The sequence below is a fragment of the Pectobacterium sp. IFB5596 genome, from assembly GCF_021432585.1.
Classification (GTDB): Bacteria; Pseudomonadota; Gammaproteobacteria; order Enterobacterales; family Enterobacteriaceae; genus Pectobacterium; species Pectobacterium punjabense.
This window is the reverse complement of sequence record NZ_LXFY01000006.1, coordinates 1-57,671: the sequence shown is the minus strand read 5'-3', so window position 1 is coordinate 57,671 and position 57,671 is coordinate 1. Positions and strand designations below refer to the sequence as shown.

49 protein-coding genes and 6 pseudogenes (1 of these 55 running past the window's edge) are annotated in these 57,671 nt (G+C 51.9%); 21 read left to right on the top strand and 34 right to left on the bottom strand.

Going from position 1 to position 57,671, the window contains the following annotated elements; translation table 11 throughout:
* The 3 genes from patD to A6301_RS07330 form a co-directional block, all read left to right on the top strand.
* On the top strand, positions 1-233 hold the final stretch of the coding sequence (gene patD, locus A6301_RS07340) for an aminobutyraldehyde dehydrogenase (RefSeq protein ID WP_107170295.1). The gene continues 1,192 nt to the left of window position 1, outside the view; the window shows 233 of its 1,425 coding nt (coding positions 1,193-1,425); its start codon lies beyond the left edge, outside the window; the stop codon is at positions 231-233.
* A 325-nt stretch (positions 234-558) separates the two neighbouring features.
* Positions 559-1,965 (top strand): putrescine aminotransferase, encoded by a 1,407-nt coding sequence (gene ygjG / locus A6301_RS07335; RefSeq protein WP_205541859.1) that lies wholly within the window; start codon positions 559-561, stop codon positions 1,963-1,965.
* A 911-nt stretch (positions 1,966-2,876) separates the two neighbouring features.
* Positions 2,877-4,538 carry a methyl-accepting chemotaxis protein gene (locus A6301_RS07330; RefSeq protein ID WP_234257453.1) on the top strand — a complete coding sequence of 554 codons (1,662 nt, stop codon included), beginning with the start codon at positions 2,877-2,879 and terminating at the stop codon, positions 4,536-4,538.
* Positions 4,539-4,683: 145 nt separating this feature from the next.
* Here the strand turns inward: A6301_RS07330 and A6301_RS07325 are convergent, their stop codons facing one another.
* Positions 4,684-6,228 carry a carboxylesterase/lipase family protein gene (locus A6301_RS07325; RefSeq protein WP_234257452.1) on the bottom strand — a complete coding sequence of 515 codons (1,545 nt, stop codon included), beginning with the start codon at positions 6,226-6,228 and terminating at the stop codon, positions 4,684-4,686.
* A 223-nt stretch (positions 6,229-6,451) separates the two neighbouring features.
* A complete protein-coding gene (locus A6301_RS07320; protein ID WP_107170291.1) occupies positions 6,452-7,438 on the bottom strand; it encodes a class I SAM-dependent methyltransferase in 987 nt (328 codons plus the stop codon).
* A gap of 119 nt (positions 7,439-7,557) precedes the next feature.
* On the opposite strand from A6301_RS07320, the gene A6301_RS07315 reads away from it, so the two are divergent.
* A complete protein-coding gene (locus tag A6301_RS07315) occupies positions 7,558-8,496 on the top strand; it encodes an AraC family transcriptional regulator (protein WP_234257451.1) in 939 nt (312 codons plus the stop codon).
* Positions 8,497-8,567: 71 nt separating this feature from the next.
* Here the strand turns inward: A6301_RS07315 and A6301_RS07310 are convergent, their stop codons facing one another.
* The 11 genes from A6301_RS07310 to A6301_RS07260 form a co-directional block, all read right to left on the bottom strand.
* A complete protein-coding gene (locus A6301_RS07310; RefSeq protein WP_107170290.1) occupies positions 8,568-8,807 on the bottom strand; it encodes a hypothetical protein in 240 nt (79 codons plus the stop codon).
* A 108-nt stretch (positions 8,808-8,915) separates the two neighbouring features.
* Positions 8,916-10,376, bottom strand: a complete 1,461-nt coding sequence (locus A6301_RS07305) for an AMP nucleosidase (protein WP_107170289.1) — start codon at positions 10,374-10,376, stop codon at positions 8,916-8,918.
* 129 nt (positions 10,377-10,505) lie between these two features.
* Positions 10,506-12,284: an ABC transporter permease subunit gene (locus A6301_RS07300; protein ID WP_234257450.1), complete on the bottom strand. Its 1,779-nt coding sequence runs from the start codon at positions 12,282-12,284 to the stop codon at positions 10,506-10,508.
* Positions 12,285-12,321: 37 nt separating this feature from the next.
* Positions 12,322-13,830 carry an ABC transporter substrate-binding protein gene (locus A6301_RS07295; RefSeq protein ID WP_234257449.1) on the bottom strand — a complete coding sequence of 503 codons (1,509 nt, stop codon included), beginning with the start codon at positions 13,828-13,830 and terminating at the stop codon, positions 12,322-12,324.
* Positions 13,831-13,840: 10 nt separating this feature from the next.
* Positions 13,841-15,088: an MFS transporter gene (locus tag A6301_RS07290; RefSeq protein ID WP_107170286.1), complete on the bottom strand. Its 1,248-nt coding sequence runs from the start codon at positions 15,086-15,088 to the stop codon at positions 13,841-13,843.
* A 100-nt stretch (positions 15,089-15,188) separates the two neighbouring features.
* Positions 15,189-16,007, bottom strand: a complete 819-nt coding sequence (locus A6301_RS07285; protein WP_215482868.1) for an ABC transporter ATP-binding protein — start codon at positions 16,005-16,007, stop codon at positions 15,189-15,191.
* A complete protein-coding gene (locus A6301_RS07280; RefSeq protein ID WP_234257448.1) occupies positions 16,004-16,867 on the bottom strand; it encodes an ABC transporter ATP-binding protein in 864 nt (287 codons plus the stop codon). The genes A6301_RS07285 and A6301_RS07280 overlap by 4 nt, the downstream gene beginning before the upstream one ends.
* A 202-nt stretch (positions 16,868-17,069) precedes the next feature.
* Positions 17,070-17,990 carry an Rpn family recombination-promoting nuclease/putative transposase gene (locus tag A6301_RS07275; RefSeq protein ID WP_234257447.1) on the bottom strand — a complete coding sequence of 307 codons (921 nt, stop codon included), beginning with the start codon at positions 17,988-17,990 and terminating at the stop codon, positions 17,070-17,072.
* Between the two features lie 173 nt (positions 17,991-18,163).
* Positions 18,164-19,957 (bottom strand): aryl-sulfate sulfotransferase, encoded by a 1,794-nt coding sequence (locus A6301_RS07270; RefSeq protein ID WP_234257446.1) that lies wholly within the window; start codon positions 19,955-19,957, stop codon positions 18,164-18,166.
* A 16-nt stretch (positions 19,958-19,973) separates the two neighbouring features.
* Entirely contained in the window at positions 19,974-20,783 is an 810-nt protein-coding gene (locus tag A6301_RS07265) for an ABC transporter ATP-binding protein (RefSeq protein ID WP_205541880.1), read from the bottom strand.
* Positions 20,780-22,357, bottom strand: coding sequence for an ABC transporter permease (locus tag A6301_RS07260; protein WP_234257445.1), 1,578 nt, complete (start codon positions 22,355-22,357; stop codon positions 20,780-20,782). The genes A6301_RS07265 and A6301_RS07260 overlap by 4 nt, the downstream gene beginning before the upstream one ends.
* Positions 22,358-22,594: 237 nt before the next feature.
* Here A6301_RS07260 and A6301_RS07255 point away from each other — a divergent pair, with 237 nt between their 5' ends.
* Positions 22,595-23,725: an ABC transporter substrate-binding protein gene (locus A6301_RS07255; RefSeq protein ID WP_234257444.1), complete on the top strand. Its 1,131-nt coding sequence runs from the start codon at positions 22,595-22,597 to the stop codon at positions 23,723-23,725.
* A gap of 12 nt (positions 23,726-23,737) precedes the next feature.
* Here the strand turns inward: A6301_RS07255 and A6301_RS07250 are convergent, their stop codons facing one another.
* The 6 genes from A6301_RS07250 to A6301_RS07225 form a co-directional block, all read right to left on the bottom strand.
* Entirely contained in the window at positions 23,738-24,676 is a 939-nt protein-coding gene (locus tag A6301_RS07250; RefSeq protein ID WP_215482898.1) for a LysR family transcriptional regulator, read from the bottom strand.
* Between the two features lie 136 nt (positions 24,677-24,812).
* Positions 24,813-25,571: a CDP-diacylglycerol diphosphatase gene (locus A6301_RS07245; RefSeq protein ID WP_107170279.1), complete on the bottom strand. Its 759-nt coding sequence runs from the start codon at positions 25,569-25,571 to the stop codon at positions 24,813-24,815.
* 223 nt (positions 25,572-25,794) lie between these two features.
* Positions 25,795-27,804 carry a TonB-dependent siderophore receptor gene (locus A6301_RS07240; RefSeq protein ID WP_234257443.1) on the bottom strand — a complete coding sequence of 670 codons (2,010 nt, stop codon included), beginning with the start codon at positions 27,802-27,804 and terminating at the stop codon, positions 25,795-25,797.
* Positions 27,805-27,985: 181 nt separating this feature from the next.
* Positions 27,986-29,224: an MFS transporter gene (locus A6301_RS07235; RefSeq protein WP_234257442.1), complete on the bottom strand. Its 1,239-nt coding sequence runs from the start codon at positions 29,222-29,224 to the stop codon at positions 27,986-27,988.
* Entirely contained in the window at positions 29,221-29,643 is a 423-nt protein-coding gene (locus A6301_RS07230; RefSeq protein WP_234257441.1) for a hypothetical protein, read from the bottom strand. Before A6301_RS07230 ends, A6301_RS07235 begins: the two co-directional genes overlap by 4 nt.
* 112 nt (positions 29,644-29,755) lie before the next feature.
* The gene (locus tag A6301_RS07225) at positions 29,756-30,724 is read right to left on the bottom strand and encodes an AraC family transcriptional regulator (RefSeq protein WP_234257440.1); all 969 of its coding nucleotides are present in this window, start codon (positions 30,722-30,724) and stop codon (positions 29,756-29,758) included.
* Between the two features lie 217 nt (positions 30,725-30,941).
* Between A6301_RS07225 and A6301_RS07220 the strand changes: the two genes are divergently transcribed.
* Together A6301_RS07220 and A6301_RS07215 are read left to right on the top strand one after the other, a co-directional pair.
* Positions 30,942-32,768 carry an ABC transporter ATP-binding protein gene (locus A6301_RS07220; protein WP_304622712.1) on the top strand — a complete coding sequence of 609 codons (1,827 nt, stop codon included), beginning with the start codon at positions 30,942-30,944 and terminating at the stop codon, positions 32,766-32,768.
* Entirely contained in the window at positions 32,768-34,540 is a 1,773-nt protein-coding gene (locus A6301_RS07215) for an ABC transporter ATP-binding protein (protein ID WP_234257439.1), read from the top strand. The genes A6301_RS07220 and A6301_RS07215 overlap by 1 nt, the downstream gene beginning before the upstream one ends.
* A 210-nt stretch (positions 34,541-34,750) precedes the next feature.
* Here the strand turns inward: A6301_RS07215 and A6301_RS07210 are convergent, their stop codons facing one another.
* Complete coding sequence (locus tag A6301_RS07210) at positions 34,751-35,488, bottom strand: LuxR family transcriptional regulator (protein WP_107170272.1); 738 nt, start codon at positions 35,486-35,488, stop codon at positions 34,751-34,753.
* A gap of 1,059 nt (positions 35,489-36,547) precedes the next feature.
* Between A6301_RS07210 and A6301_RS07205 the strand changes: the two genes are divergently transcribed.
* Complete coding sequence (locus A6301_RS07205) at positions 36,548-37,513, top strand: chemotaxis protein (protein ID WP_205541896.1); 966 nt, start codon at positions 36,548-36,550, stop codon at positions 37,511-37,513.
* A 143-nt stretch (positions 37,514-37,656) separates the two neighbouring features.
* Here A6301_RS07205 and A6301_RS07200 read toward each other — a convergent pair whose 3' ends face one another.
* The gene (locus A6301_RS07200) at positions 37,657-39,870 is read right to left on the bottom strand and encodes a TonB-dependent siderophore receptor (RefSeq protein WP_234257438.1); all 2,214 of its coding nucleotides are present in this window, start codon (positions 39,868-39,870) and stop codon (positions 37,657-37,659) included.
* 178 nt (positions 39,871-40,048) lie between these two features.
* Positions 40,049-41,326, bottom strand: a complete 1,278-nt coding sequence (locus A6301_RS07195; protein WP_370642185.1) for a TetR family transcriptional regulator — start codon at positions 41,324-41,326, stop codon at positions 40,049-40,051.
* 93 nt (positions 41,327-41,419) lie between these two features.
* Here A6301_RS07195 and A6301_RS07190 point away from each other — a divergent pair, with 93 nt between their 5' ends.
* Positions 41,420-42,676 carry a multidrug effflux MFS transporter gene (locus tag A6301_RS07190; RefSeq protein WP_107170268.1) on the top strand — a complete coding sequence of 419 codons (1,257 nt, stop codon included), beginning with the start codon at positions 41,420-41,422 and terminating at the stop codon, positions 42,674-42,676.
* 46 nt (positions 42,677-42,722) lie between these two features.
* On the opposite strand, the gene yghU is transcribed toward A6301_RS07190, so the two are convergent.
* Both yghU and A6301_RS07180 read right to left on the bottom strand, forming a co-directional pair.
* Positions 42,723-43,562 (bottom strand): glutathione-dependent disulfide-bond oxidoreductase, encoded by an 840-nt coding sequence (gene yghU, locus A6301_RS07185; protein ID WP_107170267.1) that lies wholly within the window; start codon positions 43,560-43,562, stop codon positions 42,723-42,725.
* A 153-nt stretch (positions 43,563-43,715) separates the two neighbouring features.
* Positions 43,716-44,327: an NAD(P)-dependent oxidoreductase gene (locus A6301_RS07180; RefSeq protein ID WP_107170266.1), complete on the bottom strand. Its 612-nt coding sequence runs from the start codon at positions 44,325-44,327 to the stop codon at positions 43,716-43,718.
* Between the two features lie 102 nt (positions 44,328-44,429).
* Between A6301_RS07180 and A6301_RS07175 the strand changes: the two genes are divergently transcribed.
* From A6301_RS07175 to A6301_RS07170, 3 genes and pseudogenes are all read left to right on the top strand, one after another.
* The gene (locus tag A6301_RS07175; protein WP_107170265.1) at positions 44,430-44,870 is read left to right on the top strand and encodes a helix-turn-helix domain-containing protein; all 441 of its coding nucleotides are present in this window, start codon (positions 44,430-44,432) and stop codon (positions 44,868-44,870) included.
* A 34-nt stretch (positions 44,871-44,904) separates the two neighbouring features.
* Positions 44,905-45,033 carry a hypothetical protein gene (locus A6301_RS22400; protein WP_255764392.1) on the top strand — a complete coding sequence of 43 codons (129 nt, stop codon included), beginning with the start codon at positions 44,905-44,907 and terminating at the stop codon, positions 45,031-45,033.
* 29 nt (positions 45,034-45,062) lie between these two features.
* Positions 45,063-45,182 (top strand): annotated as a pseudogene (locus tag A6301_RS07170) (transcriptional regulator); the annotation flags it as partial.
* 42 nt (positions 45,183-45,224) lie between these two features.
* On the opposite strand, the gene A6301_RS07165 reads toward A6301_RS07170, so the two are convergent.
* Positions 45,225-46,229 carry a threonine/serine dehydratase gene (locus A6301_RS07165; protein ID WP_107170264.1) on the bottom strand — a complete coding sequence of 335 codons (1,005 nt, stop codon included), beginning with the start codon at positions 46,227-46,229 and terminating at the stop codon, positions 45,225-45,227.
* 52 nt (positions 46,230-46,281) lie between these two features.
* Between A6301_RS07165 and A6301_RS07160 the strand changes: the two genes are divergently transcribed.
* Entirely contained in the window at positions 46,282-46,629 is a 348-nt protein-coding gene (locus A6301_RS07160) for a helix-turn-helix transcriptional regulator (protein ID WP_107170263.1), read from the top strand.
* A 20-nt stretch (positions 46,630-46,649) separates the two neighbouring features.
* Here A6301_RS07160 and A6301_RS07155 read toward each other — a convergent pair whose 3' ends face one another.
* Positions 46,650-47,906: an MFS transporter gene (locus A6301_RS07155; RefSeq protein ID WP_234257436.1), complete on the bottom strand. Its 1,257-nt coding sequence runs from the start codon at positions 47,904-47,906 to the stop codon at positions 46,650-46,652.
* Between the two features lie 66 nt (positions 47,907-47,972).
* On the opposite strand from A6301_RS07155, the gene A6301_RS07150 reads away from it, so the two are divergent.
* Positions 47,973-48,437, top strand: coding sequence for a helix-turn-helix domain-containing protein (locus A6301_RS07150; protein WP_107170262.1), 465 nt, complete (start codon positions 47,973-47,975; stop codon positions 48,435-48,437).
* Positions 48,438-48,559: 122 nt separating this feature from the next.
* Here the strand turns inward: A6301_RS07150 and A6301_RS07145 are convergent, their stop codons facing one another.
* Both A6301_RS07145 and A6301_RS07140 read right to left on the bottom strand, forming a co-directional pair.
* Entirely contained in the window at positions 48,560-48,910 is a 351-nt protein-coding gene (locus A6301_RS07145; protein WP_107170308.1) for a gamma-glutamylcyclotransferase, read from the bottom strand.
* Positions 48,911-49,047: 137 nt separating this feature from the next.
* Positions 49,048-50,091 (bottom strand): hypothetical protein, encoded by a 1,044-nt coding sequence (locus A6301_RS07140; RefSeq protein ID WP_234257435.1) that lies wholly within the window; start codon positions 50,089-50,091, stop codon positions 49,048-49,050.
* A gap of 269 nt (positions 50,092-50,360) precedes the next feature.
* On the opposite strand from A6301_RS07140, the pseudogene A6301_RS07135 reads away from it, so the two are divergent.
* The 5 genes and pseudogenes from A6301_RS07135 (at position 50,361) to A6301_RS07115 (ending at position 52,613) form a co-directional block, all read left to right on the top strand.
* Positions 50,361-50,602 (top strand): annotated as a pseudogene (locus A6301_RS07135) (DNA-binding protein).
* 49 nt (positions 50,603-50,651) lie between these two features.
* Positions 50,652-51,050: a hypothetical protein gene (locus tag A6301_RS07130; protein WP_234257434.1), complete on the top strand. Its 399-nt coding sequence runs from the start codon at positions 50,652-50,654 to the stop codon at positions 51,048-51,050.
* 151 nt (positions 51,051-51,201) lie between these two features.
* Positions 51,202-51,525 (top strand): antibiotic biosynthesis monooxygenase, encoded by a 324-nt coding sequence (locus A6301_RS07125; protein ID WP_205541915.1) that lies wholly within the window; start codon positions 51,202-51,204, stop codon positions 51,523-51,525.
* Complete coding sequence (locus A6301_RS07120) at positions 51,518-51,910, top strand: amino acid-binding protein (protein WP_205541917.1); 393 nt, start codon at positions 51,518-51,520, stop codon at positions 51,908-51,910. The genes A6301_RS07125 and A6301_RS07120 overlap by 8 nt, the downstream gene beginning before the upstream one ends.
* Before the next feature lies 1 nt (position 51,911).
* Positions 51,912-52,613, top strand: a complete 702-nt coding sequence (locus tag A6301_RS07115; protein WP_205541919.1) for a helix-turn-helix transcriptional regulator — start codon at positions 51,912-51,914, stop codon at positions 52,611-52,613.
* A gap of 396 nt (positions 52,614-53,009) precedes the next feature.
* Here the strand turns inward: A6301_RS07115 and A6301_RS07110 are convergent, their stop codons facing one another.
* On the bottom strand, positions 53,010-53,153 hold the full coding sequence (locus A6301_RS07110) for a hypothetical protein (protein WP_205541921.1): 144 nt from the start codon (positions 53,151-53,153) through the stop codon (positions 53,010-53,012).
* Between the two features lie 35 nt (positions 53,154-53,188).
* Positions 53,189-53,871, bottom strand: a pseudogene (locus A6301_RS07105) (IS110 family transposase); the annotation flags it as partial.
* 66 nt (positions 53,872-53,937) lie between these two features.
* Here A6301_RS07105 and A6301_RS07100 point away from each other — a divergent pair.
* Positions 53,938-54,929, top strand: a pseudogene (locus tag A6301_RS07100) (IS3 family transposase); the annotation flags it as partial.
* Positions 54,930-54,982: 53 nt separating this feature from the next.
* Positions 54,983-55,315 (top strand): annotated as a pseudogene (locus A6301_RS07095) (helix-turn-helix domain-containing protein).
* Between the two features lie 158 nt (positions 55,316-55,473).
* Here the strand turns inward: A6301_RS07095 and A6301_RS07090 are convergent.
* From A6301_RS07090 to A6301_RS07075, 4 genes and pseudogenes are all read right to left on the bottom strand, one after another.
* Positions 55,474-56,145 (bottom strand): hypothetical protein, encoded by a 672-nt coding sequence (locus tag A6301_RS07090; RefSeq protein ID WP_234257433.1) that lies wholly within the window; start codon positions 56,143-56,145, stop codon positions 55,474-55,476.
* Between the two features lie 250 nt (positions 56,146-56,395).
* Positions 56,396-56,473: a DUF4400 domain-containing protein gene (locus tag A6301_RS07085; protein WP_234257482.1), complete on the bottom strand. Its 78-nt coding sequence runs from the start codon at positions 56,471-56,473 to the stop codon at positions 56,396-56,398.
* Between the two features lie 44 nt (positions 56,474-56,517).
* A pseudogene (locus A6301_RS07080) lies at positions 56,518-57,189 on the bottom strand (IS1 family transposase).
* 52 nt (positions 57,190-57,241) lie between these two features.
* The coding region (locus A6301_RS07075; protein WP_234257432.1) for a site-specific integrase at positions 57,242-57,671 on the bottom strand (430 nt) is incomplete at its 5' end.

The window sequence follows — 57,671 nt, the reverse complement described above, 5'->3', positions numbered from 1 at the left end:
GGGCGAATGCCTCGCATTACGGGCTGGCTTCGTCGGTCTGGACGCGCGATATCGGGCGAGCACACCGTCTGGCCGCATGTCTTCAGTACGGCTGCACCTGGGTGAATACTCACTTTATGTTGGTGAGCGAAATGCCCCACGGCGGACAGAAGTTGTCTGGCTACGGCAAAGATATGTCGATGTACGGACTGGAAGATTACACCATCGTGCGTCATATCATGATTCGGCACTGAGGTTATTCACGCCGTCGGGGCTGCTTTTCCTGAAAGAACAATCAGGGGAATGAGGTAGCGAGTTTGTCCAACACAGGCGCGCCCCAAAAGAGGGCGCGCAGGGCAAAAACGGGGCAGCGCAAGATATTTTAATTGCCTTCACACTGGTATTTCCCCTTTCATGTGGTTATTAATTTTAAATATCCGTATTTAGTTCAAATCATCTGCTGAATTTTTGGTTTAGATCGCGTTTTTGTATTTTATTCTGATTTAAGACGGGCGACTGGCGTGTTATGTGCATTAATTAAATTGGCATCGCGTGATGTCCGTTTTCAAGGAGCGCATTTTGTCCAGATCAAACGCCCACCTTAACCCGCTAGAGTGTACTCAGCAGGCACTGCATTGGATTCATAGTGATACGCTATCCCACGATGACATAGCGGCACTGAATCGCGAAGTTTTGAGTTGTTTTCGTGAATACGTCAATCCAGGTTTTCTGGAGTACCGAAAATCTGTCACTACCGGCGGCGATTATGGCGCAGTCGAATGGCGCGCCAGCGGCCCGAATACGTTGATTGATACCCAAGGGAATGAATATCTGGACTGTCTGGGCGGTTACGGCATTTTTAACGTGGGGCACCGTAACCCTAATGTGATTGCCGCCGTTGAGAGTCAGCTTGCCAGACAACCGCTGCATAGCCAGGAACTACTCGACCCGCTGCGAGGGCTGTTGGCAAAAACGCTGGCGGCGCTGACGCCGGGCAATTTGAAATACAGCTTCTTCTGTAATAGTGGAACGGAATCGGTGGAAGCAGCCCTGAAGCTGGCGAAGGCCTACCAATCACCGCGTGGTAAATATACGTTTATCGCCGCAACCGGTGCCTTCCACGGGAAATCGCTCGGTGCGCTTTCCGCCACCGCCAAACCCGCGTTTCGTCGACCTTTCATGCCGCTGTTACCCGGCTTCCATCATGTTGCTTTTGGCGATATTAGCGCCATGCGCAAGCAGGTCCAGCAATGCCAGAAGACCGGCGATGACGTTGCCGCCATCATCCTTGAGCCCATTCAGGGGGAAGGTGGCGTGATTGTGCCACCGGAGAATTACTTGCCTGCGGTCAGAGCATTATGCGATGAGGTTGGAGCGCTGCTGATTTTGGATGAAGTGCAAACCGGGATGGGGCGCACGGGTAAGATGTTCGCCTGTGAGCATTATGGCGTGCAGCCTGACATTCTGTGTCTGGCGAAGGCGCTGGGGGGCGGAGTAATGCCGATTGGTGCAACGGTGGCGACGGAAGCCGTATTCTCCGTACTGTTTGAAAATCCATTCCTGCATACCACCACGTTCGGCGGCAACCCGTTGGCCTGCGCGGCGGCGCTGGCAACTGTCAATGAACTGCTGACGAAAAATCTGGCAGAACAGGCGGCAATGCAGGGAGAATTTTTGTTACAGGGCTTACGGCAGTTGGCGACTGAGTATCCTCAACTGATTATCGAGGCGCGCGGAATGGGGTTGCTACAGGCTATCGAGTTCAGAAAAAACGAGATCGGCTACGCCTTCGCGAAAGAGTTGTTTCAGCGCAATATATTGGTCGCCGGTACGTTGAACAATGCTAAATCGGTTAGGATCGAGCCACCGCTTACCATCACGCACGAGCAATGTGCCTGTGTGCTGAAAGAGGCAAAAGAGGTACTTAAGAAACTTAGTGGCACAATGCCTGACGAAAATAAAATGAAGGAATATGCAGTAGAGTGAAAAACAAGACGGAAACACGTAGAACGCGATTATGGCCACACCGAAAACCAGTCAGCTTTCACTGACTGGTTTTTTTATATTGCCAGGCACAAGTGGTCTACTTTCATGCTTAAAATCTAATTAGTTCATCTATGTTACGCTATATCGAACGGCTCACAACGTCGTGGTGTGGGTGTTATTATGATGCTTCGTAAACTATTAGCCTTCTAATGTATAAGTTCAATTTAATGAATGAAAACCGGAACTTCTTTTCTGATAGAAAAAATCGATCGAATACAGGGGATTGAACGGTTTAATGATCGTTATTTTCGATCGATATTCTATTTATGATAGTGTAAAGTTATAGAACGTAGACTACGGAACCTTTATGTTCTTTTTATCAGTACATAACATTAATTAAGCGCAACGTATGCCAGTAGGGTAAGGCCGAAAATGAAAACGGAGCCGTTTTTATAAATGGTTTGTTTCCAACTAGTCGCGTGTACCTGTGATTCTTAGGATGGAATAAAAAGGGGCTTGAATTAATTTACCAAGTAAACAATTTCAGTAAGTAAATGTCGTCTACATACTTATTATTTTAAAACTATATATGGCTAAATGAGTTTCTTATGCCTCTATACTCGTCATACTTCAAGTTGCATGTGCGTTGACAGCGTTCAGTCATCTGAATCACTTACTTAAGTAAGCTCATCGGGACTCCTTCGCTTGCCGCCTGCCTGAAACTCGAATTATTTAGAGTGTACTCTGCTGTTTACATCAGAAAATAAGAAATTTAGAAGGGCCAGGGACCCTGTTGTGATAACGATTCACTTTACCGTTTGTCGTATTTTATTTAGACCAGTCATCGGTAATATGTTTATCAATCGCCATAGGGAAAATATTTTGCAAAAATGTAAAGTTCTGGTGCTGACATGGATTTATTTAAAAATATAAAAATTGGGAAGCGGCTTTCTCTGGGCTTTGGTTTGTTAATCATGCTGACGCTTGTTTTGTCATCTGTGGGCTATTATTTCATGAAAAACATTGGTGCCGAGGTTGATGAAATCACCGAGGATCGAATGATAAAAGTCGACATGCTGCGTGATATTCAAGATATATTAAATACTAACATTCGTACTTTACGCGACATTATCCTCCTTCCAGCAGATCAACAACAGGAAAAGCAGGAACTCAAGGTTATCATAGTAAAAACGACCAACTCGGCAAGTGAAATATATAAAAATCTCGATAGCGGTATCAACTCGCAAAAAGGGCGGGAGTTATTTAATCAACTTATCGATATCAGAAAACAGTATAGCCTGAGTATTAATAAAGCCATTGATTATGCGATGGAAGATCAGGATACGTTGGCTACTGAATTAGTGTTTGGCGATATCGCTACTATCCAGTCGCTTTATTTTACCAAGCTCCGTGAGTTAACGGAGTTACAGGTGTCGTTCGTTGACCATGCCAAACAGGTGACGAAAGAATATATCAATAATGCGCTGTTGTGGATGGCAGTGCTATCGGTCTTCTCTGCTGTTTTAGGCTGCTTTATCGCCTGGTTATTAACCCGAAGTGTCACCGTTCCGCTCTCTGTTGCGCTTTCTTCTGCGAAGCGCATCAGTGTGGGTGACTTGAGTGGTTCTATTGTGGTCAATAACCGCGATGAGACAGGTTTGCTGCTAGAGGCTATGCAGGAAATGCAAGCGGCGCTGACGCAAATGGTTGTTGGCGTCAGAAACAATGCGGAGAGCGTTGCTACGGCCAGTATGCAGATTGCTCAAGGTAATGCCGATTTGTCATCACGGACTGAAGAGCAGGCGAGTGCGCTGGAAGAAACGTCTTCGACCATGACGCAATTAGGCATGACGGTAAAAAACAATGCCGACAATGCCCGTCAGGCTAATGCGCTGGCCCAAAATGCGAGCACCGTCGCGCTTCAGGGAGGGGAGGTTGTCAATGACGTCGTGGATACGATGAAGTCCATTAATGAGAGCTCGCGCAGTATTGTCGATATCATTAATGTCATCGATAGCATTGCGTTCCAGACGAATATTTTGGCGCTTAACGCCGCCGTTGAAGCGGCACGAGCGGGCGAGCAGGGGCGAGGATTTGCCGTTGTTGCGGGTGAAGTGCGCAATCTGGCGCAGCGTAGCGCAGAAGCCGCTAAAGAAATTAAAAATCTGATTACTGCGAGCGTTGAGCGCGTCGAGCGTGGTTCTGTGCTGGTGAATAAAGCGGGGGAAACAATGCAGCAGGTTGTGGTGTCTATCCGCCAACTGAGCGATACCGTATCAGAGATTAGCTCCGCCAGTGCCGAACAGTCGACGGGAGTCGAACAGGTCGGCATTGCGGTTAGCCAAATGGATCAGACTACGCAGCAGAATGCCGCGTTGGTGGAAGAGTCCGCGGCAGCAGCACAAAGTCTCAAGGAACAAGCGGATCAGCTTGTCAGAGAGGTCTCGGTGTTCAAAATCGCGAGTTATGGACTATCCACACCGAAGCCAGCAACGCAGGCGCTCCCGATTGCCAGGCTTCCAGCCTCTGCCAGTGCATCGGCTTCAGGGGCGTCAGATTGGACGAGTTTCTAATATATAAACGTTATGGCTGCCAGCATGTCAGGGATATAAAGAGAATAGCGAAGTATAATAAATAGATATTGTCATAAGAGATTTGTTTGCCAGTCAGCACACACTGACTGGCTTTTTGCCTATGTCTTACCGCGTTTCACATCTGCTAGGGTGCTCCGCTTTCCGCCAGTTTCTCGATCAAATCGAGACGCGCCCGCCACGGATCGACCATCTCTCTGGTATGTTCCGCACCTGTGGCAGGGATAAACAGAATGTTGTCTTTCTGGCTGCTATAGGCGTTCCAGGCTGGTAAGCCAGTGGCATTAGGGTTACCGGTACGAGCGAAATTAACCCAATATTGGTTCATTTGCTGCGCCACCGCGCGATCCTGTGGCGTGGTTTTCTCGCCATAGCGTGCGGCTACCGTGTTAAAGACATACGGAATCTCACTGGCGTGAACGGCAGCAGGCCACTGTGCGCGCATGCTGTCGGCAACATAGCCAAAGCGGAATTGCCAAATGGGCAGCGCAGCTTTTTCCCAAATACGTGCGACAAAACGTGCCGGTTCGACCATGAAACGATCGCTTGAAACAGCCTTTGCTATCTCCTGCGGTGACATACCGTGGTAAGCCTGAAGCGCCTGCTGTCGATCGCTGGCAGGGAAGACAGCAACGGCATCGTCTGACGTCGTGACCTTCGGCGGGAAGCTGATATCGGCATCCGTGGCACCAATCATCAACGGTACTCGCTGGAAATTACCCTGACGATAGCTATCCTGCGGTTCTGCGGCGATCGCTTTGCCATCAAGCATCGGTCCAGAATAATCCGGTGTATTCATGGAGGCCATATTCAGGCCATTCACCACTTTTTCCGCAGGGATCTGCCGCAGCGCTGTCAGGGCTTTCGCATCGTGACCGCTAATGCCATTTGCGCTGGCGAAGGCGAGACCGGCCTGTTCTGCTTTTTGCCAACTTTGGTTAGGCACGATATTTTGTCTGCCGGAGCCGGATTGAATAATCGCTTTCTGGAATAATCCCTGCGAGAGCTCGCTGGTCAGCAGCGAGCCGACGGCAAAACCGCCGGCAGATTCACCAAACAGCGTGACGTTTTGCGGGTCGCCCTGAAAAACGACGATGTTTTTCTGCACCCACTTCAGCGCCGCCACTTGATCCATCAGACCGTAGTTGCCACGCAGCGGCTGGTCGGCCAGCGCCGGATGAGCAAAAAAGCCAAAGCGGCCGACGCGATAGTTAAAGCTGACGAAAACGACGCCCTGGCGGGCAAACTCCTGCCCGGAGTAAATCTCAGGTGACGCGCCGCCGTTGACGAAGCCGCCGCCATAGATCCATACCATCACAGGCAGCGGGCCTGTGGCATTGGCTGGACGCCACACGTTGATAGTCAGGCAATCCTCACTAAACCCTACGCCGAGCGGCGCGGCATCGCCGGGAAAAGGGTTCTGCATACAATCCTTGCCGTATGCCGTTGCCGGACGAATACCGTTCCAGCTTTGTACTGGCTGCGGTGGTTGCCAGCGCAGCTCGCCGATGGGAGGGGCAGCAAAGGGAATGCCTGTAAAGGCGTCGACGCCTTGTGTCGTGATGCCGCTGATATGGCCGCTATCTAACGCAACCTGCGGATCGTTTGCCAGTGCTGAGTGGCTGGCGGCAGCCATCAGTAATATCATGCTGGCAGTGATTTTTTTATCCATGCGTTTTTCCTTAGGGATGAAAACAAAAAAACCTGCCAGACGTGATGTTTCCATCACGTCTGGCAGGTTCGCCTTTTTTCAATCAGTCACGCCCTGTAATGTCATTTATAGGCGCTTTGCATCAGCCTGACAACCTTAGGTACGCAGAAATATGATAATCATCAACATGATGCACAACGGTATCGTCAGTTTTTCGACTCCAAACGCAGCTGAACAGATGTGGTTACCGACGTTTACGGGCAATCAGGACATTGAGCGGAGCCATGGGAAAAGCCTGATGACGTCGGGTTTCGACAGAGGTAAAGCCAGCAGCCAGTAACCACTGAGTGAGCTGTCCTTCTCGTGTGACGTGGCGTCCACTCATTTGCATCGGTAGATAAAACGGCAGAACGGGAGCCGCATCGTTGGCCTCTTCGGCAATTTCCGCCTGTGCAAGGACCAGTGTTCCCTCTGGTGCGAGTGTGTGGTGAAGCGTTGCCAGCATGGTGGGAATATCCTCAACAAAATGCAGGAAGGAGGAGCTCCAGATCAGATCGTATTTTTCGCTGGGAAACGCGCCGCTTTGTGCTGACAGCCGTGAGGATAACCCGGCATCGTTGATATTACGCTGTGCCACGGCAGCGGTTTGCGGCAGGTCATAGACCGTGCCGGAGATCTGCGCGTGGCGCAGCGCCAGCGTAATTGCCACCCAGCCAGGGCCACCGCCCAGATCGAGAACATGCCTGATTTGTGGGAAATCCGGCAGGCTGGAGATCAGTTGCTCAGCAAGGTCTGCGGTTACCGAGCGCTGCTCCTGCGCGATTTGCTGTTCTGCCGCGTTGGCCCACGCCGCATCGCGCGGTAATTCGCTCAACTGTGTGGGCAGTGGCTGGGGCATTCCGCCGCCGAGTCCCTGACCGAACTGGCGCAGGCTGGTGAGGCGAAAACGCCAGGCGTCACCGAGAAAACGCGGGCTGCGGCGACAGAGCACGGCTGCGCTGGCGGGGGCGATTCGATAACCGCCATGATGGCGCGTCAAAAGCTGCATACTCCACAGGATCTCAAGCAAAAATTCGGTTTTCTCCGGCTGCCACCCCAGCGCTTCCGCCAGTTGTTCCGGCGTGGTGGCGTCCTCCAACTGGTCGAAAATCTGCTGTTCCAGCGCAAGATGTAACGCGTCGGCCTGCACGCTGCTAGCGGCAAGCTGCCATAATGTCTCTAGTGGGTTCATAAGCGATCTTTCTCATTGATGGTCAGTCGATAGGGAATATGCTATCTATAAATGAGAATGGTTATTATGTTCATTGTTATGCGAGACGGCGTTTTTCATATGCGAAACGGCGAGGGAAGATGATGCAAAGACAGCGACACAGGCGAAGTGAAAAACCAGCAGGCGATCGGTGCTGTGCGAGTGAGGCTGATATCTCAGGCTCACGCCGTACTTTGCCAGATGGCATCGGAGAATGCTGGTCGGATTTCAGTCGTATTGATGCCGATCTGTCGTTGGCGCGCTCGCAATACCGGCCACGTCGTGCATGGGTGGAGGAAACCCAAAATCCACATTCACAGCCAATGCTGGTTATGACGTTTGCGCTGGCAGGGGAGTCTACCTATTGTGACAGCAGTGGCTCACAGATCTGGTTTCGTCAGCAACATGTCACTATCACGACGTTTGGCTCCAGCGTGGGCGAACGCCGTTATCAGGCCCAGCAGCATGTCGATCAACTGCGGCTGCGGATAGGGAAAACGGCGGCGGCGCGCTATTTGGGGTCGGACTGTGCGGAACAACTGTTCAGTGACGATGGTGTGCGACAGCGCGCGTTTACATCGATATCTGCGGCTAGTCAGGTTCATGTCAATGCGTTGTGCGGTGACACCGATCAACTGAATCGCCACATCCATGCGTTAAGCCTGCTGTCACAGTATCGACATCTTCTACAACCGAAAGACAGGCGTGATGCTGTTTATCCACAGGAGCGGCAGCAGTTGGAGCGGATATGTTGCTGGATGCGGGAACATTTGGCTGAGCCGCTGACGCTGGCCTGCATTGCGACTCAGGCAGGGATGAGTGAATCCCGACTCAAACTAGGGTTTCACCGCTGTTTCGCAACGACGCCGGGTCAAATGCTATTACGAATGCGAATGGAACGGGCGCACCAGCTATTGGATCAAGGGTTTCAGGTGGCGCAGACGGCCTGGCAAGTCGGCTATCGGCATCCCGCCAATTTCAGTCTGGCATTTACGCGCTATTTTAACCGTAATCCGAAAATGATTGCGGCACGTAAGTAATCTATCTTGTTGGCATTAATATCAGACCGTTAACAAATCTACTTGCGGCACGAATCAGAAATATGCCGCGCTCAGCGACCAATAAGCCGCAACTGGGTACAAAATGGGCAACCACAGCCGTTAATGGAGGTCGCATCACACTGGCCGGGGTGAATAGTTTCCAGCCCCATTGGCGTAAAGCCAGAAAAGGTGCGCTTAGGTTCATCGATATTGTTCAATCCACTCTCCGTAGACTGGGCTATTTTGGCCTGAAACGCAGAAGCTTGTGCCGCAACCAGGGAAAGAAATAGAACTGACAGACCTTTTTTCATCGAGTTTATCCGTTATGGAATTTGGTTTGTTATAACATAACAAGTTAAGCCATGCCAGCTCAGGCGAGCGCACAAATGCGGCCGCCTGTCCTAATAAAAGCCATGTAATCAGCGGAACGGTGGCTCGTTAAAGGTGCGTAGTTTACGTGAGTGCAGCTTGTCGCTTTCCGCTCGCAGTAGATCGATGGCGCAGATACCAATCTGCAAATGCTCCGAAATCGCCCCTTCATAGAAACGGTTTGCCTGTCCCGGCAGCTTGATCTCACCGTGCAACGGTTTATCCGAGACACACAGTAGCGTACCGTAAGGCACACGGAAGCGATAACCCTGTGCGGCAATCGTCGCGCTTTCCATATCGACTGCGACAGCGCGGCTGAGATTAAACCGCAGTGCGGAAGCGGCATAGCGTAGCTCCCAGTTGCGATCGTCGGTGGTGACCACGGTGCCGGTACGCAGGCGTTGCTTCACTTCTTCCCCCGGCATACCGCTGACCATCTTGGTGGCATCATACAATGCGCGCTGCACCTCGGCGATACTGGGTATCGGGATATCCGGCGGTAAAACGGCGTCCAGTACATGATCGTCACGTAGATAAGCATGTGCCAGTACGTAATCGCCAATAGACTGACTTTCGCGTAGACCGCCACAGTGGCCGATCATCAACCAGGCATGCGGGCGCATTACCGCGAGATGATCGCAGATGGTTTTCGCATTAGATGGCCCGACACCGATATTAACCATCGTAATACCTTTCCCGTGGCGGGGAATCAGATGATAGGCGGGCATCTGGTGGTTTTTCCATGCCAGATCGGATACGGTTTGCTCGGGATTGGGCGTCTCGGCTGTGATGTAGATACCGCCCGCGCAGGACAGTGCCTCATAGGGGCTAGCGGGATCGGCAATTTGCGCACAGGCCCAGCGCACAAACTCATCAACATAGCGTGTGTAGTTGGTGAAGAGAATGAATGGCTGAATGTGTTCCACTGGCGTGCCGGTATAGTGACGAAGCCGGGCAAGCGAGAAGTCGGTACGCAGTGCGTCAAAATGCGATAATGGCGACGTGGTGGTGGCATGATACAAGCCATCAGCCGTTTCATCCCCAATCTGTGACAGCTCCGTGGTCGGAAAATGTTTCGCGATGCCCGCGCTCATGGAACGATCAAGAATCAGGTCGGAACCGTCGAGCACGTAGGGGAACGGGATCTCCTGCTGTGATGGACTGACTTCAATGCTGACGTCATAGTCTCCTTCAAGCAGCGCCAGCTGTTCCGCGAGATAAGCGCGCAGAAACGCGGGGCGGGTGACGGTGGTAGAATAACTGCCGGGATGGGTAAAACGCCCATAGGCACGATGTCGAGGATGTCCGGTCGATTCACCGTTCCAGCTCACGCGCAAGGCGGGGTAGGAAAACAGCCCGGCGGCACGCGCGTTGGTATCGGGTAGCGTGCCGTGGGTGATAAAGTCTCCGATGGCGTCGCGTAGCGCCGAGACGGCATCATCATACAGCGCTTCCAGTTTATCCAGAGCCTGAGTGACGGTGAGGCTGATGTGGGATTCGCTGCTATGCATGTTCTCTCCTTTATTCACACTCTTCATATTCTGTACTTCGGCAGAGGTTAGCTAACAGCGTAACTGAAGATGCACTGACCCGCCATCGTCAAATCTGGCGGGTAAACGCTCATGAAGCGAAGCATGCGGTTAGTGCTTGTGGCGACCAGAGAGATTCGCTGCGCTCACGGCCAGTATCGACAGCACGCCGAGTGCGGCAGCCGGCGCCAGAACGCCCCAGAAGGCGCGTTCGATATATGGCATACCTTCCGCTAATACGCGTCCCCATTCCGGCGTTGGCGGTGACGCGCCCAGACCTAAAAAACCGAGTGATGCCAGCGCCAGCGCGATGCCGGGGAGCCGCAGCATGGCGTGACGAAAAAGCGGGCCAGCCAGCGCGGGCAGAATATAGAACAGGCTACGCCGTATCGGGCCCACGCCGAGTATCGGCAACATCCGAATATAAGGGCGCGCATTAATTTCAGCGACCAGCGCTGCGGTGTGGGCAGCGAGTGGAGCCCAACTGACGGCGATGACCGCTATCGCCGCACCTGTGGCCGTTGGGCCATTGACGGCGGCAACCAGCAGCCCGGCGATCACTGGCGGCAGGGCGTTAGTCACTTCGATGGGGCCGGTGAACAGACGCGGGAACAGCCCGACCAACAGGCCAATGGCGAGACAGGCCAGCGACACCGCCAGTGCCAACAGGCAGGTATTCAGCGTGCCGTGTGCAACGCGTGCGAGTAAATCACGCCCCATCGCGTCTGCGCCAAAGGGCAGCGCGAATGAAGGCGGTTGCAGGCGTAAAAAAGAGGAGGTAACGGGATCGCGCGGCAGACCCGCGAGTAGCAGAAGTGCCAACAGCAGTACGCAGACAATCGGTAGCCAGATGGCGTGGCGAGACACGAGGCTAGCGCGTTCTTCCGGCACCGGCATTGCCCCGCTGCGCAGTGCACGTCCGAGGATCAGCAGCCGCACACCGCCAGCCGCCATGCCAGCTAGCGAGGCGATAAGGAGTAATATCAGCACGCCGACCTGCAATGCAGGCAGATCCTGCGCGGCAGCGGCGCCCAGCGTTGCGCGTCCCAGACCGGGAATAGCAAACACTTTTTCGACGGCAATGGCACCGCCAGTTAGCGATACCAGTACCAATCCGACCAGTGGCATCACGCTGGGCAGCGTGCGTTTCAGCACGGCCAGCGCGATATGACGACGGCTCACGCCTGCCACACTCCAGGTGGTGAGCCAGTTTTCGCTAAAGGTGGCGGAGAGCGCATCGGCAATAATCCGGCCAAGGTAACCGCCTGCCGGAATACCGAGCGCCAGCGACGGCAGCACCGCGTAGTGCAGGCCTAGCCAGCCATAAGGGGGAAACCACTGTAGCCAGACGGCACCGACAATCAGCAGAAATGACGCCAGCAGGAATTCGGGCAGCGCGGTAAAGAAGGCGGCAAACAGACCGCCTGAACGGTGAATATGACCACGAAGCCCCTGCCGGAACGTTGGGGCGCACAGCACCGCAGCCAGCGTGAAAGCCACCAGCGCCGAAGAGGCCATCAGCGTGAGCGAGACGCCCGCCGCTTGCAACATGCCTGGGAGCACGGGTTGACCAGAAACCCAGGAATTGCCTGCATCGCCGTGCAACAGGCCGGTCAGCCAGTTCAACAGTAACTGCAACGGGCCTTGAACCAGCCCGAGCGACTGACGAATCGCGTTGAGCGTTTCCGCTGTTGCTTCCTGTTCACCAGAGCGGGCGCGTAACAATGCCAACGCCGGGTCCTGGCCAGATAGCCATGGCAGCATACCAATCAGTACCACAATGCCCGCTAGCGTTAGCAGTCGCGAAAACAATGGGATCAGTACGCCATAGCGTGGGCGTTGCGTCTGGTTAATGTTGGCACAGGTGCGGCAGTACAGCGATTCGCTCATAGACTCTTCATCTTTCTGGTTACAGGTGCGTTACCTGCTATTTCGTCGCAGCAATATGCGTGGCTGAATTGATCAGCGTACGTTCACGTGGGTCGCGCAGTGCGTCTTTCACCTGTGCGCCTTCCCCCTGAATGACGCGTTCATGCAGCATTGGGATCGCGGCATCGCTGGCAAGGATCAGATTTTCTGCCTGCATAATGGCCTGACGGCGCGCTTCTCCTGCGGGAATAGCCGCTGCTTTTTGCAGAGCCTGATCGATTTCCGGGCGGCACAACTGAGCGATATTGAACGACCCTTCACAGGCAAAGTCGCTATACAGATAAGCAACGGGATCGCCGGAGTCTAGCACCGTTGCTCGCGATAAAATAAAGGCGTCAAACTTTCCTGCCAGCGCGTCAGACTCAATCTGCGCATACTCACGTACAACTTGCTTTACCGTAAATCCAGCGGCAGCGAGTTGCTGTGCCAGATAGACCGCGACTTCAGGTAGCTCGGCGCGATCGCTGAAAGTGGCTAGCGTGATGGTGGCACCCGCAGGCGTACCGGCTTTAATCGGATTCGCCACGGGTTGGCGCAGCTCGGCAGCCCATGGCAGCGCAGGGCCTAACAACCCTTGGGCGACATCGGCACGCTTCTCATACACATTATCCACCAATTGCTGGCGGTTGATCGCATCGCGTACGGCAGCCCGCATTGTGGGATCTTGCATCACGCCATGGCGCGTATTCAGATACAGCGTGTTGGTGCGTGGCATGGGGACTTCATGCACCAGTGATTGATCCAGCAGCGGAGCCTGAGAAACCGGAATGGCTTCGACAATATCTGCCGTACCGGTACGTAAGGCGGCAGCACGTGCTGCGCCATCGGACACAAAGCTGACATCAATACCGCTGGCCTGTGCTTTCTCCCCCCAGTAGCCGTCGAACCGATCCAATACCGCGCTGCTGGTGCCCGTGACGCTACGCAGAGCGAACGGGCCGCTTCCGGTGTTGATCGGATTAACGACTCGATTTTTACCGTACGCATGCGTGGAGAGGATCGCCAATTGCGGGCTGGATAAACGCTGTGGCAGCAGTGGATCGGGTTTCGCAGTGGAAACAATAACAGCACTATCGCCATCGGCTTTTATCGTTAACTGCACGCCGTCCAGAATACGCGGCTTGGGCGATGCGGTGGAGGCCACCGTCAGCGCATTCACTACCGTGGCGGCGTTTAATGTGGTGTTGTCATGAAAATGGACGTTGGGACGCAGTTCAAAACGCCAGGATTTATCATCGATCTGCTGCCATTTTGTCGCCAGCGCGGGCTGGGCTTCACCCAGTTTGTCGAGCACCACCAGCGTTTCTGCCGTACTCCAGCGTGACAGCTTAAAGGCGTCATCGCTCAGCGGCGTCAGGCCGGAGCGCGGTGGCTGGAGCATCGCCAGTTTGATTCGACCGTCATGATGTGAAGTAGGGGTTTCTTCCGGTTCATTGAAGCAGCCTGAAAGCAGTAGCGTGGCTGACAGCAGGCCGGAAACGGGCCACAGGAGATTACGCATATTCATCAATCTGTCCTTATTCATTCACGGTTGACGCGGATTTAAACGGGCGGCAGATAACCATCATGGCTAGCGAGCTGCACAAGGGGACGGCGGCGAGCAGCACCCACGGAATGGCGGCCTGTGGCGATGGTGTCAGTGCACGATCGAGTTGGCTACCGAGTATAAAATTACCGACCAGCACGGCGATGCCGCCCATTGACGCTAATGCACCATAGTGCGCGCCCAGATTCTGGTTGTTAGCAAAGCGGGGAATAAGATCCATGCCAACGGGAACGATTAACATCTGCCCCAGCGTCAGCAGGGTAATTAATGAGATAGCGGGAAGAAGACGTTGCCATCCCTCAGGCGGCGTGCTGGAGGCAAACAGCGCCACGCTAAAGAACGACGCGGCCAGCAGTGCGAAACCCAATGGCAGCATGCGTGCTGCGCCAATCCGGCGGGCAAAACGTGCTAGCGGGAGCTGTAACCCGATCACCAGCAGGGAAGCCAGCACAAACAGCGGGCCGAGATCTTTCTCACTGCTGCCAGAGCGATGCAGTTCAACTGGCAGCGCCAGATAGAGCTGGTTGTAGCTGAACAGGTAAGCGCTATAGGCGATGATGAATGCGACAAAGCGCCGTTGGCGGAAGGTCTCCCACCAGGGGGCAATCTGCAATTCGCCCCGATTGCGCTGCGTTGGCGGCAGGCTGAAAAACAGGATAATGAGCGCGATAACAAACACTCCCGCACCGGCTAGCGCCACGCGCTGGAATCCGTATCCCGCCAGCACCGAGCCGAGCAACGGCCCTAGCACGGCACCCAGCTCGCCGCAAATGGCAAACAGGGCGAACCATTCGGAACGGCTACGCTTTCCCTCTTTTTCGCTTTGCGTACCGGCCTGCGCCATCAGCGCTTCAATGGCGGGAGAGAACAGGGCACCACCAACCCCGGTCAGACAGGCACCGAGGATGATCGGCCACAGCGAGTCGCCTAGCGCCAGCAGTAAATAGCCGCTAATGCGCACCACACAGCCGCACAGGATAATCACGCGTGCACCGAAGCGGTCTGCCAGTGCGCCGCCGACTAAAAACATGCCCTGCTGAGAAAAGGTGCGTAAGCCAATCACTAGCCCGATAGCCCAGCCGGACAGCAGCATGTCATCGCGCAGGAAAATAGCCAGAAACGGCACAACGGCATAAAAACCAATGTTGAAAACAAGCTGGCTACCCAGAAGTAGCGGGGGATAAGGCCGTGGAGCGCGGTTGGCGGTAAGGTCTAACATTCAATCATCCGTTATAGAACAAGCCGTGATAGAAATCCCCGTGATGGGGAAATGTGTTATTGACGCGGTATTTTATTGTGAAACGGGTGTTTTGAGCGAGCTAATAGCCTAGGGTCGACAGTACGGGAACGGCCTGCAATAGGCGGGCGGTGTGCGGTTGCTGCGGTGAAGTCAAGACCGCAGCCGTGGGGCGATCTTCGATGATACGCCCGCTATCCATAACCAGCATTCTGTCGCACAACCCGGCGAGCATAGAAATGTCGTGCGATACCATCAGCAATCCCATCTTGTTTTGTTCAGTGACGTGTTGCAGCAGGGTTTTGATCTGTTCACGTAACGGTAAATCCAGACCGCTGACGGGTTCATCCGCCAGTAAAAAATCGGGGCGAATAATCAACGCTCGCGCCAGCGCGACGCGCTGCGCCTGCCCACCAGAAAGCTGACCAGCGGCTTTGTCCAACAGCGTTGTACTTAGTTCGACTTGTTCCATGACATTGCGCAGGGATACTGGCGCATTTTCACCAGGACGCAGGCGCTTTAGCGGCTCAGTGAGGAGATCGGCGACGCGTTGGCGTGGGGCAAGCGAACCTGCTGGATCTTGCGGAATATACTGAACGCGGCGGCGATACCAAAGCAACGAACGTACCGAACCGGGCTTAATCAGGTTACCGTCACAGTACACCGTACCACTCTCCGGCGCTTCAAGTGCGAGCAGCGTTTTCAGTAAGGTAGATTTACCGCAGCCCGAGGCACCAACCAGACCGACACGTTCGTGACGGTGCAAGTGTAGCGACAGGTCGTGAAAAATCGCACTGGCAGGATCGGCCTTTTGCCACGGTAAACGCGACGTCTGGCGATAGCGGCTGACGTGCTCAAGACTTAAAAAAGGTGAAGGAACTGCATGCAGGTGGTGATTCATCCGGCAAGCGCTCCGGCAACGGGTAACACACTAGTGGGTAAGATATTGATGGGTAAAACATTGGTTGATAAAAAATTGGTTGATAAAACATCGTCAGCGCGACGGGCAGCAGCCACCAAACGACGAGTATAAGGATGTTGTGGTGCATTCAGTAGTTGCAGCATACTGCCGGATTCAACGATCTGACCATTTTCCATTACCAGACCGCGCTGGCAGAGTTGGGCGGCGACGGCAATATCATGCGTAATAAACAGCAGTGCAGGTGCATCCGGCTGCGCGCTACGTTCCTGTAAGACGCGTAATACCTGCTGCTGAGTGATGACATCAAGCGCGGTTGTGGGTTCGTCTGCCACCAGTAACCGAGTTTTGCCAAGCAGCGCGAGGGTAATACAAACACGCTGACGCTGACCGCCGGACAGTTCGGCAGGGTAGCGCTGCAATAGGTTGGGAATATCGTCCAGCTTCATGGCTGTCAGAAGCGCAGCAAGCTCAGCAGAAGAGGGGGATTTCAACGCCAGCGAGAGCTGTTTCCCTAACGGCATGAGCGGATTCAGCGCCGTCGCAGAGTCTTGAAAAACGGCAGATGCCCGACTGGTATGCGGGCGCGCCAGCGCTTTCAACTGACTGACCTCTTCACCATTTACCTTAATACTGCCGCTAATCTGGCAGCCTGTGGCTGGGGTGCCGATCACGGCTTTAGCCGTGAGGGATTTACCTGAACCCGATGCGCCGAGTAAACAGACGCGTTCGCCTGCGAACAGCGTAAAGCTGATGTCACTGACTTTGGTTTCACCACCAATAGACAGGCGAAGGTTCTCCACCTGAAGAATGGCGTCTGTGTGTCTGTCCCAACTGATCATGGTTAAAGTATACGGTTGATGTAAATAGATATGTAATAACATAACAAATTAAAGCAAAATGATGCAAAGGAAATGTGATCCAGAGCGAATAAATTGGCGCAGAGACGCCGTCTTAGTCGACTGCGTCGATGATTAAATAGAGGGGGTAAAGAATAAACCGTAGGGAAGTGCGGACTATCTCGTGGCGTTGTATTTTTAGAGCCTACTCATTCGGTGGGTCAACAAGCTGTGCCAGTTCCGTCGCGCTCAACTGAGTAATCTGACAAACCTGCGCAGGTTCCATGCCGCTAAGCAGGAGCTGACGAGCAATGTTTCGAGCACTGGCTTTCATACCATGCTGTATTCCTTGCTGCATGCCATGTTTGATGCCTTTTTCAAACCCGATTTTCTCAAGCTGCTGTGCGATGGTCATGATCGCCTCCCGATCCGTTGACAGAGACTGCGCGACGGCCTCAATAAACGCTGCCGGTTTTGATGTATTGCCGCTCCGCGCGATGTAAAACAGAAGCGCTCTTTTTTGCGGCAGCGGCACCTGCCAGCGCTCAAATAATAGCCCGATATCCTGCGCTAGTTCCAGCATATCTCGCGTGCGAATGTGTTTTTGTACTAATTCTAGTAGCGCTACGCGGCGATGCGTCTTGATTTCCTCATCTTGGATTACCGTTAGGTCAATCAAAGGAAAGGATGAATTGTAGAGCTTTTCTGCCTGAATAGCGTCGGTAAAACCGTCGAGCCAACGCAGCGTATAGGGATAAGGGCTACGCTGGCCGTGATAAAACAGTAAAGGAACGACGAGCGGCAACGTGTCGTGACCTTGAGAGAGGTGCTGTTGCATAGCAGCTAGCGCGTAGCGCAGCAGGCGAAATGGCATCAGTTTTTCTGGGCGACTCTGATGCTCAATCACACAATAGATATAGCCTTGTCCTGCGGTGGTCTGAATTGAATACAGCATATCCGATATTCTTGCGCGTAGTTCCTCGTCAACAAAAGAGGCCGATTGCAGTTGTAGCGAGCTGAAATCGCAGATATTCCTGATTTCTTCTGGCAGATGAATGGCGAAGAAATCCTTTGCGACAGCGGGATCGCTGAGAAACTGTTTAAACATCGCATCATGCGCGGCCATGCTGTGTTTCCGTCCCTGAATAATCTGTAGGCAATGGTAAAAGAAGCGAATACGGGCAGGGAAGACGTGCGGAGGACGACTGTGTCGATATGGAAGGATGTGCGCAAGAAAAGTGAGAAATGCAAGTAACGACGCGATCTCACTGGGAGCGAGATCGCGTTAAGGTGTGAGAGTTAAATCTGTTGCTCGGCCAGCCACTGGCGCAGGCGTTCGGACTGCTGTGCGCCGCTCAGGCGAGCACGTTCTTCACCGTTTTCAAGCCATAGCAGCGTCGGTAGCGTCCTGACTGCCAATTGCTCCGCCAGTGTAATGTGATGATCGGCGTCCAGATAATGGCTCGACACATGTTGGTATTCCTCGTTATCCAGCATCGTTTCCAACTGGCGGTAGAGGCTCTTACAGTGGACGCAGCGCTCGGCACCGACTAGCAACAGCTGTGGTTCCGCTTGTGCTGCTAGTTCCGGCCAGTCGTCGGCGGTAAGCGGAGCAAAGCGCTCACGGTTGACGGCAAAGAGTTTCGGGCTGCGTTTAAGGTCTTCGCTGTCGGTCGCGACACACAGGGCATCGCCGCTCTTTTTGTAGGGGCGCGTGCCGTCAATACGAATGATGCTGGCGAAGCCTGGCGCGGCGGCACCGGGCTGACGTAGCTGGGTGTTATCCGGGGCGATCACCGGCGTTTCCTGTGGGCGCGGCAGTTGTGGTACCCACTCATAGGGGACGCGGTAGGCGCGATACAGCATATTGGTGTTCACCGTCTTGCCCCAGTAAGGTGAAACAAATTCCCAGACAATTTCATGATCGACGGTGACTTCAAACAGTCGGCCGTTAGCCCCTTCGTTAATCAGTGTATTGCCGTTTGGCAGGCGTTGGATATTGCTGATGTACGGGCTGTAAAAACGAAAGGCGTCGGTCGGGTGTGGAATGCCGGCTTCATAAGGCGAATAGCGCCAGACAATATCCAGCGTCACTGGGTTGATTTCCAGCACGCGGGAATGGTCGCGCCAGGCGTTTTTCACGCCATCAGGGGAGGCTGGGTTGGGCGTGCCGTAGCCTGCCCAGCCGCCGTTATCAAACACCAGAATATTGCCTGCGCCTGGCAAGCCTGCGGGGATCATATGCGCATGATGTTGACCGATAATCCAGCCGATGTGTTTGAGTTCGGGCGTATTGTAATTGGGACCAAGCTGCCAGACGATATCGCCGCTTTGCTTGTCGATGATGGCAATAATATTGGATTCGCGGGCGTCCCAGATGATGTTATCGGGGTGGAAACGGGTATCGCCCTGATCGAACCACGGATTGGGGCCGAGTGCCGACATCGAGTTGATATGCATCCAGTCGCCCATCCCGCCGCCGCTTTTGCGCAGGTTAGGATTATTGTACAGCGCGGTTTTGGCATCGTCGTCAAAGCCCAGTTCATCGAAATGGTCGCTGCACCGCCACTCCCATAAAATATTGCCCTGCCAGTCTACCTCGATGATGGTGTCATCAAGTAATAGTTTGTCGCTGATGCGTTCGTTATGCAGGTTGGTGTGCGCCAGTAACAGCGTGTTGCCGCCAATCGACTGCGGTTCTTGCCCCGGTGCGTAATAGCCTACTGGGTTGCCGCTGCGCTGGTAGTCATGATGGACGCGCGCCATCCACTCGGGCGGGAGATCAGGATCGGTGATGTGCTCATAGCCGTTGAATTTCCAGACGACGTTGCCATCCCAGTCTACCTGAATCAGATCGACCATATCTTGCATACCGTAGCGCGAGTCACGTTCGCCGCTGTGACCGAGGATGTAACCGCCGGGCAGAATTTTGTTGGGGAAGCCGTGCAGACCTTCCCACAGGCGCAGTTCGGTGCCGTTCATATCCACCAGCACCGCGCCGCGCTCCAGCGCCTGAAAGACGGTGTAGCCGCCCCAGGCTTTTTCTGGGTTGTAAATCGTTGTGCCGGTTGGATAGACGGATGGGTGTCCCATAATGGTGCTCCAGTATTTACGTGTTCAGAGTAGAGGAGATGGCCGCCGTATCGGCTGGCTGTGTCAGCAGTGCGAGCAGATCGCTACACTGCTGGTGAAAGTCTTGGCTGTCACGCTGGCGCGGGTGCGGCAGAGAAATGGTTGCAATCTGGCGGATACGCCCCGGTCGTGGTGCCAGTACGACAACGCGGTCTGCGAGGTAGACGGCTTCTTCGACGTCGTGCGTCACCAGTAGGGTAGTGGTGCCTTCTGCCTGATGAATACGACGCAACTCTTGCTGCATCTGCTGGCGAGTCAGGGCATCTAATGCACCAAAAGGTTCATCCAGCATTAGGATGCGGGGATTGGCGACGAGCCCGCGCGCGATGGCGACACGCTGCGCCATACCGCCGGAAAGTTGGGCGGGCAGGGCATCGGCAAAATCCTGCAAATGCACTAACTGAATAAAGTGGTCGATCAGGCGTTTGCGCTCTTTTTCGCTGATTGGCTCATTCGCCAGTCCGAGTGCGATGTTTTGCCGCACGGTCAGCCATGGAAACAGGCGTGGTTCCTGAAACACCATGCCGCGCTCGCGTCCGATACCACGAACGGTTTTTCCTTCAACCAGCACGCGCCCCTGATAGTCGTTGTCTAATCCGACCAACATGCGCAGCAGTGTGGATTTTCCGCAGCCGCTGCTGCCGACAATCGCCACCAGCTCACCGCTGTGAATCGACAGTGAAAAATCATCGATTACCGTCAGCGGTTCGCCTTGTACACGAAACTGTTTGCGTAGATGGTCGAATTGCACCACGGGCGGCGACACATCAAGGGAAGGGGACGTCATACGATTTCTCCTGCGGAACGCCAGCGCGTCATCCGCTGTTCCAGACTGAGTCCGACGCGATCGAGCACCGCGCCTGTTAATCCAATCAGCAGCATGCCGCTGATAATCAACGGCATATCCAGCAACTGTTGGGCATTGATCATCAGGCTGCCGATTCCGGTGCCGGATGACATGAAATATTCTGCGCCGATGGTGCCAAGCCAGGCATAAATCAGCGACAGGCGTAAACCCGCGAAGATCGCAGGCGCTGCGCCTGGCAGGATCAAGACTCGCAGACGGGTCGATAAACGGAGTTGCAACACGTGAGCGACTTCCTCTAATGCCTGTGAACGTTGGCGAATGCCGCGATGGCTGGCCACCAGCATAGGAAAGAAGGAGGCGAGTGCGACAAACGTGATTTTTCCAGTTTCATCATTACCGACCCAAGCGGTCAGCAGCGGTAGCCAGGCAAACAGCGCAATTTGGCGCAGCGTCGCGACAGTCGGCGTGAAGAGGGCGTCGCTGGTGGGATGTAGCCCCAGCAGAACACCGCATATGAGGCCCGCGACAATACCGCCTATCGCACCGGCCAGCGCACGAGTCAGGCTGGCTTGCATCGCCTCGGTAAGCGAACCGTCGCGAATGCCTTGTAGCAGCATGTGCCACACATCGGCGGGCGGAGGAAGCAAGAGCGGGTCGATCCAGCCAAAGCGGCTGGCCTGCTGCCAGAACAGCAGAAGCAGAAAGGGTAAAACCAGTGCCGATAGGCGGCGAGACGGTGCCGTGGTTAAGCGGCTGATTGGTGGATGCGGCCAGAAGACCAGACGGCGATCCAACTGATTGATCACCCATTCCATCGTCAGCCCTGCCAGCCCGATGGTGGCAATGCAGACAAACACGATGTCTAGCTGAAACAGCTGACGTCCCCATACCAGCAGGTAGCCAATCCCCTGAGACGACGCCAGCAGTTCGACCACGATCAGCGATACCCACGCCTGTGAGAGTGCAAGCCGCAGGCCAGTGAGCCAGGTCGGGAACGCAGCGGGTAGTGTTAATTTGATGAGACGCTGATGCCACGGTAGGCGCAGCGTACGTGCGACTTCCTGTAGTGCATGCGGCACATTACGCACGCCCGTTTGCGTATGCAGCGTCACGGGAATAATGACGGCCTTGATAATCACCGCCAGCTTCAGGCCGTCATCAATACCGAATAGCACCATAAACAGAGGTATCCACCCCAGCGTTGGGATCTGCGCTAGCACGTATACCGTTGGGTGCAGCAGGTGTTCGTCGCGCCGTGATGCCCCCATCAGCGCGCCAAGTAAGGTTCCTGCGAGTAAACCGGCCAGCAGGCCGCTCGCTAAGCGTTGCAAACTGATAAAGAGCTGTGGCAGGAGATCGTTGTGCCAAAGTTCGACGGCGGTGTTGGCGACAATATGAGGGGCAGGAAGAATCTGGGAGGGCATCCAGCCGTAGTCGGTACTGATATACCACAGTGCCAGCAACGCCAGCGGCACGACGAGCGGATAGGCCAGCGCTATCGGCAGCGAAGGCCAGACGATCACGGTTTTTTTCAGCACTATCGACTTATTCATTTTATTCCACGAAAGCATCACTATTGGATGGATAAGGAATAAAAAACAGGTTTCAGCGTTGAACGCCAATGCAATAAAGCGATGGGCATCGTGCAATAAATGCATATGCGTAGCTCAAGCCCGCCAGCGCTGATTTATGCTTTTTTCCGCTGAACAAACCTGTAAATGTTATTTAAGCCTGACACCAACGGTTCGCTAGTTTCATGGCAGATAAAACGGATGACTGAGGAAAACCGTATGCAGCAAGCAACCCCTTTAGATGTGATCGCCCCCTATGCTCGCTGGCGGCAGGGAATGAATAAGATGCTAGCTATTACGCTACTGATGAGCGCCGCGCTGGTTTCTACGGTGCAGGCGAACGAGAGCGTAGCGTCGGATGCGCAGAAGCCGACGGAAATTCGTATCGGTTTGCCAGACCAAAGCGCGGGTAGCAAGCCCTTTATCCGCGGGCCGCTGGGGCTGGCGCATATTCAAAAACAGTTGGAGAAGGAATTTGAGCCGCAGGGCATCAAAATTCAGTGGTCGTTCTTTAAAGGCGCAGGGCCAGCGGTGAATGAAGCGCTGGCAAACAAGCAGTTGGACGTGGTGTATCTGGGCGATCTCGCCGCCATTATTGGTCGTGCAGGGGGCCTCCCGACGCGGGTGCTGGTGGGATCGCGCGGTTCGAATTCCTACCTGGCGGCAACCCCGGAATCGGGTATTCAGCGTATTGAGGATTTACGCGGCAAGCGGATTGCGGTCTACAAAGGAACGGCCGATCAACTGTCATTTGAGCGCGCAATTAAAAGCGTCGGGCTGAACGAGCGTGATGTACGAGTCATCAATCTGGATTGGACGGCGGGCAAAGCCGCGCTGGCGGCCAGACGTGTAGATGCGGTGTGGGGCGGTGTCTCTCTGCTGGCGCTGCGTAAGCAGGGCATCAATATTGTCACGACCAGTCGGGCGCTGGGCTGGGCGAATACCACGCAGGCAGCGGTGCTGGCGACGCAGGATTTTATCGATCGCTATCCGGGTACAACGCAGCAACTGGTGAATGTGTTGGTGGATAATGCGCAATGGATCGGCGATGCGCAGCACCTACCGGAATACACTGCGCTGATGTCCGAACAGAGCCAGATACCGCAGGCAATCTTTCAGGAAGAACTGAAAGCGGAAGATCTCCCATTCCAAAGCTCGCCGCGTCTCGACCCGTTCCTGCTCAGCAGCTTGCAGGACAGTATCGAGCGGGCGAAAGCGGCAGGGCTGATTCGCAACACGTTTTCAGCCAGCGATTGGTTTGCCGGCGAGTTTGCCGATCGTGCATTGAAGGCCAAATCACTGGAGTCGAACTGGCCGGTGTATGACGCCAGCGGTCATCCGACAAAATAATCATGAAGGCGCTCACAGGGTCGGCAGTGCCGGAACGGGTGAGCGTAGCCTATCTTGCGCCAGTAGAGTTTCAATCATCAGTTCGGCTAGCGGGGGCAGCGTTCTTTGCAAACAGGTGACAATCCCGAATCGGGTTTGCATGTTTCCCCATTCCGGTGGTGTGCCCGTGAGCGGAATTTCTACCAACTGATGGCTTAATCGTCCTAGTGCAAAGCCATCCTCACTGGCGAAGCTGATGGCCTGCGTGTGGCGTAGGATGCTGAAGACAGAGTAGATATGGTCACACTGAATCTGCGGGCGGTAGTCGGGCTGACGCGTCAGGGCGGCCAGAATTTTGCGCATGCCGACAGGCATAAAAGGAGAGGCGAGCGGAAAGCGCAAGAGGTCGTCCGGCGTCACGTTTTCCTGCTGAGCCAGCGGGTGTGAGGAGTGACAGATAAAGAAACAACGCTGCGGGCTTAATGGTTGCACGTGGAGGCCCGTTTCCATTTCAGCCTGCCAGGTATCCGCGACAATAAAAGGCCACTCGTCGGCGAGCAGACGCTCTCGCAGGGATTGCCAATTATCCACGCTGTAAGTGACCTTGGCACGTGGCCGTAGTGCATGGAAATGTGCGACCGCTTTGGGGATCAGCGTGGTAGACGGTGCCGGGCCACAGCCAAACGTCAGTTCGCCTTCCTGCGCCTCGCTGATCTGCCGCATGTCGGTCATCAGCTCCCAGGACAACTCCTGCATACGCCGCGCAAACGGCAGCAGCGTATTGCCTTGCCACGTCAGTGCAAAGCGTCGGCTCTGGCGATCGATAAGCGGATGTCCCACCGTCTGTTCCAACGCCTGAATGCTGCGGCTGAACGCTGATTGTGACAGACAGACCGCTTCTGCAGCCTGTACGAAACTCCCCTGTTCGGCCAGTGCAAGAAAATTGCGTAATTGCCGTAAATCCAGATGCATGTTGCAGCTACCTACCCTATCGATTTTCCCCACTTTTTAGGCGGAGGTTGGCTGGCAACGCAATGAACAAAAAGTCATAACTTATAGCGAATTGATTGCTATAGGCCTTCAGGCCGCTGTCTGGCGCGGTCAGCGGCTATTGTGCCAGCGCACAGGAAAAATCCTGAATTTCCTCGACGGAACCGAGACTCATATTGAACACGTCAAGACTGCTGGCAAGTAGCACCTTGTTACCCGTCGGCGCAGAAACCATCGCCAAGCCATATTTGCCGATAGATTCATTTCGCTGCTGTGCATAGCGATCTAAGGTTTTGAACGGATCGCTTTGCGTCAGTTCGTTCGCTGTGATCATTTTTGCCAGATAGACGTGACCGTTAATTTTCACAGGTAGTGGTTTCCAGTCGGCAGAGATCATGGGGAACTGCTGATTCAGCGTTTGATAAACCTCTGGGCGCAGACAGGCTATGTGGATATGCAGTTGGTTTTGCGTGCGACCATAGCGTGAGTTTATTGCCAGCGACAGATAATCATCTTTGATCGGTTTGCCCGCTTCACGTGAAAGATGGCCGCGTCGATCCCACGCCTGCATGAAAAAATTAGGTGTGTTTTGCTGTAGGAGTTCAGGACTCTCGATGCCACTGATTTTATCGGTTGGGAGCAACAGATCGTGATAGGGGCCGTTTCTGTCATCAAAAAGCACATAGCCGTCCGCTAGGTTGACCTCTAGACAAGGGGCTGGATTGCCGCTGCGCTGCTGGTTTGGTACGCACTGTTCGCTGACGATGTCCCACAGCGCATTGCTGTTTCCCCGGCCAACCTTCCACCCTATTGCTGTGGCTGCCGTGAGTAAAATGATGGCAGAAACCGTGAAGAGCAGGATCGTGTTGCGTTTCATGACGAATCTCCGGTTGGCGCAAAACATCAGGGTAAACGGAGCATGTGAAAGTGGCGACGGTCAGTATGGAACAGGAGCGATGTCATTAATATGACCTGTGGTGAAAGGAGAAAGGCTAATCGGTAACGGATTGTAAGAGGCAAGAAGAATGGATGATAACGTGCTGGGATGACAAAACGCCATCCCAGTAGAGAATTGTGTTACGGATGCGGGACGATATAAATCAGAATAAATCGACTCGCACATCCACGCCGACGGTTCGGCCTTCATTGACCTGTGCGTAGCCCGATGTACCGCTCATAAAGCCAAAGGTGCGGTAGCGGCGGTCGAAGACGTTATCCACATAGCCAGCGATATTCACCCGATCGGTGGCCTGCCAACTGAGGCGCAGATCGGTGGTGGTATAGGTCCCCTGACGCAACGCGTTATCACCGTCGAAGTAGTGTGGTCCCACTACGTTGAACGCCAGACGCGGCATTAATGCGCCAAATGAGGTATCGACTAGCCCGTTTAGGCTGGTGCCAGCACCGTAGCGCGGCACGAAGGGAACGCGTTTGTCCTGATAACTTTCACTGTCGCCACTAAATTCAGAGCGCACATAGGTGCCGTTGATGTCCCATGACCAGTTAGGAATGAACTGCCACTTCAGCATCATTTCTACGCCGCTGGCGTCAGCGCTGCCTGCGTTGCTGAGCGTTTGCATACCAACCGGGCCGGAATACAGTTGCATATCACGCGTATGCGTGTGGAACACCGCCCCCTGAAGCTGTACATCTCCACGCTGATAGCGCGAGCCGATTTCATAGTTAATCGATTTCTCTGCACTGTAAGGAATGGCCTGTGTTCCTGCGGCGGGCGAGTAGTTAAAGCCAGTTGGCTTGTAGCCCTGTGCGACGCGAGTATAGACGCGCCAGTCGTTATTGAGCAGATAGCTGGCGGAGAGTTGCCCCAGTACTTGATCGTCATCAACGCTATTGCTATCGCCCACGTTCATGCCGGAGAACTGCTGGTGGTAGCGGGTTTTGGCCTTATCGTGCGATACGCGCAGCCCGCCGCCCAGATCGATACGGTCGGTCAGGTGCCAGGTCAGATCGCTGTAGGCGGCTAAGGTCTCCGATGCCGTGTTGGCATTGCTCTGCATGAACGGCGATCCCGCCTGGATGTAGGTCAGATCGAGTTTCTCACGCGTGTTTTGTCGGTAAAGGCCGAACACCATATCCACCGTACGGCCAGCACCGTGCGTGGCCGCCCGTAGTTCCTGCACGTCCTGATTCCATCGCTCCGGCATGTTGGCAATCAGCGTACTGTTTGGGAAGGTACGGTCGTAATTCTGTTGTTGCCATGCGCCGATCAGGCTAAAGATCCAGTTGTCGGTGGTGTATTTTCCGCTTAGCGACTGGCTATGGGTACAACGGCGTAGTTTAGGATCGGGCGCGCCAGCGACGATCTCCAGCGTACGATTTTTGGCATCGCCAAACGGCAGATAGGTATCCTGTGTGGCGCGCGTACAGTCTTCCGTCAGTGCCAGACTGGTTTCCCACGGTTGCCCATCGGGAGCCAGCCGTAATCGAAGATTTCCGACGCTGGATTTTGTCCCACCGAGGTTATCACTGCCCGTCGCAGGGTTGGTCATCGCGCCTGAATCGACCTGGCGCAGCAGTGTCACGCTACCATACAACAGACCATCCTGAATGGGGCCGCTGAGATTGATTTTGCCATGGTAGCCATCGCGGCTGGCGACGCCACCTTCGACGTAGCCACGCGGCGTGCTGTCCGGCTGCTGGGTGACGATGTTGATAATGCCGCCCTGTGCGCTTTTACCGTACAGCGTCCCCTGTGGGCCGCGTAGCATTTCAATGCTTTCCACATCGGAGAGCGCCTGCACGGTGTTGGTGGCGAGCTGTGGCACGCCATCCACATAGACCGTCACGGCAGGGCTGTAGAAATCCTGCGCGGAAGAGACGCCACGCAGTGAAATGGAGGGAAACAACAGGCTACCGTTATTACCGAGGTTCAGGCCGGGCAGAACCCGAGTCAGCTTGTCGGTACTGGTGACGCCCGCATCTTTCAGCTCTGGCGCCGTTACGACGGTGGAGGAAACGTTATTAGCCGAAGCGGAATAGGGTGACTGTTTGCTGGCGGAGACAACCAGCGTATCGTCCTGAGCGGCAAAGGCACAGGAAGAGAGAAACACGCCGGTCAAGGCGAGTGGATAAAGGCGCATTATTTTCATTATTAAATCCCTGAAAAAGCTGAAATCAATGTCAAAAGCAACGGTTTTCATCACAACATGAAAAATGGGTGATACAGAGAATGATGAAAGTCAAATGATAATCGTTTGCACTTTTTGGGCTACCCGCATCGGGTCTATTTCAACCCGAATACAGCAGACATCCTGTACGATTTCCCTTACGTTAATCTTGCTCCCGGTGGCTTGCAGTTGCAGTAGGAATACCTTCTGAAAACACGTGGGAAAGTCGCATAGATAGCCTCTTGGCGGGCCACAGGCTGGCGACGGCAAAGCAGGCCAGCACGCCTAGCGTGGTCTGATAGTTTGTGTGGTGTGCGAGCTGAAGTGCGGCGATCGACACGATCATCGAGACGGCAGCATCGGTGGATTGAAACAGTGCATAGTCGGACGCGGGTTGATACGGTCTGACTAGCCCCATCAGGACGTTGTATAGCGTGACAAACCCGACAGCGGCAGCCAGATTGACCACGCCAAAGAGTGCAATCCAGGCATTCAACGGATACCGCGGGTAACCGACGGCTAGCACGATAGCGAGCAGGGCGTGCACGATCATCACGGGCAATAGGCAGTGCAGCGCACCCATGCGTCGAATCAGAAGGTTAGCGAGCACAATCCCTACGCCGCTGACTGCGGTGCTGTACACGGTCATGACAATACCTAACTGGCTCAGGCTAAGCTGTTGATCGATGAGCATAACGGTCTGTAGCGCCATCATGCCGCGCATCGCCAGATAGAAAATGGCCGTGAAGGCCAATACTGGCCAGAGCGCCTTAAATGTCTGGCGATTTAGCGTCGGGGGCGCAGTGGGATCAGAATGACGCACGGTTTGGCGGGTATAGCGTAGCGGCAGAATGAGCATCAGCAGCGACAGCCCTGCCAGCGCGAAGAAACCGCCTTGCCACCCCGTATGCTCGGTAATACTCAGAAACGCATAAGAGCCGAATAGAATGCCCAGATAGCTCCCGCCGACCTGTGCAGTATTTGCCAGCGCGCGACTGGACGTGTTGGTGGTGCAGATTGTAATACCATCTGCATAGATATCGTGGCTGGCAGAGAGCAGCGCCAACAACATCAGCGCGATAACGATAGCTAAAACAGATTGCTCCGGTGAGATCAGGCCAATTACAGTCAGCGTTACCGCCATGGCGATCTGGAGCAGTACCAGACTGCCTAAATAGGGGTTACCGCGCAAAGGAAGGGCGTGGCGCTCTCCCCACGGTGCCCACAGGCACTTGGCAATCCATGGAACGAAGGTCAGTGACAGCCAGCTTAATTGCGCAAGATCTAATCCGGCATGGCGGAAATAGCCTACAACGCCTTGCATGATGAGCGCAGTGATCATGCCTTGATGCAGGTAGAAACACCAATAGGGCAGGTAGCGTGTGAATGGGCTGTGCGTCATGGTTGGTCGCGATCCAGCAGCGTTATCGCCAGCGCCTGTGCTTCAGGCAACGTGGCGACGACAAAATAGGCGTAAGGGGCTTGTTCGGATTGTGCCCAGTTATCTGCCCATTCCACGTATTTTTGTCTTTTGGCCTCGTCGCTTTCGATACGGATCGCGCCTGCGCAGTATTGTTGTTGCAGGCTAACGTTATCGCGCGTCCACTGAAGATAAGCCTTCATAAAGACAGGAGAATGGTAGGGCAGGTCGGCACCGGTCATACAGAGTACAAAACGTTCTTGAGCGGCATACAGCTGAGTAATCTGTACCATATAGGCAGCGGATTTATCGTCAGGCACCTGTTCTGGCATGTGTAAGAAAACGATTGGCCAGGCATGCGTATCAAGAAAAGGAGGCGGTGTTACGATGGAATCGGGCATGACGGTTTCTCCTGCGTGTAATGGAGAAAATGATAATCATTCGCTATTGTGGCGCTACCCGAATCCAGTCTATTTGTACCCGTATCGGGATGATTGTTACGTCAACTGCCCGCTAAATATTCAGGCGTTTGAACGCAGAGGGCGTGACGCCAAACTGTTTCTGGAATGCCGCACTAAAGTGGCTGGCGTTGGCATAGCCCAAATCGGTGGCGACGACCATGACCGGCGCACCCGTGACAAACAGACGACGACGTGCTTCATGCATACGTTCGGCCTGGAATAATCCATAGATACTGTTATTGAAGAGCTGACGGAATCCGCGTTTCAGCTTGAGTACGCTTAATCCAGTTTCTCTGGACAACATGGCGATGGTCGGAGCCTGTGACAGATCTGCCAGCAGCCGATCTTTTGCCCGCAGCAGTTTCTGGCGATCGGCCAGACTCAGCGTGTCCTGCTGGGGAGCCGCGTCGGAATGTCCGGCGACGGCGAGGCTGACTAGAATCATACTTTGTCCCAGCAGCCACAATGGTGTATGGCGATTTTCACCTGCCTGCTGTGGATGCGTCAGGCTGGACAGCGCGTGGCTTAATACCTGAGCGGTACCCCGCATTTCGGCATTGCAATCGCAATGCGTACAGAGCCGACCAGAATCCAACTGCTGTTGCAGTTTACCCGTGAGATCCGGTACCCAATTAGCCAGTAACGCTGGGCTTAGCGACACCGTGACACTTTCAAACTGTCCGGCATAGGACGATGTGCCCTGACAGTCTGGCGTGTAGCTAATGCAGCCCGACCCCTGCTTCAGTACATGTTCTCGTCCCCGATAGCCCTTCAGTGAAAATTGCGAATCCCCCTGCAATGAACAGGAAAAGTTGATGCGACCCCAGTCATCGTGCAAATGCATTGTCGTGGGCTGTCGGAACGTCCCCCGCCACACCAGAATGTCTAATCCCTCCTGAAGTGTAGCGCGCAGTAGGCTACAGTCCGCGCCAGTATCCGGCCGCATGACGTGCAGTTCAGCGATTAAATTTGAAATGGTGACTTCAGGCTCGCGGGAGGATTTCAGTGGGGAAGCATTCAATGGGCAAACTCCTGAAGATGCTGGTTGCAGTCATCGGACGATCGCGGCAATGCGCTTGATGACAGTACATCCCGTACCGATCGGGGTAGAAATCGGCTCGAATCGGGTAGATACGCAATTGAGAATAGTTATTATTCCTGACTTTATTGCCGCCGTCGAGTTGATTTGCTGGCCTTGCGGGTAACCGACTGTGTGGGAAGGAGAAAAGAGAGAAGCTATGCCACATTCTGCTGTTGATGGTGATTCATCCGCTGCCACGTCGCCTTCTACGCCACAACGTCGAGCCTGGCAGATTATGCATCCCGTGCGAGGACAGATTCGTCTGGCGATGTTCCTGTCTGGGCTGTCGGTGTTGGCGGGAATCGCTTTTTTACTCTCTCTGGCGTGGAGTATCCAACTCCTGATCGTACAGCCTGCGTCATGGCCGCGAATTCCGATAGGGGGGGCCGTGCTGTGTCTGTGCGCCAGTTATCTGCTGCGTCTGCAAGCCTTTAATCAATCCCACTATGCCGCGTTTCGGCTGGAAAATCAGATTCGTAGCGCGCTGGCGGAACGGTTGGCGTGCATTCCGCTCGGTGAGGTACAGCGCCTGGGTACCGGTTCGCTGGTGAAGATCGTGCAGGATGATGTAAAAGCGCTTCATCTGTTTGTGGCGGATAGCACGCCGCTTTATGCCCGTGCTTTTGTGGCGCCGCTGTGTACGGGCGCGTTGCTGTTCTGGCTGGATTGGCGTTTGGCATTGGCGGCCTTGTTGGTGCTGGTCGTCGGTGCGGTGGTGCTGATGTTGGCGATGCGCCATGCCGGTGAGATGAACCAGCGTTATAACCAGGCGCGCGAGCAGGTCAGTGCCGCCGTGATTGAATTTGTACAGGCGATGCCAGTGGTGCGTACTTTCGATACGGGAGCTTCAACATTTGGGCGCTACCAACTGGCGTTGGAAAACTATCTGGATGTGCTTACCCGTTGGTATCAGCAGGCGGGATTCTCGGCGCGTTTCTCCTTTGCGGTACTTAACCCGCTTCCTACGTTGCTGGCGTTGTGCTGGGTGGCATTCGGTTTCTACAGCCACGGTAGTCTCGATTTCGGTCTGTGGGTGGCCGTGCTGCTGCTTGGCAATGGTATGGCGGAGGCGGTCATGCCGATGATGGCCCTGAATCATATGGTAGCGAAAACCCGATTGAGTATTGCTCGGATTCAGGACGTACTGGCGTTACCGTCGCTGCCGGAAACGGACAGAGATGCTTTCCCTATCGATGCCAGCGTGCATTTTGAACAGGTCAATTTCCGCTACGACCGGCATGCGAGTGACGGGGTGCTGGAGGACGTCAGCTTTCAGGTGCCGGCTGGTTCGGTTACGGCGCTGGTGGGATCATCGGGCGCAGGGAAAACCACGGTGGCTCGCCTTATTCCTCGCTTTTGGGATGTGACGGCTGGACGTATTTTGATTGGCGGTGTCGATATCCGACAGATGAAAACTGAGACGCTCATGCAGCAGGTGTCGTTTGTTTTTCAGGAGTCTTTCCTGTTTGCGGACACCCTCGCGAATAACATTCGGCTTGGTTTGCCTGAAAAAACGATGGACGAGGTGATTGCCGCAGCGACGGCAGCGCAAGCGCACGATTTTATCATGGCGCTGCCGCACGGTTACGACACGCTGGCCGGTGAACGCGGTCAGTTCCTCTCTGGCGGCCAGCGTCAGCGCATCGCCATTGCACGTGCATTGCTGCATAACCGGCCGATTCTGGTGCTGGATGAACCGACGGCTTTTGCCGACCCGGAGAATGAAGCTGCGCTGCTAGCGGCGCTTGGCATCCTGATGCGGGGGAAAACGGTCATTATGATAGCGCACCGTCTGTCGACGATCCGCGATGCCGATCAGATACTGGTCTTCGATCGCGGACGGCTGAGCGAGTCTGGTCAGCATGATGCGTTGCTGGCCGCACAAGGTCGCTATAGCGAATTGTGGCGACATTATGAGCAGGCGCAGAATTGGGCGCTGGGCAGCGTACCACCGAGCGGCGGGCAAGCAGGAGAGCGCGAGTGATGAACGAAAATCATGTCGTAATAGCGACACGGCTATCTGCGTGGTGGCATACATATCGTCAACTGGAGCGGGTCACGGGCTCACAGTCGAGGGTATTCCGTTGGTGTTGCCTGAACCTGCTGGCGGCGGCTATCGCGCAAGGACTGGCACTGGCATGCCTGTTTCCACTGTTGTCGGCGTTTACCCTCGTAGAGGCGTCGCACGGGATGGCGAGCTGGCTGGTGGTTATGACGCTCCTGAGCCTGTTGACGCTGATGTTGCGCTGGTATGGGCAGGGATTTGAATATCGCGGGCAACTTGCGGCGGTGACCCATGAACTGCGTATGCGTCTGGGAGAGAAACTGCGGAGTATGCCGTTGACCACGCTTCAGTCCTCGCGGGCGGGGGATATTAACGCGCTGCTGCTGGGGAGTGTGGATGAAAATCTGAACTATATGTTGGCGATAATAAACCAACTGCTGTTGGCCATCGTGACGCCTGTCGTAATAGCGCTCGTCATGCTGACGGTGGAGTGGCGGTTAGGCGTGAGTCTGCTGTTGCTCTTTCCGGCCATCGTACTGCTTTATCGCTGGCGGCGGCCTGCATTTTCGCACACGATGCAGACGCTGGCGGAGGCTAATCAGCAAACCAGCGCCGATATTGTGGAGTATGTACAGGGACTCGCCGTTCTGAGAACCAGCTGTCAGCAGGCCGAGCGTACAGTGACATTGCGTCAGCGTTTTCAGCATCTACAGCAGATACAGACGTCGGCTCACCGCGACGGTGCCAAACCCAGTGCGGTAGTTGCCAGCATCGTGGAATTAGGTCTTCAGGGCGTGCTGATTCTTGGTATTAGCGGCGCAGTTGTGGGGGCGTGGAATGTGTCAATCGTCGCTGCGATGATGGTGATTGTAGTACGCTTCTCTGAACCGCTGGCGACATTTGTCAGCTATACGGCCGTGCTGGAGTTGATTGATACGGCGCTGCATCGTATTGATGAGCTGCTAGCCATTGAGCCGCTTCCCGTGTGTGAACCTACCGATGTGCCGACGACGTATGCGGTTACGTTTGAGCAGGTTAGCTTTCGCTATGCTAACGAGGCTGCCCCCGTGCTTGATCGCGTGGATATCACGCTGCCAGAGAAGGAAATGACGGCGTTGGTCGGGCCATCGGGCTCGGGGAAAACGACGATAACACGACTGCTCATGCGTCATGCCGATCCGCAACATGGGCGCGTTTGTATCGGTGGTGTGGATGTCCGTCATATTCCAACGCGTGAATTGAATAAGCTGATTTCCGTAGTATTTCAGGATGTCTATCTGTTTGATGATTCGGTGCTGGCAAATATTCGCATGGCGCGGCCGGATGCCAGCGATGCAGAGGTCGAACAGGCTGCCGCCGCCGCTCAATGTTTGGCGTTTATTCAACGATTGCCGCAGGGATGGCAAACGCGGCTGGGTGATATTGGCGGCAGATTATCCGGTGGCGAACGGCAACGTATTTCGATCGCGCGGGCATTACTGAAAGAAGCGCCGATTGTGATTCTGGACGAACCGACGGCAGCGCTGGATACCGAAAGCGAACTCGCCGTACAGCGTGCAATTGACCGGCTAGTACAGGACAAGACGGTTATTGTTATCGCACATCGGTTATCGACAATTGTGGGGGCAAATCGAATTCTGGTCGTGGAGAATGGCGTTATTTCCCAGCAGGGAACACATAATGAATTACGTATTATGGAAGGGCGTTATCGCGCGCTGTGGAACGTGCAGCACGCTATTCCACCAGAGTAAGCGCATCGGGATGAAATGAGAAACATCCTGTCTCTCACCGGAGGCCCGCCGTTGGCTGGTCAAATTCGTTCCCGACGAATTTGTCCTTCGCTTGCCGCGTTACAATGCTCATGGCTGAGCATCGCCCTAAAGGGCTAACGCTTCGCGTTGTTCAAAAGTTAACGTTTTGTCCTGAAATTCGAATTATTTAGGGTATAGACGTGATGACGGTTATAACGGCTCTGGTTTGATGAGCTGTAATTCTACGCCCAGTCTTATGGCATGCTTGGCATTGAGAACACCGAGTTTTTTTACCACATTACCAATATGAAATTTCACAGTGCTAATTTTTATATCCAGAATCAACGCAATTTCTGGATAGGTTTTCCCCATGCTAGCCCAGTAAAGAATCTCGTTTTCACGCTGGGAAAATATCTCTTTATCGCTTTGCTTTTTGCTCTGTGGGCTTTGTGTCATCTCTTTGTAAAGCGTGGTGATTTTTTCATGAACAGTAATAAGCAGCATTTGTAACTTGTCTTTGTTTTCCTCAACAATATTTTCCATATCTGTTGGCGCATTTTCTTCAAACATAATCGATAACGCGGCCAAATTGTTATTGTTGTCATGCAAGACAAAAGTGTAGCCATTAACAATATCGTATTCTTTTGACAGATTAAATATTTTGGAAAATTTCAGTTTGGAATTAATAACAATATTATCTTCCCAAGAGAACGGCGAGACTTTATTGATCGCCGTTAAAATAACAGGATCGATATGCTGATAATTATTTTCTTTATACGTATTAACCCATTCTTGTGGGTAATTTGAAATGATCACAACCTGAGACGGATTTTTCTTGTTCATGATCATGTAGGCGTATTTCAGGTCGCCATACTGTTTTAACTTTCGGCTGAGATAGGTTTTTATCGTGTTATTGATAATTTCATTATCAGAGCAAAATACAGACATGTAACGACCTCAATAAAAGCGAGAATATGCCTATCATATCGACAGGAACATAAAAGTATAGCCCGAACCTATACCTAAGTCTAACTACTGTTAACCCATGATATCACTTATAATTTTTTCATGAATAGGGCAATTTATAAAAAATTTAAGACAGTAAGTTTTTAAAAAAATTGTTACAAATTGATTTGCCAACCCAGGGAATTACCCATAGTTTTGCTCCTATTCTGTTTACTGAATTTAGGGTGTGTGGTGTTAGGCCATGCGCCCTAAAAACAGTTCTCTCGTCATACTTCAAATCCCCTATGCGTCGGCTTTCCTGCGGCCAGGGTATCTCTGCATGCGGAGCGGGATAGTAAATAATCCGTTTTAGCTTATCAAGTCCCATTATCCTTTGATGCTCATTATCGCGGTTTTCTCTTTTTTCATCGTACTCTATCGCCAGTGGTGCCGCCTTGGATAAAGCATCTGCTGCGATGTGCAGCAGGAACTGAGTTCGCGGAACTCACATCAGATTGTTGTGCAATTCTTATCGTTGCTGCCAGCAGGCATCGACGATCGCAGATCTCAGTCCACCATATACAGCACAGTAGATAGGCCTTACATATCTCTGAGAGATACTCCAGAGAAGCGTCAGTATGCGTAGCTGCGTAAAGCGACGTTGCATGAACCAAAGGCATCTTTCATGCCGGTATGTCCACCTTGTACCGTGTTTTGTTAGCGTCACTCTCAAGAGAAGAGTGAGGTTTTCTTCTCCGACAACATTTCTGTCACTATTTGGGATAAGGTGTTGGCAGATTCTGCCGATATTAATGGTTCAGGGAATGTTATCTGTACCTCCCGCTATAGGGTTGATATCCGTTTACTGATCTGATGATGGCCATCGTTGGATGAGTAAGTTGAGGTACTTAACAGGTTTTTTTACGTTTGACGCTGGATAAGATTGAAGAATACGACTATCACGTACAGTGGAGCGGTCAGATGTTAGTTCATGTTTACTCACATCTCGAATGTTGCCTGATTACGCTATACCTATAAATAATGACTCGCACTGAGGAAAGCATGGATAATTTTCAAAAAGAGATTGATGAGAGAACAAACCTCACTTCTGCTAATAAATTCGAACTCTTATTATTCCAGCTGGGCAAATCACCTGACGGTGGCAAATCTGAGCTGTTCGGCATCAACGTGTTTAAACTGCGTGAAATTGTGCCGATGCCTACGTTGACCAAAGCGGCGGGTATGAAATCGCCGATGCTGGGTATGGTCAACATTCGTGGGCAAATCATTCCCGTTATCGATCTTCCTGCGGTGGTTGGTAGCGCACCGGAAACCGGACTGAACATTCTCCTTATCACCGAGTATGCACGTAGTACGCAGGCATTCGCGGTCGAATCGGTAGACGATATCGTTCGTCTGGAATGGAGCCAGGTGCTGGCTGCTGAAGCAGGCGTGAGTAGCTCGTATATTACCAGTATCGCGCGTCTCGATAACGACAAAGACAGTAACCGTTTGGCGCTGGTTCTGGATGTTGAACAGATTCTGTTTGATATTATTCCCGGCGATCGCGAAACCAAGCTCAAGAATGCGGAAGAGAAGATTTATCCCTATACGCCAGGTGCGATTGCCATTGTGGCGGAAGATTCCAAAGTCGCTCGTTCGCTGCTTGAGCAGGGGCTAACCCAGATGGGTATTCCGTTTAGTATGCACATCACGGGACAGGATGCCTGGAACAAGATACGGCAAATTGCGAAAGAAGCGCAGTCAGAAGGGCGACCGATTTCGGACAAAATTTCATTGGTTCTGACCGATTTGGAAATGCCGGAAATGGATGGCTTTACGCTGACCAGAAACATCAAGCGTGAGGAATATCTGAAAAATATCCCCGTAGTGATCCACTCATCACTGTCTGGTAGCGCGAATGAAGATCACGTACGCAATGTCGGTGCGGATGCTTACGTCGCGAAATTTGAGATCAATGAGTTGTCGACGGCGATTCAGACGGTGCTGAACAAAGCACGCCGTTAATTAGTCGAACGATGGCGCTACAACATTCGGCCTTTACCTCCTCCTTTACAGGAGAAGGCAGAGGCCGATTTTTTTAGCCGCTAATTATCGGAATAACGTGTTCTTTGTTGCGCTGAACAAGTTCAGCCAGAAAGGCATCGCTATCAGAATGAGGTTGTTACCCCCGCATAGTAAGCGCGTCCTGGTTCGTTATAGGTCGACGCACCTTGTGCCTCACGGTAAATCTGCTTATCAAACAGGTTGCTGATACCCGCATTGACGCGCAGATTCTTGTTGAACTGGTAGTTCACGCCCACACCTGCAACGGAGTAGCTACCGATTTCGCGTGAAGAAAGTCCGTTGTTAACTTCGGTTCGATTGGTGGCGTACTGACGTGGTTTCTGCTTACCGTACAGGGTCCAGTTGACGTTGGCGGACAGTTTATCTGTTGCTTGCCAATCCAACATCGTGTTGACGGTATATCTCGGGATGATCGACAGTGGATTGCCGGTGTCTTTATTTTTCGACTCGATCATATAGGTTGCGTTGGTACTCCAATCTAGCGTGTCTTCAACTACTGGCACCAGCAGGTTGGCTTCCAGCCCTTCCACCAGTGCTTTGCCGCCATTTTCCCAGCGCAACACCGCAGCATTAGACTGTGTTGAACTCAGCAACGTTGTACCGGAAACAATCTTGTTTTTGTAGTCATTGCGGAAATAGGTCATACCCGCCTGCCAACCAGCATGTTTGAATTCCAGACCAATTTCTTTGTTGACGCTGATTTCGGGGGCGAGATTGTCATTACCCATCAAATAGCAGCCGTTTGGATTACTTATGTTGATTGGGCAACCGTTACCACGTGAATAAAGCAAATAACCGGTAGAAGATTGATAAAGATTTGGTGCCTTAAACGCACGCGCAATACCCGCTTTCACACTGAACATTTCGCCCAACTCCTGCTGAATGTTCAGACTTGGGCTGTAGTTACCGCCAAATTTGTCGTGATAATCGAAGCGCAGACCGGGAATCACCTTGGTACCGGGGACGACTTCGATATTGTCTTCAAAATAGAGCGCGCTGAGTTCGGCGCTATTTTTGCTGCTGCGCTGCCCTGGTTCGGCGGAGATACCGCCAATATTACTATCGATAACGTTGCCGAAGCGGTCGGTAGGGCGATAACCTGTCGAAGCAGGATCGTTCAATTGCTCACGGTTCCACTCTGCGCCGAGCGTGACGGTTTGTTCCGCCCAGAATTCAAAAGGAATGTTAAGTTCACCATTCAGGCGATAGTTTTTTAGACGACTCGTTTTATAATCATCGCCTTCAATAGAACCTTCTGTGCGGCCTGTGAAACCTTCCTGTAAACGGGTGTTGTTGGTTTGATCATAGGAAAAACCTAGCTTGGACTGGCCCCAATCCCAGATGCCATTGTGGGTGATGGCATAATTCTGGCGGTACATTCTGTTGGTCTCTGCCCCGCGTTGCCCCAGCAATTCTGGTGTGTTACTACCCAGCACGCTGGGATCGAGGCTGAACTGGGTATCCCCAGTATAAATATTACCCTGACGACTATAGCCCGCTTCAACATCAACAATTTGCTGCGGCGAGAGTTTCCAGGACAGCAGCGTATTGAGGTCTTTATTACGCACGCCTTCACGTCCTGCGGCGGCAGAACCATTCTGATTACGGTTGATATCCCAGCTGTCGGAATCTGTTTTATTGATATTGCCGTACAGACGCATGGTAAGTGCATCACCGGCCAGCGGGCCGCTCAGATTTATATTGGCACGGCGCGTGGCGCCTTCTTTGCTGTTTTCCGGCTGGTTGCCGTACAGCGAGAGTGAGCCAGTCCAGATATTGGACGGGCGCTTGGTGATGATATTCACTACGCCGCCTGCGGCACCGGAACCGTAGCGCGCTGCGGCTGGGCCACGTATAACTTCAATACGTTCCACGTCTTCGACGGGCACCCAGTTGGTATCGCCTCGGGTATCGCGTTCGCCATCCCAGGCGTAGCGAACCGCGTTACGCGAAGTCACGGGGCGACCATCGATGAGAATCAGCGTATTTTCCGGCCCCATGCCACGCAGATCGATTTGGCGGTTGTTGCCTCTGGCACCTGTGGCGCTGTTGCCCGTCAGGTTCACGCCCGGCATTTTGCGGATGATGTCAGAGAGATCGTTAACGGGGGGCGTTTTTTTAATGTCTTCCGCCGTGATAATAGAAACGCCGGGCTGCTGTTTTAATTCCTGTTCGGCGGTGGCTTTGACGGTCATTACATCCTCATCGGCAGCCTGCGCTATACCCAGATGTGCTCCAAGTAGTCCGGCAACGATCAAAGCCAGTGGTTTTATGGTATGGAATTGCTGTTTGTGCATTTTTTATTTTCACCCCTACAACGCGCAGATATACGAATACAAACGAGAGTCATTTGCGTTTGGTAGTTTGATAAAAAATAGTACATATGTACAGTTTTTTGTAAGGACTGGCGCAAGAAGGGGGAAATGAGAGAGCCGCAGTGGGATTAAACGGTTTCCCTGTGAGAAACCGTATGGCTTAGCGAAAAGCGTTATACAGCCCTGAAACGGACTGGTAGACCAGATCGCGTGGCAATGTGCGCTCATGTTTCTCCAGCAGTGCACGAATGAAAAAACCGTTCAGCAGCGTACCTAGCGGGAGTGCGGCGCTATCGGGAGCGACCATTTTGATGATAGCGACAACCGTGTTGGACCATTCGAGCGCGATCGGACGCAGGGAAGGGCGTGAAATAGCGGCGGTAAAGAGTTCATACTCGCGTGCCAGTTCATCAATATCCTCGATGCCACGCATGACAAAATCGGTCAGGACATCGCATGGATCGTCATGGCGGCGTGTGTAAAACCAGCTAAACATGTCGTCGCGAAACAGCGCAATCGCGCTAATCATCACGGCATTTAGCATGTCATCCAGACTCGTAAAATGGTAGGTAGTCGACCCTAACGGTATGTGAGCATCATGCGCGACGGCACGGTGTGTTAGGGCGCTAATGCCGTCACGTTTGATGAGGTTCGTGGCAGTTTCAACAATGTGAGCGGCGCGTGGGTGCACCGTTTCCAATCCTTTTCCGCTTGGCGTGACGCCTTTTTCTGCCAGCCAGGCGATCGCTCGTTCGGACGTTGTTTCGCCAGCAAGAACGATAGGCGTTTCTCGTGAGGAAAAAGCTGGCTGCATAACCTGGGGAACGGAAAGGGGGTGTGCAATAACCGTATATTTAGCATCGTCCGGCTGGAATAAGGATGTGGCATCATCGAGCATTGTCTGCCGTTCCGCGTGATCTAGCGTTACGAAGCCCAATCCTTGTAACAGGAAAACGCCTTCTGTGGCGAGAAAGGCCAGACGGATACGCCGCATGGCTGGTGTAGCGTCACGTAGCCGATCCAGCCTGATGCGATAAAATTCCCGCACGGGTGCCAGCATCGAAGGGGAATGAACCAGCGCGGTGAGTAAGCCAACGGCGCGAGATGTCGTCTCTTCTTCTTCCTGAGCAATAGCCGCGATGTGACCCAACACATCGGCATAGGGCTGGCTGGTATAGCGTGCGGTTTGCTGTTGTGCCTCCTGCTCAAAACGGGCAAGTTCACGTAACAGCATGGTCATGATCAATCGATCTTTACTGGGAAAGCTATAGACCAGCCCGCCCTTGCTAATACCCGCTTCCGCGGCTACTGCGTCTAATGTGAAGCGATGCACGCCATCGCGCAGCAGTACCTTTTCCGCTGCATCCAGAATCAGATCGTTTTCAATGGTTTTTTTGCGCGCCATCACATTGCCTTGTATTTTCGACTGGTCAGTCATATATTGCGCTCAGCAATACGCATCTTATCCGATTCGCATTTGCTTTGCTGTCGGTTATTCATGATTAAGTGGTCTATTTTTGAGGTGTTATCGATGTCTGATTCGTCTTTATTGGCGTCGCGCAGTTTTGTTCTCATCGGTATTTTAGGCATCCTATGCGCGTTTGATGCCATGTCGATTGATATGTATCTCCCTGCTTTTCCTGCAATCCAGCAGGATATTGGTGCGGATGCCGCGGGAATGCAGACCTCGCTGTCTGTCTTTTTGATCGGACTGGCGCTTGGACAGCTGGTTTATGGTCCGCTGACCGATCGCTATGGGCGAAAAGGCCCATTACTGCTGGGCATTGTGCTATTTTCCCTCTCATCTTTACTTATCGCTCATGCGCCTACGCTATCGTGGTTTGTCTTCTTCCGCCTGATGCAAGGTCTGGGTGGTGCAGCCGGGTTGGTGATCCCGCGTGCCATCGTGGCCGATTTGTACTCGGAGCGTGATGCCGCAAAGGTGTTCTCGCTGCTTATGCAGGTGATGGCCATCGCGCCGATTATCGCGCCGCCGTTGGGCGGTGTTCTGCTTGGCACGCTGGGTTGGTCAGCCATTTTCTGGGTGCTGACGATTGTCGGTTTGCTGATGCTGTTTGCCACCTGGCGCTGCGTGCCGGAAAGCCTGCCGCGGCGTGAGCGTGTCGGCGGCGGCATGCTGTCGGCCTTGACTGGTTATGCCGTTTTGCTGCGGCAGCGGAAATTCATGGGCTATACGCTGTCTGGATCTTTCGTGATGGGCGGCCTGTTTACCTATATTGGCGCGTCTGCTTTCATCTTTATTGAATACTTCCATCTGTCGCCGACGACTTACAGCTACATTTTTGCATCCAATGCGCTGGGTATGGTGGTGCTGGGACAAATCAATATCTTCCTGCTGAACCGCTGGCGTGAATATCAAATCTTGCCTATCGGCATTGCCCTGCATGTTGCCGGAGGATTGGTGCTATGTGGTGTACTGCTGGCTGGCATAACGTCGTTGTGGATTATCACAGGATTGATATTTCTCACCATGAGTTTCCTGAGCCTGGTGTTCGGCAATGTGGTGGCCGTGGCGATGAATGCGGCACCGGGGCAGACTGGTTCAGCTTCCTCGCTGCTCGGCGTATTGCAGTATGTCTTTGGTGGGGTTGCGGGCGTGATTATGGGAGTGGTGCATGATGGTACGCTGCTTCCGCCAGTGATGTTGTTAACAGCCAGTGCGATAGGTGCGCTACTGAGCTGGTGGTATGCCTGGCGACAAACGGATATTGATGTTATGGAAAATACGTTGACGGATAACCACGCGCCGGAAAGGGAAGGGAGCTAAAGGCGAATCGGAATGCCGCCAGCCTCGTTCGGCAGGCGGCAGAAGGTTAATCCAGATCGGATGCCTGATGGCGTTCAGCAACCTGTTCAGCCTCTTCTCCCCAGGTCCGATTGACCTTCCGACCGCGAATCACCGCTGGACGGGCAGCAATCTCGTCAGCCCAACGAATCACATGCGTGTAGTCGTGTACGGATAGGAACTCTGCGGCGGAGTAAAGCGCGTTCTGTACCAGCCCGCCGTACCACGGCCAGACAGCGATATCAGCAATGGTGTAGCTACTGCCCGCCAGATAGCGATTTTCCGCCAATTGACGGTTGAGAACATCCAATTGGCGCTTGGTTTCCATTGTGAAGCGGTTAATCGGGTATTCAAATTTTTCCGGCGCGTAGGCGTAAAAATGCCCGAATCCACCGCCAACGTAAGGGGCGGAGCCCATCTGCCAGAACAGCCAGTTCAGGGTTTCCGTACGCGTGGCGAGGTCGTTTGGCAGCAGCGCCCCAAATTTCTCGGCCAGATACACCAGAATAGAACCCGACTCGAACACGCGAATCGGCTTTTCGCCGCTTTGGTCGAGTAACGCGGGGATCTTGGAATTCGGGTTGACGTCGACAAACCCGCTGGAGAACTGATCTCCATCGCCTATCTTAATCAGCCAGGCATCATACTCTGCACCTGTATGACCCAGCGCTAGCAGTTCTTCCAGCATGATTGTCACTTTCACGCCATTCGGTGTCGCCAACGAATAAAGCTGAAGCGGATGTTTGCCAACAGGCAGCGCTTTTTCGTGTGTTGGACCGGCTATCGGACGATTAATATTGGCGAAAGCACCGCCGGAAGACGCGGGCTGCCAAACTTTTGGCGGTACATAAGTTGGGGAGGTAGCCATTCAAAAACTCCTTATGCATGAAAAGAGAGCGAGTTAAGTCAACACCATAACAAACTCATGCATTTTGCTGATACCGTTCTGTTCTATATCTTCCTCATATTGATATAAAGCGAGACCCGCACACTGTTAAAAGAGGCGGGTCGTCGTCAGTGCTCAGTAGCCGACGGTAAAACGTTGGCGAGAATGCGCTGGGTTTTCAATTTCATCAACGAGCGCGACAGCATAATCTTCAAACGAAATGCTGCTGCCCTTATCGTTACTCAGCAGCGCATCTTTACCGAGACGGAATTTACCAGTACGTTGGCCCGGAACAAATTCGGCAGACGGTGAGAGGAACGACCAATCAAGGTCTTTCTCTTGTTTTAACAAGTCGAGGAATGCTGCACCGCGAGAGGCTTCAGGACGGTAAGCATCAGGGAAATCAGGCTGATCGATCAGACGCTGACCCGGTGCAATTTCAAGACTCCCCGCTCCGCCGACAACCAGATAGCGCTTCACGCCTGCGGCTTTAACGGCGGCAATCAAGATAGCGGGATCGGACGAGCCAAATTTAACGGCGCTGACTACCGCATCATGCCCTTTGAAGAGCGCCACTAATGCATCGTTGTCCAGCGCGTCTCCCTGCTTAGCCGTGACGTTCGGTAGTGAGGCAATCTTTTCAGGATGACGTGCAATCGCAGTGACCGTATGCCCACGGTCAGATAATTCTTTAAGAATACGTGAACCAGCATCGCCTGAGGCGCCAATGAGAGCGATATGTGACATGTGAACTCCTTATTTTCTTATTTCGAGACTAAGTGACAAAAATAGACTATAGACCCTCTGGATGGTACATTGCCGACTTTTCCCCGACAAGAAGTCACCAGCATGCAACCAGGTCACACAACAATGACTACTGACACCATCATCAGTGATGCGGTTAACCACAAAGCATCGCCAGCGGAAAGTCACGACGATGTTACGTTTGACCATCCTTGTCCGATCCGCGATGTGTTGGATCGCATCGGCGATCGCTGGAGTCTGTTAATACTGGAGGCGTTGGCGGAAAAGACACTGCGCTTTAACGAATTAACTCGTCATATTGACGATATTTCACGGCAGATGTTGTCACGCACGCTAAAGCGCTTAGAGGCTGATGGTTTCATTCATCGGACGATCTATGCGGAAGTTCCCCCACGCGTGGAATACACGCTGACACCATTAGGGCACTCTTTTTTACAACCCATGCAACTGTTGATTCAGTGGGCCGATCAGAATCATGCAGAAATTTGTCGTTCTCGCCGTCAGGCCAGACAACGCGATGCCTGAATGGCCATTTGACCTATATTTATAAGGGGGGTCTGTGTGGGTGATTAAAACGACGGATGGGTTTGACGGCTGGTTCAGCACATTAAGCGACATCGATCGCGCTTGCCGATCGGGAATTCACTCATTACCTGGAAAAATCAGAGAAGAAGGACTACTGCCATGAGGAGAACGTTGGAACAGCTTCTTGCAGATGAGAAATCCAGTCGTGATCTGAAACTTTCTACACTCAAGCGCTATGTTGAAGCGACCGGCAGCAAGCTACGTCTTGATGTTGAACTGCCGGATGGCTCTCATTATGAGTTCATGCTGTAACGCCTTCTTCGTATTTTTATTACGAAGAGGGGGCTTGAATGTCTACTTGTTTACATTGTCTTTCGCCTCATCAAGCAACGTAAGATAGCGTTGGCTTGAAATATTCCTGCCAGTGACGACACAGACGGTTTTACGTCCTCCAATCTCCTCCGCGTAGCGAACGACTCCCGCGACGGCTGGCACGCCTGATGGTTCGACAACATGGCGGTGAAGGTCGAGCATTGACAGCATTGCGGCTTTGATTTCAGCTTCTGACACCGTGAGCACGCGATCGACACGGTCACGCACCAGCGGCCAGGTCATCGCGCTGGGCTCTATATAGCCACTGACGCCTTCGGCGATGGACGGTGCCAGATCGACGGGAAGCGTTTTACCTGCCTCTTTCCAACGGGCGAATGTCGGGCTGGCTTCACTTTGTATTCCCCACACTTCGATAGCGGGGTTAATGGCTTTGGCTGCCGTCGCAATCCCTGAGATGAGCCCTCCACCGCCGATGTTTACCAGGATTATCTCCGTATCCATCCAGTCTTCCAAGATCTCAAGACCAACCGTGCCGCCACCGGCAATCATGTGTGGATTATCGTAGGCAGAAACGAAAGTGGCACCCGATTGTTGTGCAGCAACAATCGCCGCCTGTCGTGCTTCTTCGATGTCATCAAAAAACGTAACACGAGCCCCACAGTTTTGCATGGCTGCAACCTTCATTGGGTCCGCCGAGCGTGGCAAAAATATGCTTACGGGGATGCCTGCCACTTGTCCGGCATAGGCGAGCCCTAAGCCGTGGTTTCCTGCTGTCGGGGCGATGACGCCAGCGTGGCGCTGTTCCGCATCCAGATTGGCAAGAACGTTTGCCGCCCCCCGTAATTTGAAGCTACCGGTCTGTTGAAGATTTTCCATTTTGAGTCGGATTTCTGCACCAACAAGAGCGGATAATTCCTGTGAGTGGTCGAGCGGCGTTCTGCGTATCGTTGTTTTAATCTGCTGAGATGCGGCGTAAATATCTTTCAACGTCACAGAGTCGGTTGCCCTTTGGTGTTTGCTTGTCATAGTATTCCCCTATCAACTGTATATGGAAATGACTATATAGGTATTTGGCTATATGAACAAGCATGCAACGACAACAGCCGACCTACTACGGGCGCTAGGCAATGAGCAGCGACTCATCATTTTGGAATGGTTGGCCGATCCTCGGGCACACTTCCCGGAACAACAGGATGGTGATCTGGTTAAGGACGGAGTATGCGTAGGGTTTATCACTGAAAAGCTAGGCTTGAGCCAACCGACCGTCACCGGCCATCTTCAATATCTATCGAAAGCCGGAATCGTCACCTCGAAACGTATCAAAAACTGGGTGTTCTACAAGCTCGTCCCTGAGCGTTTAGGCGAGGCCGTTGCCGTATTATCTGAGCTTGCACAGGTTGCCTCGCATCACCATAAGCCGTCATAGGCCGTTAAGTCTTTACGTCATCACTTTCCCTGAGACTTGGCTGTGTGTTCCCGTGCAGCCCACTTTGGCAGGTAAGCGAATGCGATGGCGGCAAGTATCATGCTGCCAGCGATAAAAAAGGTGAACTTTAGGCCACTCGCGAGTGAAGATGGGGTGGCATGGGTAAAATTTTCCGTCCCAGTACTCAAGGCGAAAATCTGTCCCATGATAGAAGCACCGACGATGAGCCCAATGTTACGCGATAGGTTAAGCAGGCCGGAGACCGTGCCGCGCTGGTTCCCGGGAATATCGGCAAGGGTGGCCGTGTTATTTGCCGCCTGAAAGAGCTGATAGCCTGGCGTCAGGACAACCATAGAAAGAATGTATCCCGTGACGCCAAGCAAATTGGGTAAGATCGCCAGCATAAAGGTGCCAGCAATCACAAGAGAAAGTCCGACGTATAGGGCGCGTCTAAATCCCCAGATATCGACCAGTCGTCCCGACGGAATCCCGCAGAAAATCGCAATAGCAGGGCCGACTGCCATAACAACGCCGACTAAGGTTTCATGTAGACTCAGACCCAAACCAAGGTAGTACGGGCCGATGATTAACGTTGTCATCATGGCAGAAGCGACGGCCGCATTGATAGTGAGATTCGGCAGAAGCGTCATGTAGCGAATCGGTGATATACCTGAGAGCTGCGCCTTTGTTTTAACCTGCGTGGAGGGGAGCAGGGTGAAAGCAAGAAAAAGAACGATGATTACCAACGGGATCTGCACCCAGAATAGACTACGCCACCCTGCTGTTGTAAGAAGCCATCCCCCGACAGAAGGGCCAAGCGCGGTACCCAACGCGGATACCGCTCCCAATATTCCCATGGCTTGCCCGACATGCTTCTCACCGGCCGTCTGCCTCAGTAGCGCCATGCCGAGTGTCATTAGGAAAGCTGCACCGATACCCTGAAGTGTTCTTGCAACGATAAGTTGCCACAGTTGGGGGGCAAGGGCGCACAGTAGTGAAGCGATAGCAAAGAGCGCAAGGCCTGCGATAAAAATGGGCTTTAGTCCATAACGATCGCCAAGACGGCCTGCAATGACAACCGAGATCGCCATGGCTGCAAGATAAGCGATGACGACGGCCTGGACCTGTGCGAATGGCGCAGAAAATATCGCCGTCAGTGTTGGAAGGGCAATATTGGCAATGCTTGTTCCCAGTGAGGCTGACAGTATCGACAGCGCGAGTGTGATGGTGATCCCTGTTTTGCTCTTCTCCGGTTCGCCTGAATGGTTAATTACCATGTTTTATCCTTGTCATAATGTGGGTTCCAGAGCATGCTACAAAGTAAAGTCAACTTGAGGTCAAGCATGAAATTTCTGGATATTGGCGAAGTCGTGGAGAAAAGCGGAATCAAGCCTTCGGCGCTGCGTTATTACGAGGAAATCGGACTGATTACTTCGGTATCTCGGCATGGGCTCAGGCGGCAGTTTTCTGAAGATGTGCTGCTGCAACTCAGGCTAATTACGATGGGGAAGGCGGCTGGATTCTCACTTCAGGAAATTGCTGGCATGTTTAACAAAAATGGCATGCCGGATCTGCCACGTACCGTATTTCATCAGAAGGCCGACGACATCGACCAGCAAATTCATGAGCTGAAGATATTGCGCGACACGCTGCGGCACGTTGCTGACTGCTCTGCGCCATCGCATATGGAATGTCCCACCTTCAGGAAGTTGGTTGATGCTACACATCGTAGGCGGCAGACGCGTGAAAAGACGGGCAACACAGCTATTCGAAAAGTGGTACAAAGTATGAAGAAAAAGAAGGCTTGATATTCTGTCAGCGCCGGAGAGAACGCCGTGTTTATATTTGGGGCCACGGCAAGTGAACTGGCCTCATTAGATCGGCACTACGGGCGACCAATCCCACGCTAATCAACTTTCATCCATATTGTCTACTGGCCTGTTTGTGGCTGTAACTGATAAACCCATGCCGTAATTTTCTGGCCTCCCGCTGTGGTAACGACAGCCTCAACGCGATCGTAGCCTTCCTCAAATTCATCTAGCATCGGCCAATGTGCTTCAAGGCTATCGGACAAAAACAAGTAACCGCTGACGCGCGACTCGCTATCATCCAGTACGATCCCAGGAAAACCCACGGCCGCACCCCAGCCACTTTCATAAAATGTGCCAGTCACATAACCCGACAACCATTCCCCACCGATGTTTTCCAGAAGATATGCATTAGCGTGACCCGGACGTAACGTACCGTAGACAAATAAGCGCTCCCTCTTTCTCTCGTCAATCAAAGCAATGAACTCCTAAAGTGTGAAGAATGCTGTTCAAGTTAGAATCTAATAAAGCGGTTTGCAATAGGTTCCCTACCGCTGCTGAGTAGTGAATCGTGCTGGGTGCATAGCGAGTCCCTCAAAGGGACGGAGGCTCAGTCATTCACGCGGTTCAGGATCTTTTCCAGATTTTCCTCACAGTCATACTTATGCAAATAAGCTTTAACGTCTCGCGTCCAAGATTCACCTTTACCGAGCACGGCCCGGCTGTGAGTGGATGCATACAGATAGCGGGTATCATAGAGATTGATTAACGTCTGGTTGACCCCTTCAACACTGCACCCCGGGTTCTTGCGTTGCTGTTGCTCCAGTGCGCGGAGAATACGTTCCTGATGCTCAGGTGCAGGGGGAAACGTCCGTTCATTGAGTTCGCTGAGTACCAGAAATAACGGCGGGATGCCTTCCTCTATCGCGGCTTGTAGACGGTAGTGGCCGTCAAGGATTACAAATGATGCCAGCCCAGCGACATACCAGACCAGCACTGGCGGCAACATGCCTTCACGACATTTTTTACGCCACCACTTCAGACGCCCTGTCTCGGTTTTTACCGCATAACGCCCTAACAGCAGATTTCCCCCCCACCACCAGTCCACCAGACTCACTTTTTGCGGATTGGTCAAATCAGGGAAATCTTCGCCATAAAGCACCCAATTACATCCTATATTTCCAGTACTGGCTGGTGAATGAAAATGCCAGTTTTCGACGGTGGCTGTCTGCTGAATGGTATAGGGGGCGCTACGACCGAGGGATGCCATGGGCCTTAATAGCCAGCGGCGCTCAGGAAGTAGCGGCTCAGACGTCCGCGTTAACTGCCGAGCGAAATAGCGACACCACTCGCTTACCCATGCCTGCTCGCCCCGTTTTTTTACTGACTCCACCTCATTTGAGGTCACAGGAGATAATAAATCCTGTTGGTCAGGGTGATCGGCATTAAACACCAGCCAAACGCCAGAGTGATCTTTCAGCATTGAAGCCCAGAAAAGCGCCTCGCCCCGAAGCTGTAGCGACATACGCCCGTGGTGACCACTGAGCATTTCTATACTACTTTGTTTTGACGGTGCTTGACCTTGAACGATCAGCTCCAGCCCCTGCCAGACATTATTTCGATCAAGTAAATCTTTCCACCAATAGTGTGCCACTTGGCTCTCCGTGGTTTATTTGCAAATAGGTTAAGGCAAACAAGATTCAACCATTCGGAATAATCGATGTCCAGCTTCAGCATTTTGGCTCAAAGGTTTCCTGTTTGAATTCGAGAGAAAAATGGGTTTGATTCGTTATCCTAAATCAGGATGAAAACCAAGACCCTGTTTATTGGAAGTTAAAAATGACAGTTGTTTGATATTCAGACGTAATGAGTATTCCCTCGAAAGAGGGAAATAACATGACCGATAAAAATAAGGAATATAATATGATTGATGAATTCCACGTAATATATATGTATAGAAAAATCCAAGTTGAAGCGGCTACAACTGATCTAAAAACGCTGGAACAGCTTTTGAAGAAGTTCCGCAAAGTGGTAGCAGAGCATCGTGAAGAATACTATCAGGAGATTGGTGAGAAAAAGGCGCGTAAATTAAGGGTAAATAGGATGCAAAAAATACGTGAGCAAATGGGCGTGACAGTATTTTACCAGAGGAGCTGATTGACTGATAGTAGTCAGTCATAATAATGTATGCTTCATCAAGTAATGGAGGCCATTATGGGTTGGGAACTTCATATAGTAAGAACAGAAAATTGGTTTGATAGCGCAAGTAATCCAATAAGTAGTGAAGAATGGCTTCAGCTTGTTAATGATGATGGGGAACTATCGATAGATAAAAAGAATGGGGATTTTTATGCTGTATGGAGCGGCCAGAGTGAACATGATGAACCTTGGCTTGAGTGGAATGATGGCGGAATTTCAACCAAGCATCCCGACGAGGCCCTTTATTGCAAGATGTTGCAGATCGCTAGCAAGCTAGGGGCAGTTGTTGTCGATGAGGATGGTCATAAATATTTGTTACCAAGTGACCTTATAAACCCATCATGGGTGAACCTATCGCCTGATACTAAAAAAAATTCTTTGTGGGATAAGTTAATTTCAAAACTAAAAAAATAGGTTTGAAAAAGATAGATTATCAACAGAAGAGTTTTGCCACTGACATCACCATAGGTGCTATCGACGACATCCATATTTCGCCCTCCATCGAAGTGTTCAGCAATGAAAACGGTACAGTCATACCCGTGTCTAATACATAGAGGGTAGGAATGTGATCGCAGTGCTTTTTGAAGCAGATGTTATTCCCACACAGCAAGAGCGTTATCTCCAGCTTGCTGCTGAATTGAAACCGCTATTAGCCGATATTGATGGTTTTATTTCTATCGAGCGTTTCCAGAGTCTGACAGCAGCGGGAAAGATACTGTCATTGTCTTGGTGGCGGGATGAAGAGGCCGTATTGCTATGGAAACAAAACGTTTTGCATAAAGCAGCTCAGGCAGAAGGACGTCAATCTATTTTCTCTTTTTATCGCATCCGTATTGCCCATGTGCTCAGAGACTATTCATCAGAAACCCGAGGTCAGGCCGATGTATGACATCCATGTTGTTTTAAATAATGCGCCGGGCGAACTGGCGGCACTGGGGACGGTATTAGGTCAAAACGATATTGGGCTTGAGGGGGGGGGCGTATTTACCGTCGCAGACAAAGCACATGCGCATTTTCTTGTTGAGAAGGGGGATGCTGCCAAAGCCGTGCTGGAAAACGCAGGATTTCAGGTTGAAAGCGTATGCAGGCCATTGATCCGAAAACTTAAGCAAGAACGTCCCGGCGAGTTGGGAGAAATTGCGTCAACACTGGCTGAGAAGGGAATTAATATTCTGTGCCAATATAGCGACCATGCAAACCAGCTGATCCTTGTGACCGATAATGATAGGCTTGCCAGTAAAGCAACGGAGAAATGGGCTGTCGTGCCTGAGTAACATGTTAAAACACGCTAATTCAACAGATAGCGGTGATGCTCTGGAACATTCAATGGCGGCCTTAGCTGCTGCCATGTCTGATCCGTCCCGCATAAAAATGCTCTGCGCTTTGATGGATGGACGTGCATGGACAGCGACAGAGTTAAGTGCGGTCGCTGATATCGCGGCATCAACTGCCAGTGCGCATTTATCCCGGCTGGTTAGTGAGGGGCTGATTACCTGCCTTTCGCAGGGGCGTCATCGTTATTACCGTCTGGCTGGAACAGACATAGCCGGGCTGATTGAAAATCTGATGGGCGTATCATGGCGCTCAACATCAGCAGCTAAAATCAGCACACCTTCCTCATTACGGGTTTCCCGGACATGTTATGACCATTTAGCCGGTGAGATCGCGGTTCATATCTATGATTTTATGGTTGCTGAAGGTTGGGTTACGCCAGATGGTGCGTCAATGACGCCATCAGGACAAGAACAGTTCCGAGAATTAGGTATTATGTCCAAGCCAAAAACACGACGTAAAACGTGCTGTGGCTGCCTTGACTGGAGTGAACGGCGATTTCATCTTGGTGGTGAGGCTGGTGCTGCCTTTTTTGCGCATTGTGAGAAAAAAGGGTGGTTAACCAGAATACCGGGGTTCAGAGAAGTAACTATTACTGCCAGTGGGAAACTGGTATTCAAAAAATTATTTAGGTTGTATATATGATGGTTGTGATTCATAGATATGAATTTAATTTTCTTAGATCAAATTAAATTTTGTATTTTTCTCTCTCGTATGTGGCCATCATTTGGGTGATAGTTCACATGGTTGACATCAGAGTACGGTATTTTATCGGAAAAATTTAAATGGTGTTTCATCGTATGTTTACCGTTGTTATACTACATTCTAAATAACATCACCTCCAAATTACGAAGCCTGTGTAATTTCATAGTTAGGGTGATTTTATTTGGTCTATTTTAGTTTCTGGTGGCGCTTAGGACTATAGTTTTCAAGGCTGAACCATACATCTACATAATCTAGGTCGAAAATAGCATAACGGTGACATACAAGCTCCGAAAAATTAAAAATCTCATAGGAGGAATTATTGTGGAAGGAATGTTATTATCGTTTTCCTAAAGAGGGTAATCCGTCAGAAATAACTACTTTCTTTGCACCAATATATTGATCCATTATATCAACAGAACGTTTCTTTTCTTTGTTATTTTCATGGTTTTTTGTGGGCTTTCCTTGACGTTCTATTTTCATTTTAGCATGGGATAGAATTATCAATCTGTGAGACCAACAGCCGTGGCTGTTTTAGGACCAATGCCTTTAACTTTGGCAATGCGTTGACAGGTTTCTGATTGCCTGAAAACAACATCAATTTCTTTATCAAAAAAGTTTATACGACGACCAAGATCGTTAAAGAGATCATAGAGTTCTGCAATTGTCCTCCGCATTCTGGCGCTGAGACCATTTTCAGCATCTTCAAGGATAAGCGGAACTGCACGACGAACTCTTGAAACTGCTGCACCGATGGTTATTCCCCGGTCAAGCAGCAGTCCTCGGATTTGGCAGACTGTCGCAGTACGATGATTGACAATACGCTGTCTTGCGCGGTGCAGAGCCTGAATATCCTGCTGTTCAGGGCTTTTCGGTGGAACAAACTGCATCGTAGGTTGCATCAGAGCCACAGCTATCGCCTGCGCATCATTGCCGTCATTTTTTGGCCACGGACAAACGGTTTTACATACTGAGGGCTAATAACTTTTACTTTATGTCCCAGTTTTTCAAATTCACGCTGCCAGTAAAATGCCCCAGTGGATGCCTCGACACCAATCAGACATGCCGGAATATTCGCCATAGTCTGGAGTAATTCTTTTCGTCCAGTGCGTTTTGTATAAACCGGCTTACCGGCCTGATTTAATCCGCAGAGCTGAAAGATATTTTTAGCCAGATCAATGCCCAGAAATACGACATTCATGGTGATTCTCCTGCTGAACGTATTTCGTACAGTTAACCGCAGAGGGGGGAGGTAGTCCATCCCATTAACTGGAAAGCCAAATACTGCGGCATGGTGTCCTCCGATATTAAGCGAATGAAAGAGCTGGAAGAAGAGAATCGCCGATTAAAGCAGATGTACGCATCCCTCAGCTTAGATCATGAAATTCTTAAGGATGTTGTAGCAAAAAAACTTTAGCGGTGCCTGAAAAGCGTGAGCTGGTGCGTTATGTCATGACGGAACATCAGGCCAGTGAGCGACGCGGGTGTCGCATTATCGGTATTAGTCGAAGTCTGTTGCATTACCGCCCGAACACGACACGGGATCTGCCGGTGGCCGAGGCACTACAAAAATTGGCGCATCAGTATCCGGCCTATGGCTTTGGACTGATGTTCAATAAGTTACGCCAGGCAGGATTACCGTGGAATGCAAAACGGGTTTACCGGATCTATCGTCTGTTAAAACTCAATCTTCGACGCAAAGGGAAAAAACGCTTACCAAACAGGCATCCACAGCCGTTGGTTATTCCGCATAAAATGAACCACTGTTGGTCAGTTGATTTTATGAGTGATGCCTTGATCGACGGTCGGCGATTCAGGTTATTTAACGTCGTTGATGACTTTAATCGGGAAGCGCTGGCCATCGACGTTGATTTGAATATACCGGCTCATCGTGTTGTGCGCATTCTGGAACGATTAAGCGCAGAACGAGGCTACCCGGCTTTTATACGAAGTGACAATGGGCCTGAGCTCACCGCCGCCACCTTAGCCGAATGGGCCGAACGCCACGGCGTGATATTCGATTTTATTCAGCCCGGAAGGCCGATGCAGAACGGGTTTATCGAGCGATTTAACAAAACGCTGCGAACAGAAATACTCGATATGTATCTGTTCAGAACATTGTCTGAAGTGCGCGAACTCACTGAAGACTGGCGCCTAGAATATAACGAAGAACGCCCGCATAGCTCACTGGGTGATATGCCGCCCGTTATCTATGCGAGGCAAAAACTCGCTGGAGACCCTCATTGGCGGTGGTACTAAAAACCGGAGGGACTACAGTATCAGTACTCTCTCAAATTACGATTATCGTAGTTATGAGCACTCATCGACCACACAGTGATATTTTCAGTAAACGTTTAAAGGATGCCCGGCAGCTTCACGGGCTGTCCCAGAAAGGGCTGGGTATCGCTGCCGGGATTGACGAGTTCGTTGCCAGCGCGCGCATCAATCGGTATTAAAAGGGCGAGCATGAGGCCAATATAAAGACGATTCAGCAGCTGGCGGATACGCTGGACGTGCCGTTAGCTTATTTTTACACCGAAGATGATGAATTGGCTGAATTGATTCTGGCGTTTCAGGAACTACCGCCAGAAGATAAAGCGGAAATTCTGACGCGGGTAAAAATCCGGACTGAGTCGTATCGTTGATGGTGGGATGTTTTATCACATCGTGGTCTGAGTGTGCTGCATGAGAGTTTTTTCAGAAAACTAATTGGTTAAATCGGGGGGTATACGCTTATATCCCCTAAGAAACTATTACTTACATACTAACAATCTCTCAAGGGATGGCTATAAGTAACGAAATTTCATCTCCCCAGCAGATTTTTTAACCTCTCAAAAATTCCCTTGGCATTTTTTGTTTTTGAGGATGCTTTATCAATATTTTTAATATGATTAATAATTCTTTCTTCTGATGCTTTTGCTTCCTGAGATGAGTGTTCGCTGTAATATTCACCTATCTTAAATATAGTTATTGTTAAAGTGGTCCCAACTTCAAATGCAATAATTAGCCTGGAAACTCCTGATTCTGCTGCTATTTTTGAGTCACCTAATGTGGCCATTACCATAATAGAATAATAAATACTGTTCAAGTATGTAGAAAAAACATCAAAAAAATAATCATAAAACCCGCTGATTGAATACATGTTGTAATATGAATGAGGTTTTATTACTCTCAGCCCTGACATCAACATTTCTTTTTGATCTACCATGGCTATAAAAAAGTAGACTCCCGCACATAAAACTGCAAGTGTAATAAAAAGGAACTTCAGTTCTTTTACTGATGTTTGTTTTTTCCCTAATTTTTTTATAATATCAACTAATAGCTTTCCCATATATGCATATAAAACTAATATTATTATAAGCAATAATGGCTTAATGGTATTAAATTGATGGGAGTATGGTAGGGCAATACTCATAATGAAAACACAAACAGTGAAAATTAGGTTCTTTGTATAAATATTACTCAAGCCTTCCATAAGGTTCCTCAGTAAGTGAAATATTGTTTTATACTAACAAATAGATATTATCAGTAATTAACAATCCCTGAAAGAATTAATGATTCATAGATACTAAAAACTCATTAATTAAAGTGCTGTATGTAATTTGATAATTTATTTCAATAAGGTTTTTTTTGCGATCGTGTTACATGAAAAATTATTTTTTATTTATAATATATGGGTGATTTCTATCAATGGTTAATATTTAATCAATTGGTGAGCTTACCAGTTACATATACTTCTTAAGCGCCCCTACAGTAATTGAAATCGTCAATCCCAGCAGACATGCCGCAGGCAATAAAATCACACAGGGATTAACGGAAAACGGAAGCGAAAGGGTGATGCATCCAATTAGTAGAACATATGTTTTTCAATGAACGTCCCGATGACTTTTTCATGCAATTCAATCGAGCGTGAGAAACAGAGTGTTTTCCGTGCCAGACGTTTAATGCGAGTCCTTAGTGTCAGGTTGTTACGCTCTATACGCTGGGTAAAAATTTTTCCTGTCAGATGCTTATCCTTCGGCACTTCTCTGGCATAGCTGCCCACTCATCACTGGTTACCATTCCGATAGTAAACGGAGTAAGGAGCGCCAATAACTCACGGCAGGTTTCATCACGTGGGCGCCAGTACACCGCCAGTCTTGGTGTTATACGCGTACTAGAGCCAGTGCTGGTAGGTTTTACTGCCAACAAAACTCCATTGTTCATCGAGTTCGCAGATAAGTGCCACATCAGCATGAGCTACCGGAGAGGACGTTATTCGTTTTGGCGCGAGTTTTTTAACGTTCGAATGACGGTGTTTATGCCAATTTTCAACGACCTTGCGGTATTGCGGATCCCTGTGCCGTTGAAAGCCATTGCGGTGATTTGTTCTTTGACACCGGGCTTACGTGCTTCGTAGGTATAAGTAAGTAGAAACACGCGGTGGCAGTCACTGCATCGGAATCGGTCACGGCCTTTAGCCGTGGCGATAAACCAGAGCAGACTGACAACGAGGACAATGAACATTAACGCTGGCCATAAGAAAACCTTAAAAGCGAACATTATATATCACAATCAACCAATTGGATGCATCACCCTCGGTTGGTATCCAAATAATCCGACCACCATTGCATCATCGCTTTTCGGGCATCGAGATATTCTGCTTTATGGATGTAAGCCGCTCGTACACTATTGCGTTCCTGATGGCTCATTTGACGCTCAACGGCATCCTGCGCCCACAGTCCAGATTCCATCAGCGCGCTACAGGCCATTGCCCGGAACCCGTGGCCGCAGATTTCATCTTTTGTGTCATAACCCATCAGGCGTAAAGCCTTGTTGACCGTGTTTTCGCACATGGGTTTATACGGATTATGATTACCGGGAAATATGAGTTCCTGATGCCCGGAGATTTCCCGTATCTGCTTCAGAACAGCGATGGACTGACGAGAGAGGGGAACGATATGCGGCGTGCGCATTTTCGCGCCACGCCCTGAGTAGCGGACACCGGGGATAGCTTCGCGT

Excerpts from the sequence above, each read along its gene's own strand:
- A6301_RS07270 (WP_234257446.1), bottom strand. The coding sequence starts at position 19,957 with ATGGGACACCCATCCGTCTATCCAACCGGCACAACGATTTACAACCCA.
- A6301_RS07330 (WP_234257453.1), top strand. The coding sequence starts at position 2,877 with ATGGATTTATTTAAAAATATAAAAATTGGGAAGCGGCTTTCTCTGGGC.
- A6301_RS07280 (WP_234257448.1), bottom strand. The coding sequence starts at position 16,867 with ATGATCAGTTGGGACAGACACACAGACGCCATTCTTCAGGTGGAGAAC.
- A6301_RS07215 (WP_234257439.1), top strand. The coding sequence starts at position 32,768 with ATGAACGAAAATCATGTCGTAATAGCGACACGGCTATCTGCGTGGTGG.
- A6301_RS07235 (WP_234257442.1), bottom strand. The coding sequence starts at position 29,224 with ATGACGCACAGCCCATTCACACGCTACCTGCCCTATTGGTGTTTCTAC.
- A6301_RS07120 (WP_205541917.1), top strand. The coding sequence starts at position 51,518 with ATGTATGACATCCATGTTGTTTTAAATAATGCGCCGGGCGAACTGGCG.
- A6301_RS07265 (WP_205541880.1), bottom strand. The coding sequence starts at position 20,783 with ATGACGTCCCCTTCCCTTGATGTGTCGCCGCCCGTGGTGCAATTCGAC.
- A6301_RS07255 (WP_234257444.1), top strand. The coding sequence starts at position 22,595 with ATGCAGCAAGCAACCCCTTTAGATGTGATCGCCCCCTATGCTCGCTGG.
- A6301_RS07210 (WP_107170272.1), bottom strand. The coding sequence starts at position 35,488 with ATGTCTGTATTTTGCTCTGATAATGAAATTATCAATAACACGATAAAA.
- A6301_RS07195 (WP_370642185.1), bottom strand. The coding sequence starts at position 41,326 with ATGACTGACCAGTCGAAAATACAAGGCAATGTGATGGCGCGCAAAAAA.
- A6301_RS07260 (WP_234257445.1), bottom strand. The coding sequence starts at position 22,357 with ATGAATAAGTCGATAGTGCTGAAAAAAACCGTGATCGTCTGGCCTTCG.
- A6301_RS07320 (WP_107170291.1), bottom strand. The coding sequence starts at position 7,438 with ATGAACCCACTAGAGACATTATGGCAGCTTGCCGCTAGCAGCGTGCAG.
- A6301_RS07130 (WP_234257434.1), top strand. The coding sequence starts at position 50,652 with ATGGGTTGGGAACTTCATATAGTAAGAACAGAAAATTGGTTTGATAGC.
- A6301_RS07325 (WP_234257452.1), bottom strand. The coding sequence starts at position 6,228 with ATGGATAAAAAAATCACTGCCAGCATGATATTACTGATGGCTGCCGCC.
- A6301_RS07110 (WP_205541921.1), bottom strand. The coding sequence starts at position 53,153 with ATGAAAATAGAACGTCAAGGAAAGCCCACAAAAAACCATGAAAATAAC.
- A6301_RS07150 (WP_107170262.1), top strand. The coding sequence starts at position 47,973 with ATGAAATTTCTGGATATTGGCGAAGTCGTGGAGAAAAGCGGAATCAAG.
- A6301_RS07305 (WP_107170289.1), bottom strand. The coding sequence starts at position 10,376 with ATGCATAGCAGCGAATCCCACATCAGCCTCACCGTCACTCAGGCTCTG.
- yghU (WP_107170267.1), bottom strand. The coding sequence starts at position 43,562 with ATGGCTACCTCCCCAACTTATGTACCGCCAAAAGTTTGGCAGCCCGCG.
- A6301_RS07155 (WP_234257436.1), bottom strand. The coding sequence starts at position 47,906 with ATGGTAATTAACCATTCAGGCGAACCGGAGAAGAGCAAAACAGGGATC.
- A6301_RS07165 (WP_107170264.1), bottom strand. The coding sequence starts at position 46,229 with ATGACAAGCAAACACCAAAGGGCAACCGACTCTGTGACGTTGAAAGAT.
- A6301_RS07220 (WP_304622712.1), top strand. The coding sequence starts at position 30,942 with ATGCCACATTCTGCTGTTGATGGTGATTCATCCGCTGCCACGTCGCCT.
- A6301_RS07240 (WP_234257443.1), bottom strand. The coding sequence starts at position 27,804 with ATGAAAATAATGCGCCTTTATCCACTCGCCTTGACCGGCGTGTTTCTC.
- A6301_RS07295 (WP_234257449.1), bottom strand. The coding sequence starts at position 13,830 with ATGAATATGCGTAATCTCCTGTGGCCCGTTTCCGGCCTGCTGTCAGCC.
- A6301_RS07160 (WP_107170263.1), top strand. The coding sequence starts at position 46,282 with ATGAACAAGCATGCAACGACAACAGCCGACCTACTACGGGCGCTAGGC.
- A6301_RS07205 (WP_205541896.1), top strand. The coding sequence starts at position 36,548 with ATGGATAATTTTCAAAAAGAGATTGATGAGAGAACAAACCTCACTTCT.
- A6301_RS07230 (WP_234257441.1), bottom strand. The coding sequence starts at position 29,643 with ATGCCCGATTCCATCGTAACACCGCCTCCTTTTCTTGATACGCATGCC.
- A6301_RS07300 (WP_234257450.1), bottom strand. The coding sequence starts at position 12,284 with ATGAGCGAATCGCTGTACTGCCGCACCTGTGCCAACATTAACCAGACG.
- A6301_RS07275 (WP_234257447.1), bottom strand. The coding sequence starts at position 17,990 with ATGGCCGCGCATGATGCGATGTTTAAACAGTTTCTCAGCGATCCCGCT.
- A6301_RS07180 (WP_107170266.1), bottom strand. The coding sequence starts at position 44,327 with ATGTCACATATCGCTCTCATTGGCGCCTCAGGCGATGCTGGTTCACGT.
- A6301_RS07175 (WP_107170265.1), top strand. The coding sequence starts at position 44,430 with ATGCAACCAGGTCACACAACAATGACTACTGACACCATCATCAGTGAT.
- A6301_RS07290 (WP_107170286.1), bottom strand. The coding sequence starts at position 15,088 with ATGTTAGACCTTACCGCCAACCGCGCTCCACGGCCTTATCCCCCGCTA.
- A6301_RS07090 (WP_234257433.1), bottom strand. The coding sequence starts at position 56,145 with ATGGAAGGCTTGAGTAATATTTATACAAAGAACCTAATTTTCACTGTT.
- A6301_RS07115 (WP_205541919.1), top strand. The coding sequence starts at position 51,912 with ATGTTAAAACACGCTAATTCAACAGATAGCGGTGATGCTCTGGAACAT.
- A6301_RS07250 (WP_215482898.1), bottom strand. The coding sequence starts at position 24,676 with ATGCATCTGGATTTACGGCAATTACGCAATTTTCTTGCACTGGCCGAA.
- A6301_RS07245 (WP_107170279.1), bottom strand. The coding sequence starts at position 25,571 with ATGAAACGCAACACGATCCTGCTCTTCACGGTTTCTGCCATCATTTTA.
- A6301_RS07190 (WP_107170268.1), top strand. The coding sequence starts at position 41,420 with ATGTCTGATTCGTCTTTATTGGCGTCGCGCAGTTTTGTTCTCATCGGT.
- A6301_RS07315 (WP_234257451.1), top strand. The coding sequence starts at position 7,558 with ATGATGCAAAGACAGCGACACAGGCGAAGTGAAAAACCAGCAGGCGAT.
- A6301_RS07200 (WP_234257438.1), bottom strand. The coding sequence starts at position 39,870 with ATGCACAAACAGCAATTCCATACCATAAAACCACTGGCTTTGATCGTT.
- A6301_RS07285 (WP_215482868.1), bottom strand. The coding sequence starts at position 16,007 with ATGAATCACCACCTGCATGCAGTTCCTTCACCTTTTTTAAGTCTTGAG.
- A6301_RS07310 (WP_107170290.1), bottom strand. The coding sequence starts at position 8,807 with ATGAAAAAAGGTCTGTCAGTTCTATTTCTTTCCCTGGTTGCGGCACAA.